This is a genomic window from Nonomuraea sp. NPDC003804 (assembly GCF_040610675.1).
Classification (GTDB): Bacteria; Actinomycetota; Actinomycetes; order Streptosporangiales; family Streptosporangiaceae; genus Nonomuraea.
This window is the reverse complement of sequence record NZ_JBEXMT010000006.1, coordinates 169,432-227,102: the sequence shown is the minus strand read 5'-3', so window position 1 is coordinate 227,102 and position 57,671 is coordinate 169,432. Positions and strand designations below refer to the sequence as shown.

At 72.7% G+C, this 57,671-nt stretch carries 43 protein-coding genes (2 of these 43 only partly in view); 25 read left to right on the top strand and 18 right to left on the bottom strand.

Features of this window, described 5'->3' with window-relative positions:
* Nucleotides 1-1,783: the 5' portion of an NACHT domain-containing protein gene (locus ABZX22_RS10615; RefSeq protein ID WP_354907396.1), read on the bottom strand. It extends 1,466 nt beyond the left edge of the window; 1,783 of the gene's 3,249 nt are visible here — the first part of the coding sequence; the start codon lies at nucleotides 1,781-1,783; its stop codon lies beyond the left edge, outside the window.
* Nucleotides 1,784-1,841: 58 nt separating this feature from the next.
* On the opposite strand from ABZX22_RS10615, the gene ABZX22_RS10610 reads away from it, so the two are divergent.
* From ABZX22_RS10610 to ABZX22_RS10585, 6 genes are all read left to right on the top strand, one after another.
* Complete coding sequence (locus tag ABZX22_RS10610) at nucleotides 1,842-2,744, top strand: hypothetical protein (RefSeq protein WP_354907395.1); 903 nt, start codon at nucleotides 1,842-1,844, stop codon at nucleotides 2,742-2,744.
* Complete coding sequence (locus ABZX22_RS10605; protein WP_354907394.1) at nucleotides 2,741-4,063, top strand: DUF5691 domain-containing protein; 1,323 nt, start codon at nucleotides 2,741-2,743, stop codon at nucleotides 4,061-4,063. The genes ABZX22_RS10610 and ABZX22_RS10605 overlap by 4 nt, the downstream gene beginning before the upstream one ends.
* Nucleotides 4,060-5,127, top strand: a complete 1,068-nt coding sequence (locus ABZX22_RS10600) for an AAA family ATPase (RefSeq protein WP_354907393.1) — start codon at nucleotides 4,060-4,062, stop codon at nucleotides 5,125-5,127. The genes ABZX22_RS10605 and ABZX22_RS10600 overlap by 4 nt, the downstream gene beginning before the upstream one ends.
* Nucleotides 5,124-7,733 (top strand): DUF5682 family protein, encoded by a 2,610-nt coding sequence (locus tag ABZX22_RS10595; RefSeq protein ID WP_354907392.1) that lies wholly within the window; start codon nucleotides 5,124-5,126, stop codon nucleotides 7,731-7,733. Before ABZX22_RS10600 ends, ABZX22_RS10595 begins: the two co-directional genes overlap by 4 nt.
* A complete protein-coding gene (locus ABZX22_RS10590; protein WP_354907391.1) occupies nucleotides 7,726-8,859 on the top strand; it encodes a VWA domain-containing protein in 1,134 nt (377 codons plus the stop codon). Before ABZX22_RS10595 ends, ABZX22_RS10590 begins: the two co-directional genes overlap by 8 nt.
* Before the next feature lie 292 nt (nucleotides 8,860-9,151).
* Nucleotides 9,152-10,165: an aldo/keto reductase gene (locus ABZX22_RS10585; RefSeq protein ID WP_354907390.1), complete on the top strand. Its 1,014-nt coding sequence runs from the start codon at nucleotides 9,152-9,154 to the stop codon at nucleotides 10,163-10,165.
* A gap of 335 nt (nucleotides 10,166-10,500) precedes the next feature.
* On the opposite strand, the gene ABZX22_RS10580 is transcribed toward ABZX22_RS10585, so the two are convergent.
* The gene (locus ABZX22_RS10580) at nucleotides 10,501-11,937 is read right to left on the bottom strand and encodes an MFS transporter (RefSeq protein ID WP_354907389.1); all 1,437 of its coding nucleotides are present in this window, start codon (nucleotides 11,935-11,937) and stop codon (nucleotides 10,501-10,503) included.
* A 120-nt stretch (nucleotides 11,938-12,057) separates the two neighbouring features.
* Here ABZX22_RS10580 and ABZX22_RS10575 point away from each other — a divergent pair, with 120 nt between their 5' ends.
* Nucleotides 12,058-12,777 (top strand): TetR/AcrR family transcriptional regulator C-terminal domain-containing protein, encoded by a 720-nt coding sequence (locus ABZX22_RS10575; RefSeq protein WP_354907388.1) that lies wholly within the window; start codon nucleotides 12,058-12,060, stop codon nucleotides 12,775-12,777.
* Between the two features lie 304 nt (nucleotides 12,778-13,081).
* On the opposite strand, the gene ABZX22_RS10570 is transcribed toward ABZX22_RS10575, so the two are convergent.
* A complete protein-coding gene (locus tag ABZX22_RS10570) occupies nucleotides 13,082-14,290 on the bottom strand; it encodes an ROK family protein (protein WP_354907387.1) in 1,209 nt (402 codons plus the stop codon).
* A 130-nt stretch (nucleotides 14,291-14,420) separates the two neighbouring features.
* On the opposite strand from ABZX22_RS10570, the gene ABZX22_RS10565 reads away from it, so the two are divergent.
* The 7 genes from ABZX22_RS10565 (at nucleotide 14,421) to ABZX22_RS10535 (ending at nucleotide 21,489) form a co-directional block, all read left to right on the top strand.
* Nucleotides 14,421-15,503 carry a substrate-binding domain-containing protein gene (locus tag ABZX22_RS10565; RefSeq protein ID WP_354907386.1) on the top strand — a complete coding sequence of 361 codons (1,083 nt, stop codon included), beginning with the start codon at nucleotides 14,421-14,423 and terminating at the stop codon, nucleotides 15,501-15,503.
* Nucleotides 15,504-15,558: 55 nt separating this feature from the next.
* Nucleotides 15,559-16,533 (top strand): ABC transporter permease, encoded by a 975-nt coding sequence (locus tag ABZX22_RS10560; protein ID WP_354907385.1) that lies wholly within the window; start codon nucleotides 15,559-15,561, stop codon nucleotides 16,531-16,533.
* The gene (locus tag ABZX22_RS10555; protein WP_354907384.1) at nucleotides 16,530-17,306 is read left to right on the top strand and encodes an ATP-binding cassette domain-containing protein; all 777 of its coding nucleotides are present in this window, start codon (nucleotides 16,530-16,532) and stop codon (nucleotides 17,304-17,306) included. Before ABZX22_RS10560 ends, ABZX22_RS10555 begins: the two co-directional genes overlap by 4 nt.
* A 64-nt stretch (nucleotides 17,307-17,370) precedes the next feature.
* Nucleotides 17,371-18,246: a sugar phosphate isomerase/epimerase gene (locus ABZX22_RS10550; protein ID WP_354907383.1), complete on the top strand. Its 876-nt coding sequence runs from the start codon at nucleotides 17,371-17,373 to the stop codon at nucleotides 18,244-18,246.
* Nucleotides 18,243-18,932, top strand: a complete 690-nt coding sequence (locus ABZX22_RS10545) for a nucleoside/nucleotide kinase family protein (RefSeq protein ID WP_354907382.1) — start codon at nucleotides 18,243-18,245, stop codon at nucleotides 18,930-18,932. The genes ABZX22_RS10550 and ABZX22_RS10545 overlap by 4 nt, the downstream gene beginning before the upstream one ends.
* A 167-nt stretch (nucleotides 18,933-19,099) precedes the next feature.
* Nucleotides 19,100-20,476, top strand: coding sequence for an MFS transporter (locus tag ABZX22_RS10540; RefSeq protein ID WP_354907381.1), 1,377 nt, complete (start codon nucleotides 19,100-19,102; stop codon nucleotides 20,474-20,476).
* A gap of 8 nt (nucleotides 20,477-20,484) precedes the next feature.
* Nucleotides 20,485-21,489, top strand: coding sequence for an enolase C-terminal domain-like protein (locus tag ABZX22_RS10535; protein WP_354907380.1), 1,005 nt, complete (start codon nucleotides 20,485-20,487; stop codon nucleotides 21,487-21,489).
* Between the two features lie 3 nt (nucleotides 21,490-21,492).
* On the opposite strand, the gene ABZX22_RS10530 is transcribed toward ABZX22_RS10535, so the two are convergent.
* Nucleotides 21,493-22,488 (bottom strand): NADP-dependent oxidoreductase, encoded by a 996-nt coding sequence (locus tag ABZX22_RS10530; protein WP_354907379.1) that lies wholly within the window; start codon nucleotides 22,486-22,488, stop codon nucleotides 21,493-21,495.
* A gap of 47 nt (nucleotides 22,489-22,535) precedes the next feature.
* Here ABZX22_RS10530 and ABZX22_RS10525 point away from each other — a divergent pair, with 47 nt between their 5' ends.
* The gene (locus tag ABZX22_RS10525; RefSeq protein WP_354907378.1) at nucleotides 22,536-22,949 is read left to right on the top strand and encodes a MarR family transcriptional regulator; all 414 of its coding nucleotides are present in this window, start codon (nucleotides 22,536-22,538) and stop codon (nucleotides 22,947-22,949) included.
* Between the two features lie 22 nt (nucleotides 22,950-22,971).
* Here the strand turns inward: ABZX22_RS10525 and ABZX22_RS10520 are convergent, their stop codons facing one another.
* On the bottom strand, nucleotides 22,972-24,417 hold the full coding sequence (locus ABZX22_RS10520; protein WP_354907377.1) for an LCP family protein: 1,446 nt from the start codon (nucleotides 24,415-24,417) through the stop codon (nucleotides 22,972-22,974).
* A gap of 368 nt (nucleotides 24,418-24,785) precedes the next feature.
* On the opposite strand from ABZX22_RS10520, the gene ABZX22_RS10515 reads away from it, so the two are divergent.
* Nucleotides 24,786-25,685: an alpha/beta hydrolase gene (locus ABZX22_RS10515; RefSeq protein ID WP_354907376.1), complete on the top strand. Its 900-nt coding sequence runs from the start codon at nucleotides 24,786-24,788 to the stop codon at nucleotides 25,683-25,685.
* A 91-nt stretch (nucleotides 25,686-25,776) separates the two neighbouring features.
* Here the strand turns inward: ABZX22_RS10515 and ABZX22_RS10510 are convergent, their stop codons facing one another.
* Nucleotides 25,777-27,270 carry a prolyl oligopeptidase family serine peptidase gene (locus tag ABZX22_RS10510; RefSeq protein WP_354907375.1) on the bottom strand — a complete coding sequence of 498 codons (1,494 nt, stop codon included), beginning with the start codon at nucleotides 27,268-27,270 and terminating at the stop codon, nucleotides 25,777-25,779.
* 120 nt (nucleotides 27,271-27,390) lie between these two features.
* Here ABZX22_RS10510 and ABZX22_RS10505 point away from each other — a divergent pair, with 120 nt between their 5' ends.
* From ABZX22_RS10505 to ABZX22_RS10490, 4 genes are all read left to right on the top strand, one after another.
* Complete coding sequence (locus ABZX22_RS10505; RefSeq protein ID WP_354907374.1) at nucleotides 27,391-28,503, top strand: exonuclease SbcCD subunit D; 1,113 nt, start codon at nucleotides 27,391-27,393, stop codon at nucleotides 28,501-28,503.
* Nucleotides 28,504-34,134: an AAA family ATPase gene (locus tag ABZX22_RS10500; protein WP_354907373.1), complete on the top strand. Its 5,631-nt coding sequence runs from the start codon at nucleotides 28,504-28,506 to the stop codon at nucleotides 34,132-34,134.
* Nucleotides 34,135-34,349: 215 nt separating this feature from the next.
* Nucleotides 34,350-34,721 (top strand): VOC family protein, encoded by a 372-nt coding sequence (locus tag ABZX22_RS10495; protein ID WP_354907372.1) that lies wholly within the window; start codon nucleotides 34,350-34,352, stop codon nucleotides 34,719-34,721.
* A gap of 38 nt (nucleotides 34,722-34,759) precedes the next feature.
* Nucleotides 34,760-36,136, top strand: a complete 1,377-nt coding sequence (locus tag ABZX22_RS10490; protein ID WP_354907371.1) for an MFS transporter — start codon at nucleotides 34,760-34,762, stop codon at nucleotides 36,134-36,136.
* Between the two features lie 209 nt (nucleotides 36,137-36,345).
* Here ABZX22_RS10490 and ABZX22_RS10485 read toward each other — a convergent pair whose 3' ends face one another.
* The 8 genes from ABZX22_RS10485 to ABZX22_RS10450 form a co-directional block, all read right to left on the bottom strand.
* The gene (locus ABZX22_RS10485) at nucleotides 36,346-36,504 is read right to left on the bottom strand and encodes a hypothetical protein (protein ID WP_354907370.1); all 159 of its coding nucleotides are present in this window, start codon (nucleotides 36,502-36,504) and stop codon (nucleotides 36,346-36,348) included.
* Between the two features lie 120 nt (nucleotides 36,505-36,624).
* A complete protein-coding gene (locus tag ABZX22_RS10480; protein WP_354907369.1) occupies nucleotides 36,625-37,920 on the bottom strand; it encodes a threonine/serine exporter family protein in 1,296 nt (431 codons plus the stop codon).
* Nucleotides 37,921-38,264: 344 nt separating this feature from the next.
* Nucleotides 38,265-41,564 carry a chromosome partitioning protein ParA gene (locus ABZX22_RS10475; protein WP_354907368.1) on the bottom strand — a complete coding sequence of 1,100 codons (3,300 nt, stop codon included), beginning with the start codon at nucleotides 41,562-41,564 and terminating at the stop codon, nucleotides 38,265-38,267.
* The gene (locus tag ABZX22_RS10470) at nucleotides 41,565-43,208 is read right to left on the bottom strand and encodes a hypothetical protein (protein ID WP_354907367.1); all 1,644 of its coding nucleotides are present in this window, start codon (nucleotides 43,206-43,208) and stop codon (nucleotides 41,565-41,567) included. It abuts the gene before it with no gap.
* Nucleotides 43,205-44,404 (bottom strand): hypothetical protein, encoded by a 1,200-nt coding sequence (locus ABZX22_RS10465; RefSeq protein WP_354907366.1) that lies wholly within the window; start codon nucleotides 44,402-44,404, stop codon nucleotides 43,205-43,207. Before ABZX22_RS10465 ends, ABZX22_RS10470 begins: the two co-directional genes overlap by 4 nt.
* A gap of 323 nt (nucleotides 44,405-44,727) precedes the next feature.
* Entirely contained in the window at nucleotides 44,728-46,308 is a 1,581-nt protein-coding gene (locus ABZX22_RS10460; protein WP_354907365.1) for an alpha/beta hydrolase, read from the bottom strand.
* Complete coding sequence (locus ABZX22_RS10455; RefSeq protein ID WP_354907364.1) at nucleotides 46,305-47,078, bottom strand: ABC transporter permease; 774 nt, start codon at nucleotides 47,076-47,078, stop codon at nucleotides 46,305-46,307. The genes ABZX22_RS10460 and ABZX22_RS10455 overlap by 4 nt, the downstream gene beginning before the upstream one ends.
* A 13-nt stretch (nucleotides 47,079-47,091) precedes the next feature.
* Nucleotides 47,092-48,012: an ATP-binding cassette domain-containing protein gene (locus ABZX22_RS10450; protein ID WP_354907363.1), complete on the bottom strand. Its 921-nt coding sequence runs from the start codon at nucleotides 48,010-48,012 to the stop codon at nucleotides 47,092-47,094.
* Nucleotides 48,013-48,289: 277 nt separating this feature from the next.
* Here ABZX22_RS10450 and ABZX22_RS10445 point away from each other — a divergent pair, with 277 nt between their 5' ends.
* Nucleotides 48,290-49,366 carry a winged helix DNA-binding domain-containing protein gene (locus ABZX22_RS10445; protein WP_354907362.1) on the top strand — a complete coding sequence of 359 codons (1,077 nt, stop codon included), beginning with the start codon at nucleotides 48,290-48,292 and terminating at the stop codon, nucleotides 49,364-49,366.
* Between the two features lie 58 nt (nucleotides 49,367-49,424).
* On the opposite strand, the gene ABZX22_RS10440 is transcribed toward ABZX22_RS10445, so the two are convergent.
* Nucleotides 49,425-50,141, bottom strand: a complete 717-nt coding sequence (locus ABZX22_RS10440; protein WP_354907361.1) for a M50 family metallopeptidase — start codon at nucleotides 50,139-50,141, stop codon at nucleotides 49,425-49,427.
* 92 nt (nucleotides 50,142-50,233) lie between these two features.
* On the opposite strand from ABZX22_RS10440, the gene ABZX22_RS10435 reads away from it, so the two are divergent.
* Genes ABZX22_RS10435 through ABZX22_RS10425 form a run of 3 tightly spaced genes read left to right on the top strand, consistent with a single transcriptional unit; the run spans nucleotide 50,234 to nucleotide 52,730 of the window.
* Nucleotides 50,234-51,136 (top strand): amidohydrolase family protein, encoded by a 903-nt coding sequence (locus tag ABZX22_RS10435; RefSeq protein WP_354907360.1) that lies wholly within the window; start codon nucleotides 50,234-50,236, stop codon nucleotides 51,134-51,136.
* A 15-nt stretch (nucleotides 51,137-51,151) separates the two neighbouring features.
* Nucleotides 51,152-51,625: a nuclear transport factor 2 family protein gene (locus ABZX22_RS10430; RefSeq protein ID WP_354907359.1), complete on the top strand. Its 474-nt coding sequence runs from the start codon at nucleotides 51,152-51,154 to the stop codon at nucleotides 51,623-51,625.
* A 10-nt stretch (nucleotides 51,626-51,635) separates the two neighbouring features.
* Nucleotides 51,636-52,730, top strand: a complete 1,095-nt coding sequence (locus ABZX22_RS10425; protein WP_354907357.1) for a magnesium and cobalt transport protein CorA — start codon at nucleotides 51,636-51,638, stop codon at nucleotides 52,728-52,730.
* An 81-nt stretch (nucleotides 52,731-52,811) separates the two neighbouring features.
* Here the strand turns inward: ABZX22_RS10425 and ABZX22_RS10420 are convergent, their stop codons facing one another.
* Nucleotides 52,812-55,031 (bottom strand): thiamine pyrophosphate-dependent enzyme, encoded by a 2,220-nt coding sequence (locus ABZX22_RS10420; RefSeq protein ID WP_354907356.1) that lies wholly within the window; start codon nucleotides 55,029-55,031, stop codon nucleotides 52,812-52,814.
* A gap of 188 nt (nucleotides 55,032-55,219) precedes the next feature.
* On the opposite strand from ABZX22_RS10420, the gene ABZX22_RS10415 reads away from it, so the two are divergent.
* The gene (locus tag ABZX22_RS10415) at nucleotides 55,220-56,581 is read left to right on the top strand and encodes a hypothetical protein (RefSeq protein ID WP_354907355.1); all 1,362 of its coding nucleotides are present in this window, start codon (nucleotides 55,220-55,222) and stop codon (nucleotides 56,579-56,581) included.
* Nucleotides 56,582-56,658: 77 nt separating this feature from the next.
* Here ABZX22_RS10415 and ABZX22_RS10410 read toward each other — a convergent pair whose 3' ends face one another.
* Nucleotides 56,659-57,534, bottom strand: a complete 876-nt coding sequence (locus ABZX22_RS10410; RefSeq protein WP_354907354.1) for an ABC transporter permease — start codon at nucleotides 57,532-57,534, stop codon at nucleotides 56,659-56,661.
* Nucleotides 57,531-57,671 carry the 3' portion of an ATP-binding cassette domain-containing protein gene (locus ABZX22_RS10405; protein WP_354907352.1) on the bottom strand. The gene runs 825 nt beyond the window's last position, so 141 of the gene's 966 nt are visible here — the last part of the coding sequence; the start codon falls outside the window, past its right edge; it ends in the stop codon at nucleotides 57,531-57,533. The genes ABZX22_RS10410 and ABZX22_RS10405 overlap by 4 nt, the downstream gene beginning before the upstream one ends.

Below are 57,671 nucleotides of genomic sequence, written 5' to 3'. Positions count from 1 at the left end.
TCCGTCCCGGCACCGGCTCGCGCAGCACGCCGCTCCTGCGCAGCAGATGCTCGACCACCTCCTCGGCCCGGTACGGCATCCGCGTCATGGAGCCCAGCCGCTGCCCCACCCGCTTCAGCGCCGTGGCCTTCGACAGCTCCGAACGCCCCATCGACACCAGCCGCCAGGCCAGGTCCCGCAGGATCCACACCTTCTGCTCAGGGTCGAGCACGATGTCGTCGGTGATGCCGCGCTCGGCGTCACGGCGTTCGAGCAGCATCCCGAGCACCGCGTCGTACAGGCCCATCCGGCTGCGCGGCAGCTGCTTGCGCCGGTCCAGGTTGAGCGCGCACAGCATGCCGGCCAGCAGCGGGGTGGTGGCCAGCACGCGCAGGTGGGCGTTGCTCTCCAGACGGGCCAGCAGCGCGCCCTCGTACCCGTCGAGCTCGTCGGGCTCGCACGGCAGGCTCGGGCAGTCGCGCATCGCCAGATGCCACTGCCGGACCAGCTCCCGCAGGTCGCCGGGCGTCATCGGTTCGAGCTGGCAGGCGGCGAAGCCCTCGTCGGCCAGCCACCTGCCCTCCGCGGCGGCCGGCCTGGAGGTCACCACGACCCTGGTGCCCGGGTAGGCGGCCAGCATCCTCGACAGCCACTGCCGTACGGCGGGGCGGTGCCGTACCAGCAGCTCGTCGACCCCGTCGACCAGCAGCAGGCCCCGCCCCGACAGCAGCACCCGCTCGGCCCAGGCGCGCGGCGCGAGACCCGCGATCTCCTGGGCGACGTCGTCGAGGACGGCGTCCGGGCCGGGCAGGCGGCCGTCGGCGTGGCTGCGCAGCTTGACCATCAGCGGGACGCAGCCGTTCCACCCGGCCAGCTCGCCGGAGAAGGCGCCGCGCGCCGCCGTCACCGCCAGCCAGCGCAGCAGCGTGCTCTTGCCCGAACCCGCCTCCCCGCGCAGCAGCGTCAGCCGCGACCTGCCGAGCGCCGCCTCGATCCGGAGCGTCGCGGGGTCGGGCTCGTGCCGTCCGGTCAGCGAGGCGAGCGGCGGCGGGGCCGCGGCCCGCCCCGGCTCGGCCGTGGAGACGCTGAGGCTGATGTAGGCGACGCTGAGCGAGGTGCGCGGCCGGAAGCTCTCCACGCGCACCCCGAACAGCTCCACCTGGTCCAGCACCCGGCTGACGTGGTCGAGGTAGCGGCGCTCGAACGCGGCGTCGTCCTGGCGCCCCTCGGGCGCTTCGAGCGTGCGGACCGGCATGCGCGCCAGCAGCCGCTCCACCTGCTCGGCCAGGCCCGACAGCCGGGACAGGGTCTCGGCCGCGGCCCTGGGCAGGAACTGCGGCAGCTGCTGGATCATCCTGACCAGGCACTCCAGCGACTCGGCCAGCAGCACCTCGTACAGCCGGTCCTGCGCCTCGCCGAGCCTCGGCGGAGGCAGCGCGGCGCGCACCCGCTCGGCCAGCCGTACGGCGTCGCCGTCCGCGCCGAGCACGGCCGCGTCGGACAGGTCGGCCCGGCGCAACGCGTCCACGACCTCCATCAGCACCGCGGCGCGGTCGTGGTCCTCCAGGCCGCGGAACTCCTGCTCGACCAGCGGCCTCAGCCGGTCCTCGACCGCGAGGGCGATGCCCTCCACCTGGTTGTCGAACCGCCTGCGCAGGATCCGGTCCCTGAACGCGCTCTGCACGAGGTCCTTCAGCTCCGCGGCACGCTGCTCCCTGGCGCCACGGGCGGCCAGCCACTCGCGCACCGCCCGCTCCGCGATGGCCTTTCCCGCGGCGATCACCGCCGACTCGACGCCTGACATGGCGATCATCATCGCATCCGTGGCGGAATTGTCGGAGGGGGTCGCTAGGGTGCGGCAGGTGAACGAACGGTCGAGCCACGCCGCCGCCGGCGCGCGCCACACGCGGGTGGCGGCCGGGCTGTCGGAGCTGGAGCGGTGGCTGGCCGACCAGGTGCGCCACGGTCTGGCCGGCGCGGGCGAGCGTGAGTGGGCGGAGCTGGCCAGGCGGCTGGTCGACGCCCAGGCGCCGGGCGTGGCGGGCGCCGTGGGGCGGCTCGGCGGGATCAGGGCCGCGGCCGGCTGGCCGGAGCGGCTGCTGGAGGAGTACGCGCTGCTCCACCTGCTGGCCGTCGGCTACCGCAGGTCCGGCGAGCTGCCCGGCGACCTGGCCAGGACGGTCCGCACCAGGGTGGGCTTCCCGATCCCGCGCGAGGAGGTGCTGGCCGGGCCGGGCGTACGCGACCTGTGGCACGTGGTCGGCAGGCGCGACGAGACGCGCGACCGGCTGGTGGCGCGGCGGGTCTGGCTGAAGGGCCGGGCCACGGGGCGGGCGGCGCTGGTGCTGACGTTCGCGCCGGTGGGTCACGCGCTCGACGACTCCCTGGCGGCCGGCGACGTGGTCGACGCCTGCCTGGCCTTCTACCCGGGCGCCGCCCCGCTGCGGGCGCTGGTGTCGGCCCGGCACGACGGCCTCCGCCCGCCGTCGCCCCCGCCCGGCACGACCGAGCGGGAGGCGCTCGAGCAGGTGGCGGCGGCGCTGGCCGGCGATCCGTGGACCGAGTCGTGGCCGCTGGTCCTGGCGGGCGTCGTCCCTTCGGCGGGCCGGCTCGGCGGGCTGCGCCTGCACCCCAGGCTGGAGACGCCGTGGCGGCTGATCGCCGTGTCGGGCGGCCGGCCGCTGACCGTGGCCGCCGAATGGACCCCGCGCGGCCTGGTGCCGCTGACCGCCTGGGACGAGCAGGGGCAGGCGGTGATCCTGTGAGCGAGGCGTGGGAGGAGCTGGTGTCGGCCGCGCTGGTCGGCACCGACCGCCGGCCGTACCCCGGCGACCTGCTGGCCGACGCCGCCGCCGAGCTGGTCCGGCGCAGGGCGGGCCGGCTGCCGGAACCTTCGGAGGGCCCCGCGCTCACGCCCGCGCCCGAGGAGGACCAGGAGCAGGTCGGGGCGGCGGCCGCCGCGCGCCTGGCCAGGATCCTGGCCGGTGAGCAGCCGCGCCTGCTGCCCGAGTGGCTGGCCGTGGCGGCGGCGACCGGGCGCAGGGTGCCGCCCCGGCTGCTGCCCGAACTCCTCGACAAGGGCGCGCGAGACCGGTCGATCAGGCCGTCGCTGGGGGTGCTGGCGGGTCGGCGCGGCAGGTGGCTGGCCGGGCTCAACCCCGCGTGGTCCTACCTGCTGGCCGAGCCGACGGGCGAGAGCTGGGAGCTCGGCGGTCACGGCGACCGCATGGCCTACCTCGGGGAGCTGCGCGCACGCGATCCCGCGGCGGCCAGGCGGCTGCTGGAGGAGGCGTGGGAGAAGGAGACGCCCGACGACCGGGCTGAGTTCCTGACCGTGCTGGGCGAGGGGCTGTCGATGGCCGACGAGCCGTTCCTCGAGAGCGTGCTCGACGACCGGCGCAGGGAGGTGCGCCAGCAGGCCGCCGACCTGCTCACCAGGCTGCCCGGCTCCCGGCTCGCGGCCAGGATGGCCGAGCGCGCCGCACGCTGCCTGGCCGTACGGGAGGGCAGGATCGTCGTCGAGCCGCCCGCCGCGTGCGACCCGGGCATGGAGCGCGACGGCGTCAGGGCCAGGCCGCCCCGGGGCACCGGCGAGCGGGCCTGGTGGCTGCAGCAGGTCGTCTCCAGGGCGCCGCTGCGGATGTGGGACCCGGCGATGCTCAGGATGACCATCCCCGCGTGGGACCGGGAGGTGCGCTCCGGCTGGGTGCGGGCCACCGTCCTGCAACGGGACCCGGTGTGGGCCAGGGCGCTGTTCGCGTGGGATCCGCTGGCCGACCTGCTGGCCGTGCTGCCGCCCGGCGACCAGGACGAGGTGGCCGCCGACTTCGTGCGGCGGCACGGCGTCGACGGCCAGATGATCATGGTGTTGGGCGGCGCCTCGGCGCCCTGGGGGCGTGGGCTGACGCACGCCGTCCTCACCAAGATCAGAAAGGTGGCCGCCACCCAGCCGTGGAACCTCGACGAGCTGGCCAGGATGGCAGGCGAGCGGATCGACCCCGCCGACCGCTTCCTGGCCGACGGGTTGAGCGAGGTCTCCGGCCTGCTGGGATTCCGCGCCGCGATGATGAAGGAGCTCACGTGACGACCGTTCTGCGACCGCACGCCGAAGACCACTACGCCGAGGAGCTGGCGCTGCTGGCCAAGGAGGACGACAGGGCCAGGCCGCCCGGCTGGCGGCTGTCGCCGTGGGCGGTCACCACCTACCTGCTGGGCGACGGCGACCGCATCACGCCCAAGTACATCGGCCGGCGCCGCATCGTCGAGGTCGCCGTCGCCACCCTGGCCACCGACCGGGCGCTGCTGCTGCTCGGCGTGCCCGGCACCGCCAAGACGTGGCTGTCCGAGCACCTGGCCGCCGCCATCAGCGGCGACTCCACGCTCCTCGTGCAGGGCACGGCCGGCACCGCCGAAGAGGCGATCCGCTACGGCTGGAACTACGCCAGGCTGCTAGCCGAGGGCCCCTCGCGCGACGCGCTCACCCCCTCACCGATCATGCGCGCGATGGCCGAGGGCAGGATCGCCAGGGTCGAGGAGCTCACCCGGATGCCGTCCGACGTCCAGGACGCGCTGATCACCGTGCTGTCGGAGAAGACGCTGCCCATTCCCGAGCTCAACCAGGAGATCCAGGCCAGGCGCGGGTTCAACCTCATCGCCACCGCCAACGACCGCGACCGGGGCGTCAACGAGCTGTCCAGCGCGCTGCGGCGGCGCTTCAACACCGTCGTCCTGCCCGTGCCCGCCAGCGCGGAGGAGGAGGTCGCCATCGTCACCCGCCGCGTCGCCGAGCTCGGCCGCTCGCTCGAACTCCCGGAGACCGCCGCCGACCTCACCGAGATCCGCCGGGTCGTGACCATCTTCCGCGAGCTGCGCGAAGGCGTCACCCACGACGGGCGCACCAAGCTCAAGTCGCCCAGCGGCACCCTGTCCACCGCCGAGGCCATCTCGGTGCTGACCAGCGGCATCGCGCTGGCCGCCCACTTCGGCGACGGCGTCGTGCGCGCCGCCGACGTGGCGGCGGGCATCGTCGGCGCGGTCGTGCGCGAGCCGGTGTCCGACCAGGTGGTGTGGCGCGAATACCTCGAGACCGTGGTCCGCGAACGCGACGACTGGCGAGACTTCTACCGCGCCTGCCGGGAGGTGCCGTGACCGTCTCCGCGACCGTCTCGGTGCTCGGGATCCGCCACCACGGCCCCGGCTCGGCGCGTGCCGTACGAGAGGAGCTGCGCAGGCTCGAGCCCGACGCGATCCTCGTCGAGGGCCCGCCGGAGGCCGACGCCCTGGTCTCCCTGGCGCCCGAGATGGAGCCGCCCGTGGCGCTGCTCGCGCACGCGGGCGACACGGCCGTCTTCTGGCCCTTCGCGGTGTTCTCCCCCGAATGGCAGGCCATCCTGTACGGCACGGCGGCCGGGATCCCGGTCCGCTTCATCGACCTGCCAGCCGCCCACACCCTGGCCGCGCCCGGCACCGACGCGCACACCGACCCGCTCGGCGAGCTGGCCGCCGCCGCCGGCTACGACGATCCCGAACGCTGGTGGGAGGACGCCGTCGAGCATCGCGGTGACACGCCCTTCCAGGCGATCGCCGAGGCCATGGCCGCCGTCCGCGAGGGGCACCGGCCCGGCGAGCGGGAGGCCCGCCGCGAGGCCCACATGCGCCGATCCCTGCGCGCGGCGATCAAGGAGGGCTTCGAGCGCGTCGCGGTCGTCTGCGGCGCCTGGCACGTCCCGGCCCTGACCGGCCGGCTGCCGTCCGCGACCGCCGACAACGCGCTGCTGCGCGGGCTGCCGAAGGTGAAGGCCGAACTGACCTGGGTCCCATGGACGTACGGCAGGCTCGCCTCGTGGAGCGGCTACGGCGCGGGCATCACCTCGCCCGGCTGGTACCACCACCTGTTCACCGTCCCCGACCGGCCCGTCGAACGCTGGCTCACCGCCGCGGCGGACGTCCTGCGCGAAGAGGGCAGGACCGTCTCCTCCGCCCACGTCATCGAGGCGGTACGGCTGGCCGAAGGGCTCGCCGCGCTGCGCGGCCGGCCGCTCGCCGGGCTCGGCGAGGTGACGGACGCGGTCCGGGCCGTGCTGTGCGACGGCGACGAACTCCTGGTCGAGCTGGTCCAGCGACGCATGGTGGTCAGCGACCGCCTCGGGACGGTGAGCGAGCGCACCCCGATGGTGCCGCTCCAGCGCGACCTGCGCGAACAGCGCAGGAAGGTGCGGCTCAAGGCCGAGCCGGGGGAGCGGGAGCTCGACCTCGACCTGCGCAGGCCGCTCGACCTCGCGCGCAGCCACCTCCTGCACCGGCTGCGGCTGCTCGGCGTGGAGTGGGGCCGGCCGGCCGAGACCCGGGGGAAGGGGACGTTCAGAGAGGTGTGGCGGCTGGCCTGGCACCCGGAGTTCGACCTGACGCTCATCGAGGCGGCCGCGCTCGGCACCAGCGTGGAGTCGGCCGCCACCCGCCACGCCCGCGACCTCGCCGCCGCGGCGGGCGACGGGGGACGGGACGGTGCGGGGCTGGATGGTTCCACAACCGTGACAATCCCGCCGCCCGCGGCTGGTCCGGCGTCTCCGGGAGGCGTCTCTCCGGGTGGACGAGTCTCTCCGGGTGGATCGGCGTCTCCGGGAGGGCCGGTCTCTCCGAGTGGACGGGTCTCTCCGGCAGGGCCGGCGTCTCCGGGAGGAGGGGTCTCTCCGGGCGGGAGGGCGGGGCTGACCAGGCAGGCGGATCCGGCCGGGTTGGCCGGACTGACGCTGCTGGTGGAGCGGTGCCTGCTGGCGGACCTGCGGGAGGCGCTGCCCGACGTGCTGGCGGCGCTGTCGGCGAAGGCGGCGCTGGACGCCGACCTCACCCACCTCATGGCCGCCCTGCCCGCCATGGCCCGCGCCCACCGGTACGGCGACGTGCGCGGAACCTCGGCGGCGGGGCTGGCGGCGGTGGCCGAGTCGATGCTGGACCGGATCTGCGCGGGACTGCCGGCGGCGGTGACGGGACTGAGCGACGAGTCGGCGGCGGCCCTGGTCACCCACATCGACGCCGTCCACACCGCCGCCACCCTCCTCACCCCCGCCCCGTCGGTTTCCGATCGGCCCGCGTCGGCGTCGCCTTCATCCGGTTCAACGGTGCCCGAGCGATCCGCAGGCGAGCATCTCGGGTCTGACCGGCTCTCACCCGACCGATCCTCACCTGATCGGCCCTCGACCGGGGGATTCGCGAATGAACCGGCCACCTCCGACCGATCTTCGTTCGACCTGCCGGGTGGCGGCGCATCCCCCAAGGCGGAGCCGAAGACCCGATGGCTGGCGACGTTGCACGCCGTGTGCGACCGCTCCGAGCCGCACGGCCTCATCGAGGGCCGTCTCACCCGCCTCCTCCTCGACACCGGACAGCTCGCCCTCAACGACGCGAGCGACCGCATGTCCAGGGCGATGTCCCACGGCAACCCTCCCGCCAGGTCCGCCGCGTGGGTCGAGGGTTTCCTGGCAGGCGGCGCGCTCATGCTCGTCCACGACCCTCGCCTGCTGGCCCTCGTCGACGGCTGGCTGACGGGCCTGACCGGCGACCAGTTCACCGAGGTGCTGCCGCTGCTGCGCCGTACCTTCGCCGCCTTCGAGGCTCCGGAGCGGCGCGCGATCGGGGAGCGGGTGCAGCAGGCCACGGGCGCCGGTACGGCCGGCCGTCCGGTCGAGGTGGACGAGGGCCGGGCGGCGCCTGCCGTACGCACCGTGCAGTTGATCCTGGGGGTGGCACGTGGATGAGCGGCTGCGCAGGTGGCGGCTGGTGCTGGGCGGCGGTGACGCCGACGGCACGGGGGTCGTGCCGCGCGGCGCCGACGCCCGGATGGACGAGGCGCTCGCCGCCGTCTACGAGAGCGAGCCGGACCGGGCCGGCGGGCTCGGCGCGTCGGCGCCGCGGGTGGCGCGCTGGCTGGGCGACATCAGGTCCTGCTTCCCTTCCACGGTCGTGCAGGTCATGCAGCGGGACGCCATCACACGGCTGAACCTCACCCGGCTGCTGCTCGAACCGGAGATGCTCGACGCCGTCGAACCGGACGTCCATCTCGTCGGCACCCTTCTCGCACTCAACAGGGTCATGCCAGACGAGTCGCGGGAGTCGGCACGCGCGGTCGTCCGGCGGGTGGTGGGCGAGCTGCAACGCCGGCTGACCGAACGCACCAGGTCGGCGATCGCGGGCGCCCTCGACCGGACGGCGAGGACCCGCCGGCCACGCAACGCCGCCGACATCGACTGGGACCGCACGATCAGGGCGAACCTGCGGCACTACCTTCCCGACCGGCGCACCGTCGTGCCGTCCAAGCTGGTCGGCTACGCCCGGCAGCAGAGCGCCGTGCGGCGTGAGGTGGTGCTGTGCGTCGACCAGAGCGGGTCGATGGCGTCCTCGGTGGTGTACTCGGGGGTGTTCGGGGCGGTCCTGGCGTCGATGCGGTCGCTGAAGACGTCGCTGGTGGTGTTCGACACGGCGGTGGTCGACCTCACCGACCAGCTGCACGATCCGGTGCAGGTGCTGTTCGGCACGCAGCTCGGCGGCGGCACGGACATCAACAGGGCCCTCGCCTACGGTCAGGAGTTGGTCACCAGGCCGGCTGACTCCATCTTCATCCTGGTCAGCGACCTGTTCGAGGGCGGCGTGCGCCAGGAGATGCTGCGCAGGGTCGCGGCGATGACGCGAGCCGGGGTGCAGGTGATCGTCCTGCTGGCGCTGTCGGACGAGGGCGCGCCGTTCTACGACCACGACAACGCGGCGGCGCTGGCGGCGCTGGGGGTCCCGGCGTTCGCCTGCACTCCCGACGCCTTCCCCGACCTCATGGCGGCCGCGATCCAGCGGCAGGACCTCACCCAGTGGAAGGAACGCCACCTTCCCTGACGGCCCGGCTCTGACGGCCGGGGCTTGACGGGCGGGCCGCTCGGGTCCGGTCGTCCGGTGGCGCTCGCGATCGTTTACAGTCCTCGCCGTAAAGATCACAATGATGTGGAAGGCAACGCGGTGCCCGTCCTGGCGCAGCGGCGGGCGTCCTGAGCCCGTGGGCCTCCCTCCGGCTCGCCAGGCACTGCGAAGGACGCGGCATCGCCGCGGCGAGGATCAGGGACGGAGTCGGGGCGAACGCTGATGATCGGCAGGGAGCGCGTCGACGCCCCTGCCATGGAAAGGACTGATCATGCGTTACCGGCTGTTCGGATCGACCGGCCTGCGGGTCTCGGAACTGTTCTTGGGCGCGATGACGTTCGGGGAGCAGGGCGGGGTGGGGGCGCCGGTCGAGGAATGCCGCAAGATGCTGGACATGTACGCCGAGGCGGGCGGCAACGTGCTCGACACGGCGATCAACTACCGCGGCGGGGCCAGCGAGGAGATCCTCGGCGAACTGCTCGACGGCCGCAGGGACTCGTTCGTGCTGGCCAGCAAGTACACCGTCTCCCGCGGCGGCGCCGATCCCAACGCGGCGGGCAACCACCGCAAGAACCTCACGGCCTCCCTGGAGACCAGCCTGCGCCGGCTGCGCACCGACTACCTCGACATCTACTGGGTGCACCTGTGGGACAGGCACACACCGGTCGAGGAGACCATGCGCGCCCTCGACGACGCGGTCCGCGCCGGGAAGGTCCTGTACGTCGGCATCTCCGACGCGCCTGCCTGGATCGTCTCCCGGGCGAACACGCTGGCCGAATGGCGCGGCTGGACCCCTTTCGCGGGGCTGCAGGTCCCCTACAGCCTGCTCAACCGCGACATCGAGCGGGAACTGCTGCCCATGGCCGAGGCGTACGGGATGACGGTGGCCGCCTGGAGCCCGCTGGCGGGCGGGGTGCTGTCGGGCAAGTTCGCCCAGGGTACGGCGGGGCCGGGCACCCGCATCAAGGCCGAGTCGATCAGCGCGCAGGACCTGGCCGTCGCCAACGTGGTACAGGAGGTGGCCGAGGAACTGGATGTCACCAGCGCGCAGGTGGCCATCGCCTGGACGCGGGCCCGTTCGCGTGCCGTCCACCCCATCGTCGGGGCACGCACCGCGGCCCAGCTGGCCGACAACCTCGCCGCGCTCGACTGCGAGCTGCCGGACACCGCGATGCGGCGGCTGGAGGAGGCCACCGGTTTCGTCGCCGGGTTTCCGCACGACTTCATCGCGCAGACCTCCGCCTGGGTGTTCGGGGAGTCCTCCCAGCGGGTCGACGGCCGCTGACCAGACGCCCGGAAGCTCGCGGGCGGATGCCGGGGGCTCCGGCGGATGCCGGTGGATGCGCGGCTGAGGTATCTCGCGCCGCGCGGGGCTGTCTCGTACCGGTGGGTCTTCTTTGCCTGCGGCCGGTGCCGCTGTTCCGTTGGGTTTCTTCGGGGTGAGGCGGCGGTGCCGCCCTTCCGTCAGCTTCTGGGCGAGGCGGTCTGGCGGCTCGCTGTTCCGGCGGGCTTGCATTCGGGCGAGGCCGCCGTACGCGGTCCGCGTCGCCGTACCGCAAGAAGGGGTGGAACGGCGAAGCCCCGGTCATGAGGTGACCGGGGCGCCTGCCGTGGCGGAGATCAGTGCATGGACTCCTCGCGAGCGTGGCGGGGCAGGAGGAAGGAGAGCGCGCAGGTCACGAGCAGCAACCCGATCTCCACCCACACCGTCACCTGCATCGCGTCGCCGAAGCTCCACTGGCTCTTGAGCAGGTTGAAGAACAGCGTGCCGAGCACGGCGGCGCCGAGCGCGCTACCGAGCTGCTGGATGGCGGTCAGCGTGCCGGAGGCCGAGCCGGACTCGTGCGGCTCGACGCCCGCCAGCACGATGTCGAAGAACGGGGCCATGGTCAGGCCCATACCGATGCCGACCAGCGCGAGGCCGGGAGCCAGCTGCCAGGCGCTGACGTCGAGTCCCGCGAGGTGGATGGTAAGGCCGAGCACGCCCGCGCCGGTCGCCATGACGGCGGTGCCGATCTGCAGGAGCGTACGGCCGAGCTTGGCGACCAGGGCCATGGCGATGCCGAAGCCCGCGATGCCGCCGATCGCCTGCGGAAGGCTGGCCAGGCCGGCCTGGAACGGGGTGAAGTGCAGGCCCTCCTGGACGTACAGCATGAAGACCAGGGACAGGCCGATCATGCCGGTGAAGAACGACAGGCCCGCGACGAGGCCGCCGGTGAAGGCGCGCTTGCGGAACAGGCTGGGGGTGACCAGCGGGTCCTTGCCCGTACGCTGGCGGCGCGACTCGTAGGCGCCGAAGATCGCGAACATCACGATCGAGCCGGCCATCGAGACGAACGTCCAGGCGGGCCAGTCCTGCTCCTGTCCCTGGATCAGCGGGAAGATCAGCAGGAAGGCGGCGGCGGAGACGATCAGCATGCCGACCAGGTCGAGCCTGGTGGCGTTGGACATGCGGAACTCCGGCAGGAACTTCAGCGCGGCGAGCACGGCGGCGACGCCGATCGGCAGGTTGATCAGGAAGATCATGCGCCAGCCCGTGCCGAACAGGTCGGCGTCGACCAGCCAGCCGGCCAGCACGGGGCCGCCGACGGAGGAGATGGTCATCACAGGGCCGAACATGCCGAACGCCTTGCCGATCTCCTCGGGCGGGAACATCTCCTTGATCAGGCCGAGGCCCTGGGGGATCATCACCGAGCCGAACAGTCCTTGCAGCACGCGGGCGGCGATCAGCATCTCGGGGCTGACGGACACGCCGCACAGCAGGGAGGCGGCGGTGAAGCCGAGGGCGCCGATCACGAACATGCGCTTGCGGCCGTAGAGGTCGCCGAGCCGGCCACCGGTGATCAGCCCGACCGCCATGGCGAGGGTGTAGCCGGAGATCAGCCACTGGATGAGGCTGGCCGAGCCGCCGAGCTCCTTCTGGATGGTCGGGGCGGCGATCTGGGTGATGAGCGCGTCGATCAGGTCCATGATCTCGGCGGCGAGGATCACGAAAAGGGCGGGCCAGCGCCACCGGTAGGCCACGGTGTCCGCCGTGGCGGAGGTGGTCGTCGTCATGGGGGGCTCCTTGAGGGGAACAACGTTCTGTATTCGAACCCCGTTCCTCAAGACGAACGGCGTTCGTGGCAAACACTGTTCTATGTACGAACGCCGTTCGTGTCAAGTACATTGTTCGTCATGGAGCCACTGCCCGCGCCTCCGTGGCGGAAGACACGTACCCCCAAGCCGGTGAAGCCGCAGCTCACCCAGGACCTCATCGTGGAGACGGGGCAGCGCATCGTGGGCCGTGAAGGCCTCGACGCGCTGAGCATGCGCAAGGTCGCCCAGGAACTCGACACCGGACCGGCCTCCCTCTACGCGCACGTCGCCAACAAGGAGGAACTGCTGGAACTGATCTACGAGCGGGTCCTGGCCGAGATCGAGGTGCCGGCTCCCGAGCCGGAACGCTGGGCCGAGCAACTGCGCGAGACCGTGCTCACCATGCACCAGGTGCTCAACTCCCATGGCGACATCGGGAGAGTGTCGCTGGCCAACGTGCCGATGGGGGCGAACTCCATGCGCCTGGGCGAGGGCATGCTGGCCATCATGATCGAGGGCGGGGTGCCGCCCCGGCTGGCCGCCATCGCGGTCGACCGGCTCGGGATGCTCGTCGCGGCCGACGCCTACGAGGGATCGCTGTACACCTCCCAGCAGCGGTCCAGCGGGATGGACGTCGAGACCTTCGTGGCCGACATGTTCACGCAGATGGAGGACTACCTCCGCAACCTGCCCCCGGAGCGGTTCCCGTATCTGACCCGGTACGCGGCGGAGATGGTGCGGCCGAGCGGGGAGGAGCGGTTCGAGCTCGGGCTGGACCTGCTGATCGCGGGGCTCGCGGCGCACGTCCGCTCCGACTGACATGCCTACCCGGCGTCACCCACGAGGCGGGGCGCCCGCGCCCAGGTGGGACGGGCGCTCTCCTCCGGAGGGTTCGGCCGGCCTCGGCGGCGGTGCCGCGCATGCGGGACGTGCGTGTCCCAGCCGTGTGGTGCTGCCGACGTCGCGGCGGGTCGGACGTCCCGGCGGTGTGGCGCGTGCCGGCGTGGGTGTCTCGGCGGGGTGCGCGTATCGACGGCGGTGTGGCGCGGGGCGGGCGTGCGTGTCCGGCGGTGCCGCGTGTGCCGGTGTGGGTGTGTGGGCGGTGCCGTGCGTGTCGGTGCGGCTACGGTGCCGCCCCGTCGACCAGTTCCTGCACGCGCTGCGGCGCGTAGATGCCGTCCACCAGCAGTTGCGCCAGCCCGAGGATTCCCGCGTGCGGGTCCAGCTCGCTGCGGACGATCTGCAGGTTGCGGGTGGCCAGCGGCAGCGAGCGCCGGTAGACGATCTCGCGGATCCCGGCGAAGAGCAGCTCGTCGGTGTGGGCGAGCTGGCCGCCGATTGCGATGACGCGCGGGTTGAACAGGTTAACGGTGTCGGCGATGGCGCCGCCGAGGATGCGGGCCGCGCGCCGGGCGAGCCGTACCGCGACGAGGTCGCCGCCGCGGATGAGGCGGACGGCGTCGTCGACGGTGTCCACCTCGCGCCCGGCCGCCCGGAGGTCGCGTACCAGGGCCCATCCTCCGGCGTAGGCCTCCACGCAGCCGGCGTTCCCGCACCGGCAGAGCGGGGGCTCGGCGGTGTCGTCGACGGTGACCTGGGTGTGGCCGACGTCGCCGGCCGCGCCGTCGGCGCCGCGGTGCACCTGGCCGCCCGCGACGAGGCCGGTGCCGACTCCGGTGCCCACCTTGACCATGAGCAGGTGGGGGACGTCCGGGTGGCGCAGGCGCTGCTCGCCGAAGGCCATGGCGTTGACGTCCTTGTCGACCAGGACGGGGCAGGCGTAGCGGGTGGCGAACCATCCGGGGATGTCGAAGCGGTCCCACCCGGTCATGATCGGCGGGCTGACCACGCGCCCGGTGGCGAAGTCGACGGGGCCGGGCACGTCGATGCCGATGCCGAGCACCGAGCTCGGCCGGTGCCGTCCTTCCTCGAGGATCTCGGTGAACAGCTCGTCGACGATGCCGAGGATGGTCTGCGGGCCCGCCGTCACGTCGGCGCGGGCCTCGCGCTCGGCCCGGACCCGCCCGCCCAGGTCGCACAGCGCGGTGCGCAGCCCGGTGGCGCCGATGTCGGCCACCAGCAGCACCCCGCGGTCGTGGTTGACGACGAATTGGCCCGCGGGCCGGCCGCGGGTGCGCGCGTCCTCGGGCGCGGGGACCAGCAGCCCGGCGGCGAGCAGCCCGTCGAGGCGCTGGTTGACGGTGGTGCGCGAGAGGCCGGTCCTGCGCATCACGTCCGCCTTGGTGAGGCCGTCGGACGAGCCGCGGAACAGGCTGAGGATCTCGCCCGCGCTGACTCCCCAACGCGGGACGGCGACGGTGGTTATGTCCACTGGACCACTGTAGCCATGGCTGGAACTAGACGTAAGTCAAGAATCTTTCGATTTCTAAAGTCAAAAGATGGGTTGTCGGATTTCAGAAGGCGGCTTACGGTCGTGCCATCGACGCTGAAAGGGGCATCCGATGCACGTCAACAGCAGAAACCGGCGAGCCGTGGCGATAGGCGCGGTCGTGGCCCTGGAGGCGCTGATGCTGGGAGCGTGCGCTTCCGGCCAGCCGTCCGGCTCGGGGACGAAGGTGGAGGCGGCGGGCGCGGGCGGCGGATCGGCCGCCCAGCAGAAGGCCGCCCAGGAGAAGTACGCCGCGGTGATCAAGGGTCTCGACAACCCGTTCTTCCAGGCCATGAAGCAGGGCATCGACGACCAGGCCGGCGCGGGCGGCGTGACGGTCACCGTCCAGGCGGCCAACTCCATCACCGACACCACCGGCCAGGCCGACAAGCTGAACGGCCTCGCCGGGCAGGACTTCTCCTGCTACGTGGTCAACCCGATCACCGGCACCAACCTCATCCAGGGCCTCGCCCAGATCTCGGCGATGAACAAGCCCATCGTCAACATCGACAGCCCCGTCGACCCGGCCGCGGCAAAGAGCGCCAACGTCAAGCTCGCCACCTACATCGGCACCGACAACGTCGAGGCCGGCAAGACGGCGGGGCAGCAGATGACCAAGCTGCTGCCCTCGGGCGGGAACGTCGCCGTCATCGGCGGCATCGCGGGCGACGTCACCAGCGGCGCTCGGGTGGAGGGCTTCCAGCAGGGGCTCGGCCCCAACCTCAAGGTCGTCCAGACCGTGGCGGCCAACTGGGAGCGCCAGGCGGCGCTCACCGCGGCGACCGACATCATGCGGGCGCACCCGGATCTGGCCGGCTTCTTCGCCGCCAACGACGACATGGGCCTCGGTGTCGCGCGTGCCGTCGCCAACGAGGGCAGGACGGGCAAGGTCAAGGTCATCAGCGTCGACGGCAACAAGGAGGCCGTCGAGGCGGTCAAGGCCGGAACGCTGAACGGCACCGTCTCGCAGTACCCGTACGCGATCGGCGTGATGGGCGTCGAGGCGTGCCAGGCCGCCACGGCGGGCAAGACGCTACCGCCCACCGTGAAGGCGCCGATCGAGATGATCGTCAAGGACAACGCCGACCAGGCGCTGGCCACCGCGCCCAAGCCGTTCCAGGCCTACGACGACCCGTTCAAGGCCCTCACCCAGTAGCCGCACCACCGTCGCGGCGAACCGTCAGGAGCGCGGCGACATGGAGAGAACAGACATGGCAAACGCAACCCTCGCGGCGCCCGACCGCGAAGCCTGGTCCGCCCGGCTCAAGGACCTGGGATTCTGGGCCGAGTGGGCCGCCCTCGTCGGGCTGGTCGTCCTGGTGGTCGTCTTCCAGGTGCTCAACCCGACGTTCCTGAGCCCGGGAAACATCGCCTCCATGCTGGTGGCCGCGGCGATCCTGATCGTCCTGGCGGTGGGCCAGACCTTCGTCGTCGCCACGGCGGGCATCGACCTGTCGATCGCCTCCACCATGACGCTGGGCGCGGTCGCCTTCGGCCAGGCCTACGCCGCCGGGTGGGGACTCGTGCCGGCGTGCGTGCTGGGGATCGTCGCCGCAGCCCTGGTCGGCGTCATCAACGGGGTGATCATCGCCAAGGGCAGGATCACGGACTTCATCGTGACGCTGGGAACGCTGTCAGCGGCCTCGGGGCTGGCGCTCATCCTGTCCGACGGCAAGCCTGTGACCATCATCGATCCGGCACTGCTGCGCCTGTCGACCGGCGGCATCGGCATCTTCGGCTGGCCGTTCCTCATCGCGGTCGCGGTCGCCCTCGCGGCGCACGTGACGCTCTTCCACACCAGGTTCGGCACCCACCTGCTGGCCACGGGCGGCGCGCCGGAGTCGGCCACGGCCATGGGGATCAGCACCGCCCGCATCAAGATCGCCGTCTACACGATCAGCGGCGTCCTCGCCGGGCTCGGCGCGATCCTGCTGGTGGCCCGGATCGGTGCCGCGGAGCCGGCCGCCAACACCTCCTTCCTGCTGAACTCCGTGGCCGCGGTCGTGCTCGGCGGCGTGAGCCTCTTCGGCGGGCGGGGCACCATCATCGGCCCGTTCATCGGCGCCCTGCTGCTGGTGGCGCTGGTCAACGGCCTCACCCTGCTCGGCGTCTCGCAGTTCTACCAGCCACTGGCCGTCGGCATCGTCGTGGTGCTGGCCGCACTCCTGACGAGGTTCCAGCGATGACCGTCCAGCCCGAGCCCGGCCCCGTGGCCGGCGACACCCTGCTCCGCTGCGAGAACGTCTCGCTGTCCTTCGGCAACGTCCGCGCCCTGGTGGAGGTCTCGCTGACGCTGAGCGCGGGTGAGATCACCGCCCTCGTCGGCGACAACGGCGCGGGCAAGTCCACGCTGGTGCGCTGCATCTCGGGGATCCACCGGCCGCACAGCGGGCGCATCGTCTTCGACGGCACCGAGATCGACTTCCACTCGCCCGAGGACGCCCGTGAGGCCGGCATCGAGACCGTCCACCAGAACCTGGCGCTCGTCGAGGACCTCACGGTCTGGCAGAACCTCTTCCTCAACCGTGAGATCGTCCACCGGGTGGGCCCCGTGGCGCTCCTGGACCGGCGGGCCATGCAGTCACGTGCCAGGGAGATGGTCTCCACGCTCGCGGTCAACGTGCCCGCGGTCCGCTCACGCGTCAGGCGGCTGTCCGGCGGGCAGCGCCAGGCCGTGGCCATCTGCCGCGCGGCGGGCTTCAGCTCCAAGCTCGTCATCATGGACGAGCCCACCGCGGCGCTCGGCGTCCAGGAGACCGCGCGCGTGGAGGAGCTCATCGTCAGGCTGCGCGACGAGGGGCACGCCGTCCTGCTCATCAGCCACAACTTCGCCCAGGTGATGCGCCTCAGCCGGCAGGTGTGGGTCATGCGCGCCGGCCGCTGCGTCGGCGGGCGCCGTACGGCAGAGACCACCGGCGAGGAGATCGTCGCCCTGATCACCGGTGCCGCGGCCAGGTGACCCCGCGGCCCCCGAGGGCAGCCGGGCAACGAGCCACGACCCCCGACAACCGACACGAGGAACCATGACCACCAAGACCAACCCGATCGGCGTGCACGCCCTGGTGTGGGCCGGCGACACAACCCCGGCGTCCATGGCGGCCGCGGTCGAGAAGACCAAGGCCGCCGGGTTCGACCTGCTGGAGATCTCCCTGCACGACTCGGCCAACCTCGACGTCGGCGCCACGCGGGAGGCCCTGCGCGCCGCCGGGCTGGGCGTGGCCTGCTCGCGCGGCCTGGCCTTCGACGCCGACGTCTCCAGCGAGGACCCGGCTGTGGTGGAGCGGGGCGAGAAGCTGCTGCACGACTCGCTCGCCGCGACCGCCGCCCTCGGCGGCACCCACTTCACCGGCGCCCTCTACAGCGCCCTCGGCAAGTACGGTCACCCGCTCACCGCCGCGGGACGCCGCAACGTGGTGGGGGTGCTGCGCGTCCTGGCCAGGGAGGCCGGCCGCCGGCACATGACGCTCGGCCTGGAGATCTGCAACCGCTACGAGACCAACGTCATCAACACCGCGCACGACGCGCTCGTGCTCGCCGACGACATCGGCGAGGACAACGTGCTCATCCACCTCGACACCTACCACATGAACATCGAGGAGGACGACTTCGTCCGGCCCGTGCACGAGGTGGGCGACCGGCTCGGCTACGTCCACGTCGGCGAGAACCACCGCGGCTACCTCGGCTCGGGGCACCTGGACTTCACCTCGTTCTTCCACGCGCTGGCCGACGTCGGCTACGGTGGGCCGATCACCTTCGAATCCTTCTCCGCGGCGGTCGTGATGCGCGGACTGTCCAACGACCTGGCCATCTGGCGCGATCTCTGGTCGGACGGCGAGGACCTGGCGCGTCACGCCCACGCCTTCATCACCGACCAGCTCCACACGAGCCGCTCGCGATGACGGCTCTCGACGATCTGGTGGAGCGGGCCCGCTCCCTCGTCAGGGACGGGCACCGCGCGCTGCTCGGCATCGCGGGAAGCCCGGGGTCGGGCAAGACCACGCTCGCCGAGAACCTGGTCGCCCTGCTGCGGCAGGCCCCTCCGGCCGGTCTGCCGCCGCAGGAGTGGGTGGCCTACGTGCCGATGGACGGTTTCCACCTGGCCGACGTCGAGCTCGACCGGCTCGGACGGCGCGACCGCAAGGGAGCGCCCGACACCTTCGACGCCGCCGGCTACGCGGCGCTGCTCGCCCGGCTGAGGGACGACGAGGACGACGTGGTCTACGCGCCCGCGTTCGAACGCGACCTGGAGCAGCCGATCGCCGGCAGCATCCCGGTCGCGCGCGCGGCCAGGCTGATCGTCACCGAGGGCAACTACCTGCTGGTCGACCAGGGTGACTGGGCGCGCGTGCGACCCCGGCTGCACGAGGTCTGGTATTGCGACCTCGACGCGGACGAGCGGGTGCGCCGCCTGGTGGCCCGCCACGAGCGGTTCGGCAAGGCCCACGACGCCGCCGTGGCCTGGGTGCTCGGCACCGACCAGCGCAACGCCGACCTCGTCGCCACCACCCGGGGCCGCGCCGACCTGGTCGTCCCCGCCACCGTCCTGCGCGCGATCGGAGACCCCGAGCAGGCACTGATCGACTGACGGCAAAGGCACTGACCTGCCGCGACCTGCCGCGACCTGCCCCGACCGGCCCCGGGTGGTCCGAGGCGGGACGCGGACCGGCCGGGCCGGTGCCGCCGGTCGTCAGACCAAATGCCTAGGACCCCTGCCCGATGTGCCGGACCCCGCCCCACCCATACGTTTCCGGCATGAAAGCGACCCTTGACCCCGCTCCTCCCGTCAGTGTGGTGTCCAGCGCGTACCGGTCCCTCAGCTTCGGCCTGGTCGCGCTCGTCATGCTCGTGGCGTTCGAGGCGATGGCGGTGGCCACCGCCATGCCCGTCGTCGCCCGCGAGCTCGACGGCATGCACCTGTACAACCTCGCCTTCAGCGCCACCCTGGCAGCCAGCGTGATCGCGACCGTCCTCGGCGGCCGGTGGAGCGACGTGAAAGGGCCGTTGCCGCCCATCGCCGTCGGCGTGGTCACCTTTGTCGGCGGGCTGCTGATCGCCGGGTTCGCACCCACCATGGAGGTGTTCGTCGGGGGCCGCTTCATCCAGGGCCTCGGCGCCGGCCTGATCCAGGTCTCCCTCTACGTCCTGGTCGCCAGGGCCTATCCGCAGGCGATGCATCCCAAGGTGTTCGCGTTGTTCTCGGCCGCGTGGGTCATCCCGTCCATGGTCGGCCCCGCGATCGCGGGCCTGGTCGTGGAGAACGTCGACTGGCGCTGGGTCTTCCTCGGCGTGGCCCTGATCGTGGTCCCGTCCGCCCTGGTGCTCTGGCGCGGTACGGCGGGCCTCCGGCTCGACACCGGCACCGCCGAGCCCGCCCCCGGCCTGGGCGGCAAGCTCGTCTGGGCGACCCTGACGGCCGTGGCCGCCGCCCTGATCCAGTACGGCAGCGCGCTGGCCCTCGGCGGCGTCCCGCTGCTGGTCGCCGGCGTGGTCCTGCTGGCCGTGGCGCTGCCCAGGCTGCTGCTGCCCGGCTCCCTCAGGTCCGCCCCCGGCCTGCCGACCGCCCCCGTGCTGCGCGGCCTGGCCTTCGGCTCGCTGACCGCCGCCCAGGTGCTGATCCCGCTCATGCTCATCAACGAACGCGGCATGTCGCCGATCGGCGCCGGCGTCGTCCTGACCGTCGGCGCGCTCGGCTGGTCCACCGGATCGTGGATCAAGGGCCGCGGCACCGTCGGCAACCTGGCCGCCCTGCGCGGCGGCGCCCTGATGATCGCCCTCGGCATCGCGCTGATCGCGCTCGTCCTGGTCGATGCCGTGCCCATCGCGCTCGCCTACGTCGCCATGGCGATCTCCGGCCTGGGCATCGGCGCCCTGCACCCGACGGTCTCGGTGCTGGTGCTGGAGAGGTCCAAGCCGGGCGAGGAGGGCCAGAACACCGCGGCCGTCGGCGTCGGCGAGTCCGTCTTCACCGTCGTGGCCGTCGCGGTCACCGGCGCCCTGTTCACCGCCAGCGGCGAGCACTACGTGGTCGGGTTCGCCTTCGCCTTCGCGCTCGCCGTCCTGGCCGCCGTGATCGCGCCCCGTTTGGCGCAGCCGGTTCCTCCGGGCACCATGGAAGGAGTCCGTTCTTAGGGGGAAACATGCCGCGAGTGCGCGAGCTGGAGGTCTTCCGGTTGGTCCTGCCGTACGGCAGGCGACCGGAAACCCTGCTCGTCCGGCTCACCGACCACGGGGGGATGAGCGGATGGGGCGAGATCGTCTCGCCCGAGCCGAAGCTGTGGGGCGCCCTGGAGGAGGGGCTGGCCGCGCGGCTCATCGGCGTCGACTGGGAGCATCCCGACCAGGTGCCGGGCGGGGGCAGCGCGGTCGACATGGCGCTGTGGGACCTGTGGACCAAGATGCGCGGCGTCCCCCTGTCCCACGCGCTCGGCGGGGGCGGCACCTCGCTCATGGCGACGGTCCGGCTGGGGCTCGACCCGTCCACCGAGAGCCTCGTCGCCCGGGTCAACCAGCAGATCTGTGGCGGCTACGCGCACGTGACGCTGGACGTGCGACCCGGGTGGGACATCGAGCCCGTGCGTGCCGTACGGCAGACCTATCCCGCCCTGAGCCTCGCCGTCGACTGCGGCGGCGCGTACACCTCCTCCGAGCAACTGGCCGCGCTCGACGAGTACGGCCTGGAGGTGATCGAGCGGCCGTTCCCCGTCGACGACCCCTACGCCCACGCCGATCTGCAGGACAGGGTGCGCGCCTCGGTCGCGGTCGAGCCGCGCTCGACCGCCGAGCTCGACGACTACCTGACGCTGCGCGCGGCGAAGGTGCTGCTGCTGAGGCCGGCGGCGCTGCCGTCCCTGAGCGACGCCCGCAGGGCGCACGACCGCGCCGCGGCCGCCGGGTGGGACATCCAGTGCGCCGGCGGCCAGGGTGCGGGGCTGGCGCGGGCCGCGGCGGTCGCGGTGGCCAGCCTGCCGGGATGCACGCTGCCGTGTGACGTGACCCAGCCGCCGCGCAACGCGCAGATCGTGACACCGGCGGTCGGGGCGTCGGGCGGGGTGGTGGCGGTGCCGCTGACCCAGCCGGGCCTCGGGCACTCGATCGACGAGGACCGCGTGCGGCGGCTGGCGAAGGACTCCTTCCGCGCCTGACGGCTACACGCGGACGATCATCTTGCCGGTGTTCTCGCCGCGCAGCATCCCCAGGAACGCCTCGGGCGCGTTCTCGAGGCCGTCGACGACCGTCTCCTGGTAGGAGATCCTGCCCTCGCGCAGCCACCCGCCGATCTCCGTCACCATGTCGGACATCCGGTTCATGTGGTCGCTCACGATGAATCCGCGCAGCGTCAGCCGTTTGCCGATCGCCAGGGCCAGGTTGCGCGGGGCGGCGGGCGGCTCGGTGGTGTTGTAGGCCGCGATCGCCCCGCACATGGCCACCCTGCCGAAGGTCCGCAGCGACCCGATGGCGGCCTCCAGGTGGTCCGCGCCCACGTTGTCGAAGTACACGTCGATCCCGTCCGGCGCGGCCGCCCTGAGCTGCTCGGCCACCGGTGCCTGCCGGTAGTCGAACGCCGCGTCGAACCCGATGTCGCGCAGGTAGGCGACCTTCTCGGCCGATCCGGCGCTGCCGATCACCCGGGAGGCGCCCTTGAGCTTGGCGATCTGGCCGGCGATGCCGCCGACCGCCCCCGCCGCGCCCGAGACGAACACCGCCTCGCCCTCCTTGAAGGAGGCCACGTCGAGCAGCCCCACGTAGGCGGTCAGCGCCGTCATGCCGAGCACGGACAGGAACGCCGAGTTCGGCAGCCCCTCGACGGGTGCCACCTTCCTGGCGCGGGCGCCGTCGAGCACGGCCTCGTCGCGCCAGCCGAGCCCGTGCAGGACCAGGTCGCCGGGGGCGAAGCCGGGCGCGCGCGACTCGACGACCTCGCCGACCGCGCCGCCGTCGAGCGGCCGGCCGAGCTCGAACGGCGGGACGTACGACTCGACGTCGTTCATCCGCCCCCGCATGTAGGGGTCCACGGACATGAACTGGTTGTGGACCCTGATCTGGCCCTCTTCCAGCGGCTGGGCGGGAGCCTCTTCGAGCGCGAAGTTGCCGGTGGTCGGCCAGCCGGACGGCCGCGAGGCCAGGACGAACTGACGAGGCATGGTTGATCCCCCTAAATAGTTGAGATGCATCAACTATACTCAACGGCATGAGCGTGACACGGGAGGTCGTGGCCCTGATGGCCGAGGTGGCGGCCAGGTACAACGAGGCCTACGAGCAGGCGGCCGCCGACCGGCAGCTGACCGCGCTCCAGGCCAAGGCGCTGGTCCTGCTGTCACGCGAGCCGCTGCCCATGCGCCGCATGGCGGAGCTGTTCCGGTGCGACCCGTCCAACGTGACGGGCATCGTCGACCGGCTGGAGCGGCGCGGGCTGGCCGGACGGGTGGCGAGCCCGGCCGATCGCCGGGTGAAGAACGTCGCGTTGACCGAGGAGGGCAGGCGCGTGGTCGACGAGCTCAGCGGCACCCTCGGGTTCGCCGCCGAGCCGCTGGCCACGCTGACCGAGGCCGAGCGCGTCCAGCTGCGGGACCTGCTGCTGCGGACGCTCGGCCGCTACTCATGAGAAACGTCCACGTTTCTCACCACTAGGGCGCCGCGCAGCCGTCCGTGATGCCCTTGGGGGCGGCGACGTCGCGGGGCTTCGGCGTGGGCGTGCCGGACGGCCTGGCCGCGGGCGTGCCCGACGGCGTCCCTGATGGCGTGGCTGTGGGAGTGGCGGACTGGTCGGCCGTGGCGGCGCTGGGCCGGGGCCTGACCGAGTCGCGCAGCGCCTTGGCGGTCACCGCACGGATCTTCACCCAGTCGGGGTAGCCGGTGTTGATCAGCGGCGGGACGAACTGCACGCTGGTCACCCTGGCGCTCTTCACCTTCAGCGCGAGCGGCACCAGGTGCTCCAGCACCGGACGGGGGATGTCGGTCCGCACCAGCTGCTTCGTCGCCGCGGCGATGCCGTTGAACCTCAGCAGCACCGTGGCCGGGTCGGCCTGGGTGAGCAGGGCGCCCATCACGCAGCGCTGCCTGCGCATCCGGGTGAAGTCGTCGCTGAAGGTGCGCGAGCGGGCGTACCACATGGCGTCGGCGCCCTTGAGCCGGCGCGTTCCCGCCTTGACCAGGCCCTCGTTGTACTTGCCGAAGACGACGTCCTGCTCGACGGTGAGCTCGATGCCGCCGATCGCGTCGATCAGCCGGGCGAAGCCCCACATGTTGACCAGCGCGTACCAGTCGATCTTGAGGCCGAGGGTGTAGCCGATGGTCTCCTTCAGCACGTGCGGGCCCTGCCGCTTCTTGCCGCCGAAGATCTCCGGGTGCGCGTCGGCGTACTCCCAGACGCTGTTGAGCAGGTCACTGCGCCCGCCGTTCGCGTCGGGCGGCAGCCTGAACCCCTGGGGGAAGCGCTCGGCCATCGGGGTGCCGGGAGGGAAGCGGACGTCCTCCAGGTTGCGCGGCAGGCTGAACAGCACGGTGTTGCCCGACTTCACGTCGATGCTGGCCACGTGCATGCTGTCGGTCCGCACGCCGATCCTGTTGTCGTCGGCGTCACCGCCGAGCAGCAGGACGTTGACCCGTGTCCGGTCCGCCCACGGGTCCTTCGGCGCCTGCTCGGCCGCCTGCGGCTCGGTGGGGGTGTCGAAGACGCTGTTGAGCGTCTGCTGGTAGACCCACACGTACTGCGCCGCGAGCCCGAACGGCAGGACCATCCCGACGGCCAGCAGTCCCGCGAGCGTGCCGCTGAGGATCTGCCCCGCCTGGGGCAGCCTGCCGGGAGCCAGCACCAGGTAGGAGTGCAGGATCAGGGCGAACCAGCCCAGGCCCAGCGCCACGACGGCGATGATGACCACGGTCAGCAGCGAGTCGGAGGTCAGCGCGCCCGCCAGCGCGCCCACCAGGTCGCCGTCGGCCGTCAGCACCAGCCACAGCAGGCCGAGCAGCAGCACGGCGTAGCCGATCAGCAGGGCCAGCCCGGTCCTGCGCCGGCCCGCCCGCAGGTGGGCGGCCCCCGGGGCGATCGCGGAGAGCAGCGTCCAGCCCACGACAGCGCCCGAACCGGCAGGTTTCGTCCTGTGCCCCACGCGTTACCCGCTTCCCCGTGCGCTCCGTCCTAGGCCGACGGGAGCCTACGGACTTGTACGAAATATCTACCTATGTGGGGGTGAACATCCAGCAAACCCTGCCGACCGAATAACATTCGGTCCATGCCCTGGCAGACGGAATCGCCACCCTGATATTGAATCGCCCGGAACGCCGGAACGAGTTCACGTGGACCATGCGTAGGGAAATGATCGAAGCTTTTGACCGTTGCGATGCCGACGACCCGGTGCGCGCCGCCCGGCCCGCTTCACCACGAAGGCGAGCGAGGCGGATGTGCCGTTCTGGCCGGAAAATCCCTAGGGTGACTAGCGTGTACGAGACAACGGTCCTGAAGCTCCCCACCGACTTCGAGGGCGAAGTCGTGGCGACGCTCCTCGCCAGGACGGCCGGCTCGCGCCGCGCGGTCCTCTACCTCCACGGCTTCACCGACTACTTCTTCCAGGACCACCTGGCCGACTTCTACCTCGACCAGGGCTTCGACTTCTACGCCCTCGACCTGCGCAAGTACGGCAGGTCGCTGCTCCCGCACCAGACCAGGGGGCTGATCAGGAGCGTCACCGACTACTTCCCCGAGATCGACCAGGCGGTGCGGATCATCCGCGAGGGCCACGACCAGCTCGTCGTCAACGCCCACTCCACCGGCGGCCTGGTCGCCGCGCTATGGGCCGACAGGGTGCGCGGCCGGGGCCTGTTCGACGCGCTGGTGCTCAACAGCCCGTTCTTCGACCTCAACGTGCCCTATCCGCTGCGGCTGGCCGCCGACCTGCTGAAGACGCCGCTGTCCTACACCACGCGGCCGCTGCCGCTCGGCCTCAGCACCGCCTACGGCAAGAGCATCCACCGCGACCACGGCGGCGAATGGGACTTCGACCTGCAGCTCAAACCCCTCGGCGGGTTCGACGTGCACGCCACGTGGCTCGCCGCGATCCGCAGGGCGCAGCGCCGCCTGCACGGGGGGCTCGCCGTCGACGTCCCCGTGCTGGTGATGGCCGCCTCGACCGGCCTGCGCGTGCGCGACTTCGTGCCCGAGGCGCGCTCGGCCGACGTGGTGCTCGACCCGCGGCAGATCGCCCGCTGGTCCACCTCGCTCGGCCCGCACGTCACCTGCGTACGCGTCCAGGACGGCATCCACGACCTGGTGCTGTCGGCCGAGCCCGTGCGCAAGCAGGTCTTCGACCAGATCGAGCGATGGCAGCGCGCCTACCTCTGAACCACCGGAACAGGCCCGGCGCGACAGGAGGCCCCGGCCGCCGGGGACAGCGCACGCGACAGGCAAGCGGCGGTCACCGGAGCCCCCTCGCTCACCAGGGGAAGGCGAACAGGCCGTAGTAGGCGGCGGCCACCAGCAGCAGGCCCGTGCCGCCGAGCACGCCCGCGATGGCCACGTGCTGCCACCTGCTCGGCCGCATGCCCTCACGCAGGCCCGACACCACCGCCGCCACGGCCGTCACCTCCTGCAGCAGCATGAGGACGGCCAGCACCCGCACGACCAGCCAACCGGCGAGCACGGCGGGCCACGCGCCCGCCTGGTTGATCGAGAACATCACCAGCAGCGTGATGAAGGCCAGCACCGCGGCCAGCAGACCGACGCCCGTCCAGGCCATCCGGCGCAGCCGGCGCCGGATCGGCGGCCACAGCCTGGCGTTGGTCTCCTCCAGCGTGGTGTGGCGGCCGCGCAGCCGTACGAACATCACCGCGACGGGACCGGCGACGTAGCCGACGGCCGCCAGGCAGATCGTCAGCCCGAGCATCGCCCCGCCGGCGTACCAGGGCGCGGCGGGCACGTCGCTGGCCGCGAAGCGCTGCACCGGGGTGGCGCCCGCCAGGTGCAGCGGGGGCTCGGCGGTGCGGGGCAGGCCGAGGATCCAGTTGCCGAGCGTGTCGAGGTAACCGGGGGTGAACGGGCCGCCGCTGATACGCATCGCGTGGTCCGCCCTGGCCAGGTAGCGGATCGTGTACTTGGCGTTGCCGGCCTTCGTCAAGCCCTTGATCAGCGCCTCGGTGCTCTCCACGAACGGGATGGACGGGTCGGCCGTGCCGTACAGGGCCAGGACCGGTTGGCTGATCCGCTCCAGCGCCGGCGTCGCGTCGTAGCGCAGGAAGTCGAAGCCCACCCCGCCCATCGCCCTGGTCAGCAGGTCGCGCGCGCCGATCGGGGCGTGCAGGCGCAGCAACTGCTCGTTCAGCGCCCACGCGACCTGGCGCAGCGGCGAGACGTTCGGCGAGGAGACCAGCACGACGAAGCCCACGTCGGTGCTCTTGGCCGCGGCGATCGGCACCACCCAGCCGCCCTCGCTGACGCCCCACACGCCGGTGCGCAGCGGATCGACGTCGGGCCTGGCGCGCAGATGCGCCACCATGCGCAGCACGTCGTCGGCGAGCAGGCCGAAGTCCCTGCTGCGGAAGTTGTAGCCGACCTCGCGCTTGTCGTAGGCGAGCGTCACCACACCCGCCCTGGCGAGGAACTCGGCCTGGGGCGTGAACTCCTCCCTCGACCCGTTGCCCGAACCCGACACGAACACCATCGCCGGATGCCTGCCCGGCGCCAGCGGCGCCCTGATCGTGCCGTGCAGCCACTGGCCCTCGGCGGCGATGGAGAAGCGCTCGGTGCGGAACGTGCCGGTGGCCGCCACGGGCCGCCGCTCGGCCGCCGACTGCGGCGGCAGCGACTGGAAGACCGGGTCGGCGGCCAGGGGCGGGGGGTCGAAGGCAGGGGGTAGCGCGTAGCCGACCGTGGCGAGGGCCATCAGCACCAAGCCGACCGCCACGCTCAATGTGCCTCGGCCGTTGCGCATCGGCCTCTCCATGTGAGTTGGTCTGCCCGCTGATCTTTCAGCCTACTCCCGGGGGTGGAGTGATGCTCTGGATGTCGTTGAGCCTGCTTTTGTCGGTGGGAACTGTTAGCTTCCTGCGACATGCGCCTCCTGCACACCTCCGACTGGCACCTCGGCAGGTCCTTCCACCGCGAGAGCCTCATCGAGGCGCAGGCGGCGTTCGTCGACCACCTGGTCGAGACCGTGCGCGCGGAGAAGGTCGACGTCGTCGCGGTCTCCGGCGACGTCTACGACCGGGCACTGCCGCCCGTCGACGCCGTGGCGCTCTGCAACGAGGCGCTGCGCCGGCTCGTCGCGGCGGGCGCCCGAGTCGTCATGATCAGCGGCAACCACGACTCGGCCCGCCGTCTCGGCTTCGGCGCCGATCTCATCGACGCGGCGGGCGTCCACCTGCGTACCGACCCCACGCGCGCGTGGCAGCCCGTGGTCGTCGGCGACGTCGCCCTCTACGGCATCCCCTACCTGGAGCCCGAGCTGGTGCGCGGCCCGTGGCAGCTGGCCGAGCGCAGCCACACCGCGGCCCTGTCCCACGCGATGGGGCTGATCAGGGCCGACGCCGTACGGCACCGCCACTCCGTGGTGCTCGCCCACGCCTTCGTGGCCGGCGGCACGGCCAGCGACAGCGAGCGCGACATCAGCGTCGGCGGCGTCGCCCACGTGCCGCTCGCCGCCTTCGACGGGGTCGACTACGTCGCGCTCGGCCACCTGCACGGCCGCCAGCGGATGGCCGACCACGTCCGCTACTCCGGCTCGCCGCTGGCCTACTCCTTCTCCGAGACCGACCACGTGAAGGGCTCGTGGCTGGTGACGGTCGGCTCACCCGGCGCCGACTTCGTGCCCGCGCCCGTGCCCCGCCCCGTCGGCAGGCTGCGCGGCACGCTCGACGACCTGCTGGCCGACCCCGCGCTCGCCGCGCGCGAGGGCCACTGGCTCCACGTCACCCTGACCGACGCGGTGCGCCCCAGGTCGGCGATGGACCGGCTGCGCGCCCGTTTCCCGCACACGCTCGCCCTCGCCTTCGACCCGCAGGGCGCCGCCCCCGCCCGCCGCCCCGTACGGCTGGCCGGGCGCCCGGAGGTCGAGGTGGCACTCGACTTCGTGCGCGAGGTCAGAGGCGAGCCCGCCGACCCCCTGGAGGAGCGGCTGCTGCGCGAGGCCGTCGAGGCGTCGAGGATCAAGGAGGTCATGGTCTAGATGCGGCCGCACCGGCTGACCCTCACCGCTTTCGGGTCCTTCCCCGGCACCGAGACGGTCGACTTCGACACCCTGTCGGAGGCGGGGCTGTTCCTCGTCCACGGGCCCACGGGCGCGGGCAAGACCACGCTGCTCGACGCGCTCTGCTTCGCCCTCTACGGCGTGGTGCCGGGGCAGCGCAACAGCGCGCGCAGCCTGCGCTGCGACCACGCGCCGCCGTCGGTGGGGCCTTCGGTGACGCTCGAGGTGACGCTGCGGGGGCGGTTGCTGCGCATCCAGCGCTCGCCCGCCTGGACGCGACCCAAGCTGCGCGGCACCGGCGTCACCGAGGAGAAGGCGAAGGTCATCGTCTCCGAGCACGTCCGCGAGGAGGGCTGGCAGGGGCTGACCACCCGCGCCGACGAGGCGGGCGACCTGGTGGGCGGGCTGCTCGGGATGAACGCCGACCAGTTCTGCCAGGTCGCGATGCTGCCGCAGGGCGACTTCGCGCGCTTCCTGCGGGCCGACGGGGAGGAACGGCGGCGGCTGCTGGAGCGGTTGTTCACGGTGAAGGTGTTCACCGCGGCGGAGGCGTGGCTGGCCGAACGGCGCAAGCAGACCTGGCGGGAGTCGCAGGAGGGGCGGCAGGAGGTCGAGTACGCGGTCAAGCGGCTGGAGGAGGCGGCGGGCGACGTCCTCGAGGCCGCCTCGTCCCGACCCGACGGCCTTGCCTGCGCTGCGGACGGCGACGGTCTGGTTTCCGCTCCTGGCACCGGCGCGGGCGGCGACGGTTCGGGCTCCGCTGCCGGCGGCGTGGGCTTGAGGGACGACGGTCTGGTCACCGCTCCTGGCGCCGCCTTGGGCGATGACGGTTCTGGCTCCGCTCCTGGGGTCATCGGCGCCGGTGGTGACGGTTCCGGCTCCGCGCCCGGCGCCATGGGGCGGGTCGCTGACGGCAGGGGTTCCGTTCCTGGCGGCGTGGGTCCCGATGCCGAGGGGCTCGACCCTGGCTCGCATGTTCCCGCTCCCCGAGCCGCTCGCAGCGCCGCGGTGCGCGCCGTGTCGCCGGGCGCCGTGCCCGCTCCCCGTAGTGGCGCCGACGACCCGCCGACGGCGGAGAGCGACCCGCTGGCGTGGTCCGGCCTGTTGCGCGCGGCGGCCGCGGCGGTGGTGAACCGTGCAACGCAGGCGTGCGAGGCAGGGGAGGCGGCCCTGCGGGAGCACCGCGAGAGGTTCGAGCGGGCGAGCGCGCTGGCCGACCGGCAGCGCCGCCACGCCGACGCGCTGGCCCAGCGCCGCACGTTCGACGAACGCGCGGAGGAGCGTTCCGACCTGCTCACGGTCCTCGACGAGGCGGCACGCGCCGACCGCGTGCTGCCGCTGATCAACGCCGCCCGCCAGCGTGCCGCCGCCGCGAGCAAGGCTCGGCACCTCGCCACCGACGCGATAGCCCGCGCCACCCCCTTCCTCGACACCCGGGCGCACCTCGCCCCCACGACCCCAACCCCGGGCAGCCGCCCAGCCGTTGATCCGCTCACCTCTTCCGGCGCCCCTCAGGACAAAGGCCGGGAAGCCTTCGACGATGGTGGGCGACCCGGCGGCCCAGATCTGGACGAGCCTGGAGCCGACGCGCACAGGCCCGGCCGTTCCCCAGGCCGACCGGACGCCTACGCGCTCGGGGACGGGGGATTCCCTGGCCGGTCTGAAGCCGGCTCGCCCGGATTCGCGGTTGCTCCGGGCGTGCTGGCGGAGCTCGAGCGGGAACGGCTGGGCGAGATCACCAGGGTCTCGGAACTGCTCGCCGACGAGAGCAGGCTCGTCCAGCTCCGGCACGAGCTGCGCGCCGGTGAGCAGGAGATCGTGGCGCTGTCCACCAGGGAGCGCGCAGCAGCCGCCCGTCTGGAAGAACTCCCGGGCCTGGTGAAGGCGGCCGATGACGCCGTGGCCAAGGCCAGGCTCGACGCGGCGATGATCCCCGGCGCAGAGGTCGCCAGGTCCGGCGCCGCCACACGTCTCGAGGCGATCGAACGCCGCGACCACTTGCTGGCCGACCTCGCCGCCGCCCGGACGGCCCTGGCTGCCCGCCTTCGCGACCCGGCCCTCGCGTATGCGCTCACCGACCTGCTGACCCACTTGACGGGCCCGGCCGAAGCCCACCTGACCGATCTGACCCGTTCGGCAGGCCGGGCCGAAGTGACCCGTTCGGCAGGCCCAGCCGAAGCTGACCTGACCTGTGCGGCCCCCCCGGGCAGTGCTGGCGCGGTGACCGTTGCGGAGGATTCTGCCGGCGATGAGCCGACCACCCACGCGACAACAGGCGTGGGCGACTTCGCCGCCGACGAGCCGGCCACCCACGTGGCTGACCCGGTCGCGGCTGACCAGCCGGGAGACCTGCCCCGTCCCGGGAAGACCGGCGCACTCCGTGGTGAGACGGCATCCCCGCCGGCTGACCCCACTGGGGTCGACGAGGCGCCGGGCCTGACGGGTTCCAGCAGGACCGGCGCGTCGACCGGTATCGCCGGAGTCGATGAGACGAGCGCCCGCCCGGGTGATCTGGCCCTGGCTGACAGGGCGGCAGATCTGCTCGGGTCCGGTAGGACCGGTGTGGCCGGAGTTGGTGAGAAGGCCGCCCGCCCGGGTGATCTGGCCCTGGCTGGCCCGGCGGCGGGTCTGCCTGGTTCTGGTGTGGCCGGAGTTGGTGAGAAGGCCGCCCGCCCAGGCGGTCTGCCTCTGGATGACCTGGAGGCGGGCCGGATCCGCCCCGGTAGGACCGGTGTGGCCGGTGGCGAGGCGGCGACCCGGCCGGTCATCGACGAGTTGGTGGCCTGGCTGACGGATCCGGTCGGCGCCGAGCACGCCATCCGCCGGCGGGATCTCGCGCTCGGCGATGCGCTCGCGAACCTGGCGGACCACCTGGCCGACTCCGGCGACACCAGCGTGGCCGCAGCAGCGGCTGGTCCTCCCGGGCAGCAAGCGCCGTGGCGGAGCGTCACGGCGTGGGCGCGGCCGGCCGAACGCGCGATGCGCGACCAGCTCGCCGCTCTCGAAGGGTTGCGCGCCGACGAGGCCAGGCTCGCCGAGCTCGACGAACGGCTCGCCGTACTGACCGGAGAGCTCGGCACCCTCGCCGAACGTGAAGCCACGGGCCGGGCCGCCGTGGACGAGCTTCCCGCCACGCTTCACGACATGGCGGCGCGGCTGGCGGAGGCGCGTGCCGCCGCCGGCCGACTGCCGTCGGCGGCGGCCGCCCGGGATGCGGCGGCGTCCCGGCTCGCGGCGGCCGGGCGGCGGCAGGAGCTGGAAGGCGACCTGGAGGCCGCACGCGCCGCCCATGGCATGGCGGTCGAGCTCGCACAGGACCTCCGCGACCGGTTGCAGGAGGTACGGCAGGCCCGCATCGACGGGATGGCGGCCGAACTGGCGGCCGAGCTGGCCGACGGGCAGCCGTGCGCGGTGTGTGGGTCGGCCGAGCACCCCGCGCCCGCCGCCCCCGCCGGGATCGCCTATGCCGCAGATGACGAGATCGAGGCGCAGGCCGCCTATGACGCCGCGCTCGCCGAGCGGCAGGCGTCCGACGGGCTGCTGTCCTCGCTCATCTCGCGGCTGGACGAACTGGCCGAGGCCCCCGCCCCCGAGGTTGCGGAGGCGGAACTGGCCGTCGTCGAGGGCGAGATGGCGGTGCTGGCGGCGCTGGCTGGGGAGGAGTCCGCGTGCGAGCGCGCCGTGCTGGCGCTGGAGTCGGAGCTGGACCAGGCTCGTGACCAGCTCCACGAGACGGAGCGGCGGCTGACGGAGGCGCGGGCGGAGGTGTCGGCGCTGACGGGGGAGCGGGAGCGCATCCACGCTCGCCTGGAAGCAGCTCGAGGCGCCGACGCCGGTCTGGGAGCGCGCAGGCGGCGGCTCGGCGACGAGATCCGCCTGCTGACCGAGCTGACCAGGACCGCCGAACGGGCGGAGGAGATCACCGCCCGGCTCGACGACGCCCTCGACACCCTCGCCCGGCTCCTTGCCCCGGCCTCGGTCCCCGCCGCGGCTTCGGTCGATTCCAGGGCGGATGACGGCGGATTCAACGGCTCCGCCACCGGACACCCCGGCGCTGGGCACCCCGGCGCAGGGCACTTCGGCGCCGAGCACTCCGACGCTGGGCATCCTGGCTCTGGGCATTATGGCGCCGAGCACTCCGGCACGGGGCACTCCGGCACGGGGCACTCCGGTGGCATCACGGGCGGTGGCGTCGTGGGGGATGCTCCCTCTTCGGTCGCCGCCGGAGCAGCCCTGTCCTCGCCTGACTGGTCGAGGCCCGATGGTGGTGACGGGGCGGACGAGCGGCAGCCCGAGGTCGCGGCCCGCCAGGCGGATCCGCGGACCTGGGCGGCCCGGGTCACCAGAGCGTGGGCCGCCGCCGAGCTCGACGCGGCCGACCGGGAGGTGGCCAGGCTGAGGTCGGCCGCCGCCGCGCATCCCCGGCTGGCCTCCAGGGCGGCCGAGCTGGCCGCCGAACACGCCGGCACCGCCGACGCCTTCCGCGAGCTCGGCCTGCGGCTGGCCGCCTGCCGTACCAGATGCGAGGAGCTCGAAGCCGAGACCGTACGGCTGGCGTCCCGCATCGACGCCGCCAGGGGCGCCGACCCGACGCTCACCGCCAGGCTCGAACGGCTGCGGGAGGAGGCGCAGCTCATGCGCGAGGCCCACGAGGCCACGCAGGCCGCCGAGGCCGCCGCGGCCGAGCACCGCAAGGCCGTCGAGGCGGCGAAGCAGGCGGCCGTGGCCGCGGGGTTCGCGGACGTGGAGGACGTGCTGCCTGCCGTACGCACCTCTGAAGAAAGGGAGCGGAAGGCCGAACGGCTCCGCGAGCTCGACGCCGCGCACGCGGCGGTGACGCGCGCGCTGGCCGACCCCGAGCTGGTGGCCGCCGCGGCGGAGCCGGTGCCTGACCTGGCGGCGATGGCGGCCGCGAGGGAGGAGGCCGAACGGGCGCACACCGCGCTGGCCTCGGCGCGTGACCGGGCGGAGCGGCGCGTGCGCAGGCTGGCCGAGCTGCACGAGGAGCTGGTGGCCTGTCTCGACCGCTGGCAGCCCGCGGCCGACCGGCATCGGCTGGCCGAACGGCTGGCGGCGCTGGCCAACGGCACCTCGGGCGACAACCAGTGGAGTATGAGCCTGTCGTCGTACGTGCTGGGCGAGCGGCTCAGGCAGGTCGTCGACGCCGCCAATGAGCGCCTCGACCACATGTCGGACGGCCGCTACCAGCTCCAGCACGACCTGCGCAAGACGGCGGGCGCGCGTGGACGGGCGGGCGGCGGGCTCGGGTTGCGGGTGCTCGACGCGTGGACGGGCGTCGACCGCGACCCGGCGACGCTGTCGGGAGGGGAGAGCTTCATCACCTCGCTGGCGCTGGCGCTGGGCCTGGCCGACGTAGTGAGCGCGGAGGCGGGCGGCGCGGAGATCGGGATGCTGTTCGTGGACGAGGGGTTCGGCACGCTCGACGAGGACACGCTCGACGGGGTGCTCGACATCCTCGACGGGTTGCGCGACGGCGGGAGGGCGGTCGGCATCGTCAGCCACGTGGGGGAGCTGCGCACCAGGATTCCGGCGCAGCTCAAGGTCACCAAGGCGAGGGCGGGATCGACACTGTCGGTCACGGCTCCCTAGTCAAGGCACGGTCCCGGATCGACACTGTCGGTCACGGTCTCCTGGCCGAGGCGCGGGCCCGGATCTACGCTGTCGGTCACGGTGGCTTGGCGCCGGTGTGGCCCGGCCGTGCGGTCGTGTCCCAGGGGCCGCCGCACCCGGACACGACCGCGTCGATCCCGGTGTTGACGGTGGAGGCGCGGCTGCCCGGTGCCCTCGCCTGACAGGATGGGCGCATGGTGAGCATCGGGCAGGTGGTTCTCGGCGTCACGGAGATGCCACGGGCGGTACGGTTCTGGACACAGGCGTTGCACTACATCCCGAGGGCCGGAGCGGTCACGGACCGATGGACGATCCTCGATCCGGTGAACGGCCTGGGCGTCCCCGTCGCGCTGGGGCTCAGCTCGTCGCCGGTGGAGCCGGTCCCGCGCATCCACCTGGACCTGTTCGCGGAGACGACGCAGGAGCAGCAGCAGGAGATCGAGCGGCTGGTCGCGCTGGGCGCCGAGCGGGTGCAATGGGACCACTACCCGGACGACGCGGACTTCGTCGTGCTCGCCGACCCGGAGGGCAACAGGTTCTGCGTCATCGACCTGAGTCACGGATGAGCACGCCGCCACCAGGCCGACCCGAGCCGCAGGCGGGCATGCCGTCGAACGGATCCGACCCGCAGCCGGGCACGCCGCCGAACGGGCCCGACCCGCAGGCGGGCATGCCGTCGAACGGGCCCGAGCCGCGGGTGGGCGCGCCGCCGCCGACCAGGACCCGCGTCGCTGCAGCCAGCCTCGTCGGCACCGCGATCGAGTTCTACGACTTCTACATCTACGGCACGGCCGCCGCCCTGGTACTCAACACCGCCTTCTTCCCCGAACTGGACGAACTTGCCGGTACCTTGGCGGCCTTCTCCACCTTCGCCGTGGCGTTCGTGGCACGCCCGCTCGGTTCGGCGATCTTCGGGCATTGGGGCGACCGCATCGGCCGCACGTCCATGCTGGTCGTGTCGCTGCTGCTCATGGGACTGTCGACGGTCGCGATCGGCCTGCTGCCCGGGTACGCGGCCATCGGGGTGGCCGCGCCGGTGCTGCTGGTGCTGCTGCGCTTCACCCAGGGCATCGGCCTGGGCGGCGAGTGGGGCGGCGCCGCGCTGCTGGCCACCGAACACGCGCCGCCGGGCAAGCGCGGCCACTACGCGATGTTCCCGCAGCTCGGACCGCCGGTCGGCTTCATCGCCGCCAACGGGCTCTTCCTCGTCCTCGGCGGTGTGCTGACCGACGAGCAGTTCCTCGGATGGGGCTGGCGGCTGCCGTTCGTGGCGAGTCTGGTGTTGGTGGCGGTCGGCCTCTACGTCCGGGTGAAGATCTCCGAGACGCCGGTCTTCCAGGCGGCGATGGACCAGCGGAGGCTCGCCAGGGTGCCGCTCGCTGGCCTGCTGCGCCACCAGTGGCGCAGGGTACTGCTCGGCGCGGGCACGATGGTGATCACATACACCCTCTTCTACACGGCCACCACGTACGGCCTGGCGTACGGCACCGCGACACTGAAGATTCCGCGGACCACGATGCTGGCCCTCACGATGGTCGGCGTGGTGTTCATGGGGATCGGCACGGCCGTCTCCGCGTCGGCCTCCGACCGCATCGGCCGCCGCCGTACGCTCGGCTACGGCACCGCCGCCGCGATCGGGTGGGGGCTGGTGATGTTCCCGCTGATGCAGACGGCCTCCGTGCCGTTGGTCGGGCTGGCGCTCGCGGGCGCGCTGACGCTGATGGGGTTGATCTTCGGGCCGATGGGCGCCTACCTGCCCGAGCTGTTCCGCACCGAGTACCGGTACAGCGGCGCGTCGGTGGCCTACAGTCTGGGCGGTGTCCTCGGCGGCGCGATCCCGCCGTTGGTCGCCACCCAAATGCAGGTCAGCGGGCTGCCGGTGTTCTACGTCGGCGTCTACGTCTCCGCGATGGCCGTTCTCAGCCTGCTGTGCCTGCTCGCCCTGCCGGAGACCGGCACACGGCAGCTCGCCGGAGAATAGCGGTCCGGGCTGGAGAAACACCCCTCAAAGGGACGGCGGCGCGATGCTCGGGACGACCGGGGAACGGGGGAGACGCGACAACGGCCCTGCCACGGCGCGACAAGGCCGTCCGGGGAGACGCGACAAAGCCGGCCAGGCCATGGCTCGACAAGGCCGCATGGTGGAGGCGAATCAAACCATGGCGCGATAAGGCCGGACGGGGAGGCGAGTCACAGCCGGCCAGGGAACAGGAGCGGCAGCTCGCGCGGATGAGCGGCGATCAGCCGGAGCTCGTCGTCGGTCAGCGGCCTGCCGGTCATCGCGTTGCAGAGCTGGACCAGTTCGAACGTCAGCTCCTCCTCCTTCACCTCCACCTCCAGACCGTCCATGACGTGCCGGGAGCCGGCCTTGCCCCCGTACTCACCGGTCAGCGCGACCCGCGCTCGCCGCGCGTGCCAGTCCTCGGGGAACCCCCGGCCGGCGGCACCGCCGTACCGTCGCCCGCCCGGTCAGTAGCCGCGGGTGCGGCGGGCGGCGGGACGCGTCCTGCGGGCGATGCCGCGCCCGCGGAACGCGCGCAGGATCTCCGCGCCCAGAATCACTCCCGCGCCGATGCCGACCGCGAGCGACAGCGCCTCGACCAGGTGAAGCAGGCCCGACAGCACGTTGTCGAGGCTCAGTTCCAGCATCCCCCGGTACAGCGCGCTGCCCGGCAGCAGCGGGCCGATCGACGGGATCACCACCACCGCCGACGGCACCCGCACCAGCCGCCCGTACACGGCGCCGAGCAGCCCGACCACCGCGGCCGCGACCGTCGTCGCACCCAGAGCGGGCATGCCGTTGGCGGCCAGCGACACGAACGTCAGCCAGATCAGCCCGCCGCCCAGCGCACCCGGCAGCAGATGGCGGGGCGGCACCAGCAGCGCCACCGCGAACGTCAGGCTCAGCGCCAGCGCGCCGCCCATCTGGGCAGGCGCCAGCGACAGCGGCGCGGACGGCACGCTTTCCACCGTGATCGGCACGCCCAGCCTGACCGCCGCCGTCAGCGTCGTGCTGATGCCGGCGATGACCGCCGCCACGATGAACACCACCTCGCTCAGCCGCGCGGTCGCCGTGACGTACTCGCCCGCGATGCCGTCCTGCACGCAGGCCACCAGCGGCCTGCCGGGCAGCAGCGCGACCACGGCGCCGACCACCGCGGCTCCCGCCTCGACCGGGACGCGCTGCCAAATCAGCAGGACCGGCACCATCGAGCCGAACATCGCGGCCACCGCCGTCTGGAAGAACTCCGCCACGCCCCTGCGCGCCAGCGCCGCGGCCGCCCTGTCGCCGAGCACCGTCGCCACGAACGCCGCCGCCGCCACCGTCGGGCCGCCGCCGATCAGTACCGCCGCAGACGCCGCGATCAACGCCGACGACGTCACCACCGCCCACTCGGGGTAGACGCGCACCCGCCTGGTGATCTCCCTCAGCCGTTCCTCGGTCTCGGCCAGCGACAGCTCCCTCGAAGCCACCTCGCCGACGAGGTGATGCACGGCGATCAGCCGGTCGTAGTCGGGCTGACGCCTGCGCACTCGCCGCTCGGCCGTCGCGGGCGGCCTGCCGTCGGACGGGACGTGCGACAGGGTGATCGCGGACAGGTTCACGTCCGCCTCGACCTGGCGCATGCCGTACCTCTCGAGGATCCTGCGCATGGCGCCCGCGACGTTCTCGGTCGCCTCGCCGCTGCCCAGCAACAGCTCGCCGACCCGCAACGCCAGCGCCATGGCACGATGCCCCTCGGCATCGGAAGCGGAATGTGTCATCGCCTGGCGTCATACCCGCAGCCCAGGCCTTGGATCAACCGGCACCCCCCCGCTTTCCGCCCGAGGCCCGGCCCCGGCGACGTCGCTTCCGGAGGAAGGGTTTGGGGCGGTGCCCAATCCGGGCCCTCCCGGGACGGTGGACGGGCGGATCAGGCTGGCCTTGTCCTGCGACGTCCGTGCTGCGCCGGGACGACACCGGATCGCACCCGAAGCGCCGCCGAGCGCCGCGGAGCCCGCCCCGCCGACATCCGGCCGTGGGCGGGCCTCGGCGTGCAGGTGACGTGGGTGAGGCTCGGCACGTAGGTGACGTGGGTGGGGCTCGGCGCGCGGGTGAGTGGCCTCCGTCAGGTCGCGGACTCCAGGGCGCGGGGGCGGCTCACGTACGCGGCCAGCGCACGCACCCGTTCCGCGTGCTCGTCGTGACCCACGATCACCGGCGGCTCGTTGTACGGCATCGCGTCGGAGCTCCGCCGCAGCTTGATGTACTGCCCGCACGCGTCGATCGCGTACGGCTCCATGTCGTCCTGGAGCGCGCCGATCACCGTGATCCCGTACGTCTCGCCGATCCGGCGGAACAGCGCCACCGCCTCCCTGCGGTGCTCCTTGCCCAGGTTGCGGCCCAGTTCGTCGAGCACCAGGCACAGGTGACCGCCGCCCGAGGACGCGATGGCCGCCGCGCACACCAGCTTGACGGCCTTCTCGTCCATCAGCGCTGTGTTCGCCCTGCGGTTGTACGGCACGAAGCCCTGCCCCTCGCCGCGCCGCCACTTGGGGGTGACCCGCCACTGCCAGCGCTGTTCGGGGTCGGCGGGCGCGGGCGGCACCGGGAACTCCAGGGTCGCGCCGTAACCGCCGTAGGAGGTGTCGAGCTTCTCGAACTCCTCGGCCACCCGGCCCAGCCGCGCCTTGATCGCCGCCGTCAGCGCCGCCCTGTGCACCGCCGTCGACTGCGCGGCCTCCTCGGCGCCCTTGTCCGCCGCCGCGAGGTCTCGCTGCCGGGTCACCACCTGCGACTCGATCTGGCGGCGCTGGTGCTTCTCGTACTCCTCCTGCCCGCGCAGGTAGGAGGCCAGCGAACCGCACACCGCCGCGAACGTGGCCTGCTCCCTGCTGGCCCTGCCCGTGCGCTCGCTCATGAGGAAGCGCAGCTCCTCGGGCACCTCCTCCTCGTCGTCGCCCGGGAAGGTGTCGCGGAAGGCCTGGTCGAGATGGCGTTCGGCGATCCGCCACCACTCCTCCGCGGTGCGCGGACGCTCCTCCTCCTGCAGCGCCGCGATCCAGGCGCGGGCCTCGTCGAGCGCGCCGCCCCACTCCCGGCCCAGCTCGTCGAGCCGCAGCCCCTCGCGCTCGGCGGTGAGCTTGGCCGCCGCGTCGCGCGCCTGGGCGCGCTCCGCCTCGTGCCGGCCCCTGCGGCCCTCCAGCCGCTCGATCTCCATGTCGCGGGTACGCGCCCGGAAGTCGAGCGCGGACGCCTGCTGCTCGGCCACCGCCACCGCGGGCGTCAGCTCCTGGAGCGTCTCGGTCAGCTCGGCCAGCTGGGTCCTGCGCTCGGACAGCCGGTGTTCGATCTCGCCGAGCCGCACACCCGCCTGGGCGCCGTCGAGCCGCTGCTGCGCCTCGGCCACCCGTTCCTCGCCCGCCTTGACGGCCTGCGCCGCCTCTTCCTGGGTGTCCTTGGCACGGTTGAGCCGCTGCTCGGCCGCCTTGATGCGGGCCTCCCTGCCCGTGGCGACCCCGTCGAACGCGCCGACCACGCTGACGCCCGCTGAGCTGACCAGCACCGAGCCCGGCAGGTCGCGCAGCGCCTCGGCGGCCACGCCGAGCTGGGCGGCGTCGACGATCACCGCGTGCTCGGTGGGCCAGCCCCGCAGGCCCGTGTGGTCGCGGGCCTGCTCGGCCACGTCGAGGGCGTCGAGCAGGCCGGTCGCGCCGACCCCCGCCGCCGCGAGCGCGGTGAGCTGCGCGGCGGCCGGCCCGCCCTCCGCGTCGTCGAGCGCCGCCTGCGCCGAGGCGACCTCACGGTCGGCCACGCCCAGCGCCTTGAGCGCCTCGTTCAGCCGTCCGCGCGCCTCGGCCAGTTCCCGCTCGGCCGCCGGCACGTCACGCCCGTCGGCCAGGCGCCGCCGCTCCTCCAGCGAGGGGATCATGCCGCGCAGCTCGTCGGCGGAGTTCTCGGCCACCGCCCGGTCGGCTTCCAGCTTGGCGGCCCTGGCCTGCAGCACCGCCAGCTCCTTGCGCGCCTCGGCCACCCTGCGGTCGAGCGTGTCGTCCTTCAGCGTGGCGATCTCGGCCTTGACCGTCGCGATCGCCTCGGTCGCCGTCTCGCCGGCGACCTCCAGGGTCTCGAGCTGGGCGGCGAACGCCTCGTCCCGGTCGGCGGCGTCGGCCAGCCTGCGCGCCTGCCGCCCCCGCCAGCACCGCAACGCCTCGGCGAGCCGCACCCTGGCCTGGTCGCGCCGGTCGAACGCGGCCAGCAGCGCGCTCGACTCCGTCTCGAACTCCGCCAGCCGTTCGACGGCCTGCGCCGCCTTGACCCGCTTGGCGTGCTCGTCGCGGCGAGCCTCCCGCTCCTGCTCCAGCTCGGCGTCGAGGCCGGTCAGCGCGGCGATCGCCTCGAACACCCGCTCGGGGGAGATCTCGTTCAGCGGCTGGGACAGCAGGTTGGTCGCCACCTTGCTGCGTACCGAGGTGGACAGGAACGACACGCAGCGCACGCGGTCGCCGTACAGGACCTTGGTGAGGTCCCGGGCGACCACGTCGCGGCGGCCCGCCGACCTCGGCAGCGCCGACCACACCTCGTCCGCCCTGGCCACCCGCTCGGCCTCCGAACTCGCGGCGGCCAGGTGGATGCCGTCGCGCCAGCGGATCTCCAGGTGCGGCGCCTCCTGGTTGACCCGCAGCCAGACGGTGATCGGGCCGTTGGCGGTGTCGGGCGCGGGGAAGAGCCCCTCCCCGTCGTCGTCCGGGCCGCCCAGCTCGGCCTGGAGGCCGTCCGGCAACGCGCCGCCGCCCTTGCCGGAGTCCGTACCCAGCGCGCCGCCGCCCTTGCCGGAACCTGCGCCCGGCACGCCGCCGCTCCGCCCGGCGCCCGCGCCCGCTGTGTCGGGCGCGCCGTCAATTCGCGCGGAGGGCGCGCCGTCACTCCGCGCGGAGGGCGCGCCGTCAATTCGCGCGGAGGGCGCGCCGTCAATTCGCGCGGAGGGCGCGCCCACGCCGGGTGCGCCGCCGCCCTGTCCGATGCCCGCGCTCACCGCCTCCGACACGCCCTGGGGGGCCGTCTCGGAGGCGCCCTCGCCCGGCAGCGCTATCCGGGCGGACGGCCCGAAGACGCCGACGATGTAGCCGTGGTCGGCGCTGGCCCACTGCCGTCCTCCGGCCCCGCTGGCCAGCTCGGCGTTGAACAGCAGCTCCGACACCGCCTTCGCCCCCGACGCGAACCGCCACTGCTCGTCACCGAGCAGCGCCGTGATCGACGCGATGAACGACGACTTTCCCGCGCCGTTGGAGTCCTTCGGCCCGGCGCCCGCCACGACGATCAGCGTGCCGGGCACGGTCGGCACCGGATGGGTGGACAGCCGCGAGATGTTGACCGCCTGGACGGCGATCAGCACCCTGTCCCCGACGACGTTCTCCACCAGTGCCACTTACTCGTCCCCCGTCTTCCGCTGTGCTCGAACGGCCGCCGCGAGCGGCGTGTGCGGCCCCGCGGCGAGAATCAGCTCCTCCTGCAGGCGCCGCCGCGCCGCCTGCGTGAGCCGGTGGAATTGCGGGCCCGGCACGTAACCGCCCGCCTCCTCACCGGCCTTGACCTGCGACAGCAGCCCGGCATGCCGCAGGGTCCGCAACGCCGCCTCCAACTCGCCGATGGGCAGCTGGGTGTGGCGGCGCAGTTCCTCGACGGGCGTGGCGTGCGGTGACAGCCAGGTGTCCTCGGGCAGCAGACCCTCCGCCCGCGGGATCGCCACCGAGTGCACCAGCACCAGCGTCAGAACGGCCCGCTCGCTCTCGACGAGCGTGCTGCCCGCCCGCGCGGCCACGCCGGCGTCGTAGCCGGAGATCCACCGCTCCCGCAGCTGGATCAGCGTGCGCCCGCGCCTGGCCAGCATCTCGCCGAGGGTACGGCGGAGCGCCGGATCTCGCAGCGCGGCGAAGCGTGCCTCCTGGACGGGCTCGGCGGCGAACTCGACCGCCATGAACGCGGCCACCAGTTCGGCCCTGCGCCGCTCGTCGAAGGCGTCGAGCAGGTCGTCGAACTCGGCCCGCGCCGCCTCCACCCGGCCACCCAGCAACTCCTGCGCAGAGTCGTCGACGATGTCCGCACGGTCGTCCACATGGTCGGTGCCCGGCCGTGCGGCGGCGCTGTCGTCGCGGGTGGAGCGGCGCGATGTGTCGGCGCCCTCGTTGGAGGAGCCGGGCGGCGCTTCGCCGCCCTCGCGGGCGCGGCCCGCCGGTGCGGTGGCGTCGCCCCCGACGGCGGAGGCGAGCGGCATGCCCTCAACCTGCGCGGGGGCGGCCTGCGGGCCGGTCACCCCGTCCCCGGGGGTGGGCCCGTGCGACGTGGCGACGTCGGAAGGCCCGTGCGACGTGGTGGCGTCGGACGGTCCCAGCTGTGTGGTGGCGTCGGACGCTCCAAGCGACGTGGCGTCGGACGGTCCGTGCGACGTGGCGACGTCGGACGGGCGGTCGCTCGCCGGCGGCGCGGTCGGGTCGTCCATGCCGGTATCCGCCGGGTCTTTCCGGCCGGTCATGACCGAGGCCGCCGCGGCCACCAGGTCGGCGTCGCGTACCACGGTCAGCGCCGTCCGGTCCGCCTCGGGCAGCCGCCTGACCAGCTCCTTCAACTGCCCGTAGGACTCCACGGGCCAGGTCGCGCACCGCGGCCCGAGCCGGACGAACCCGTCGGCCATCACCACCCACGACGAGTCGTGCAGCCGCCGCAACGCGCCCACCGCCCAGTTGCGCATCAGGTCGTCGGTCCGCCCGATCAGCGCCCGGTACGTGTCGAGCACCAGCTCGACCGGCGCGGTCGCGCCCGGCCACGGGTCGCCGGACAGGTCCACCCAGCAGCATTTCAGGCACGCCGCCAGCACCCGCCTGGTCTCGCCCGACCGCTCGACGGGAATCGGGGCGACCTGGTGCTCTTCCAGCAGTGAAGGCGTCACGCCGTCGGGCCAGACGGGGACGGCCAGGTCGGCCAGCCGTACCATGCCCGCCGGTGTCGCCTCTCCGGCGCCCAGCCGCAGCGGACCCTCCGCCCTGGCACGGGCGTGGGCGAGGGAATCCGTCATGAGGTGCGCTCCAGGAAGCCGTGCGACAGCCACGCGGGCTCGTGGGCGGGGTCGGCCGTCAACTCGTCGGACCAGGTGAGCCGGTAGGGCAGCTCGGGGCGCAGGTCGATGCTGGTCAGGTCGGCCAGCAGGCGCCGTGCGGCGGCCCAGTCGGAGCCCAGCAGCCCGGTCAGCGCCACCCGGTCGGCGCCGCCGAGCACCGACTCGGCCACCGCCGCCAGGCGCTCGACCGCAGCGCCCGGCGACTGGTCGAGGGAGTCAGCGGGCCCAGGGTCGGGCAGGTCGGAGCGCGGGGGAGTGGGCTGGGCGGGCGCGGGCCGAGGGCTCTCGTCGACCGCGCGCGCGATCGCCGCCGGATCGTGCCACGGCGCGGGGGCGTCGAAGACGAACCCGTCGAGGACGGCCGCGAGCCGCTCCTTCGAGGCCGTCTGCGCGAACGTGCGCCAGGTCTCCGACGGCAGCAGCGTCAGGTTGCGGGTGGTGCCCGCCGAGTCGGCCAGTCGGCCGGCGGCGCGGCGTGAGGCGTCGCTGTAGGCGTAGATGGCCGCCCGCAGGTCGGTGCACACCTTGTCGAGCTCGGGCCAGCGGGTGAGGATCGTGCCGTGCAGGTTCTGCGCGCGGCGGGCGATCTCCTCGGTGCCCCACAGCTTGGGCGCCTGCTCGCGCAGCTCCTCGATCGTGCCGGTGGTGAGCGTGATCAGCTCGAGCGCCCACAGGCGGAAGGCCCGCGCCAGGTTGGCGGCGCTCTGCCTGGCCTGCTCCATCGTGGTGCGCGGGTCGGCGACGTTGAGGTCTTCGAGGGCCAGCAGGCGGTGCATCTCCGACTGGCCGCCGTCGTCCATCATCCGCCTGATGAACATCAGCCCGACCACGCTGGTGAAGGAGGCGCGGTAGCGCAGCTGGTTGGGCTTGGGGAACACCTCGCGGATCGCGCCGAGCCCCTTGAGCACCCGCAGCCGGTTGTCGAACTGGTCGGCCGGGTAGGCGCGGCAGGCGAACCGCATCTGCTCGTGGGTCAGCCACTCCTCACCCGCCTCGGCGAACGCGGCGAAGAGCGTCTCGGCGACGTCGACCATCGCGGGATCGTCGACCACCGCACCGCTGTCGCGGGCCAGGGCCGCGAACATCCTGCGGTAGGTGGACAGCACCGCCTCCTCCGAGAGGGCGGCGTCGAGGGTCAGAGGCGGTTCGGGCACGCGCTCTAAGGTAGAGGTTCCCGCCGACACTTCGCGCGCGGACGCGTCGTGGCGGCAGGCGGTCCGGCGGCCGGGCACGCCGCGGAAGGGGAAGGGTCCTCAGGCCCGCGCAGACCCGAGGAGCCCGAAGACCCTCCCGCGACAGATCTCGCCGCGACAGGTCCGGCCGCGACAGGTCCCGCCGCGACAGACCGTCCCGTGACAGGTCCCGCCACGGCAGGTCCCGCCGTCATGGACTCTGCCGTGGCGGTCCCTGACGTCACGGTCCCTGACGTCACGGATCCTGACGGCACGGGCCGCGCCGCGACCTCCGCGAACCGGTGTCACGTGCAGCGCTTGCCGTCCGCGGGCGGGCGGCCGTCGACGAGGTAGGTGTCGACCGCGTCGTTGACGCACGCGCTGCCGTCCTTGCCGTAGGCGCCGTGGCCGTCGCCGTCGTAGGTGAGCAGCACTCCCGAGGACAGCTGTCCGGCCAGCCCCCGCGCCCACCGGTACGGCGTGGCCGGATCTTTGATCACGCCCACCACCAGGATCGGCGCCGCCCCCCGCGCGGCGATCGCATGCGGCTTCCCGACCGCCTTGACCGGCCAGTACGCGCACTGCAGACCGGACCACGCCTTCTGCTCCCCGAAGATGGGCGCCACCTTCCTGATCGCCGGCAGCACCGCCTCCACCTGCGCGGTCGTCGCCAGGCCGGGCGGGCCGTCCAGGCAGAAGTTCGCCGTGGAGGCCTCCACGAGGTTGTTCTCGCCGGCCTCCCGGGACCCGCCCAGGTCGAGCAGAGCCGTGCCGTCGCCGCCGAGGGCGTCCGCGAAGGCGGCCCGCATCGCGGGCCAGGACTTCTTGCTGTACAGGGCCATGCCGATGATGGCGACGGCCGTCCGCCTGTCGAGCCGGTCCGCGCCGGCTCCCGGCAGCGGGGTGCGGTCGAGTCGGTCGAGCAGCGCGACCAGGTTCCGCTTGGCCGCCTTCGGCTCGGTGCCGAACGGGCAGTCGGCGCGTCCGGCGCAGTCGGTGACGAAGGAGTCCAGGGCCAGCTCGTGTCCCATCGCCTGGGTGAGGGGCGCGCCTGAGGGCCACGCCCGAGGGTCGACGGCACTGTCCAGGACCAGCCGGCCGGTCCTGGCGGGGAACAGGTCGGCGTAGACGGCACCGAGCAGGGTGCCGTAGGAGTAGCCCAGATAGTGCAGCCTGGTGTCGCCGAGCACGCCGCGCAGGATGTCCATGTCCCTGGCGACCTCGACGGTGGAGACGTGGCCCAGGAGCCTGCCGGAACCCGCCCGGCACCTGGCCGCGAACTCCTTGAAGGCCGTCACGTAGTCGCTCGCCGTCGGCTCGGCGGCGACCCGCGGGTTGCGCACGACCGGCGTTGCCATCGTGCCCGCCGTCTGCGCGGGGCAGCTGATCGCCGCGCTTGCGCCGACGCCGCGCGGGTCGAAGCCGACGACGTCGAACCGGGCGCGCAGCCGATCGGTGAGGACCGAGCCGGACTCCTGCGCGAAGGCCAGCCCGGAGGCGCCGGGACCGCCCGGGTTGAGCAGCAGCGAGCCGATCCGCCGGTGCTGGTCGGCGGCCCGCCTGCGGTTGACGGCCACCGTGATGGTGTCCCCGCCGGGATCGGCGTAGTCGAGCGGCACCCTGATGCGGCCGCACTCGAAGCCGTCCTCGCACGCCTTCCAGGAGATCCGCTGCTCGTAGAACGGGCGCAACGCCCCGGCGTCGGCGGGGACGGACGGCGGTCTGGCGTCGGTCTGCCCGCCGGCGGCGCAACCGGCGGCGAGCAGACCCAGCAGCACGCCTCCTGCACCGAGCAGGCGCAGGACGCGCGGGCCCGGCGGCACGCCTCCTGCACCGAGCAGGCGCAGGACGCGCGGGCGCGAGGTCGCCGAGGGCGCCCTCGTCATGCGTCCCGCCGGTGCGTCAGGTGGATCGCGAGGGCGAACACCGCGGCGGCCCACGCGCAGCACAACCCGAACCGCAGCCACGGAAGCTCGGCGGTCATGTTGACGATCGCCGATCCGGAGGGGAACGGCAGGAACCGGACCGCCGTCTCGCCGACGATCGGGGCCAGGCTGACGAACGCCGGCAGCAGGTAGGCCAGGCCGATGCCGGCGAGCACGCCGACCGCGGCATGGCGCACGATCGCGCCGACGGCCATCCCGAACAGGGCCAGCACGGCCAGGTAGGGGGCGAATCCGAACAGCGCCCGCAGCATCTCGGGTTCCAGGCCGCCGAGCGTCTCGCCTGTGGCGTACTGGATCGCGAACGAGGCCCACACCACGACCTGGGAAGCCACCGCGACCACGGCGGTGAGCACCAGCGCCTTGGCCAGCAGGAGCCGTCCCCACCGGGGGACGCTCATCAGCGAGACGCGGATGGTCCCCGTGCGGTACTCGCTGGTGGCCATGAGGACGCCGAGCACCAGGATCACCAGTTCGGCGAACCCCATCCCCAGCTGGACCATGCTCACCGTCTCGCCCATGGTGACCGTCTCGGGGCCGTGCGGCGAGAGGGCGCCGGCCACGGCGACGATGACGCTGGTGCCGACGGCGAGCAGCGCGAAGACCGCGAGACACCAGCGGAAGGACCGGACGGAGCGGAACTTGGTCCACTCGGCCCGGACGATGGTGCGGAACCGGGGCTTCACCGGCGCCGGGAGTGTCAGTGTCGTCATGTCGTCCTGCTCCTCACGCCCGGGCCGGGGCCGGGCTCGCCTGGTAGTCGAGGCTCTGCCGGGTCAGCTTCATGAACACCGACTCCAGCGACTCCGTCCGGGTCCAGAGCTCGTGCAGCGCCGCCCCTGCCGCCAGGGCGAGGTCGCCGACGCGGGTCGAGGAGAGGCCGGTCACGGTGAGCGAGCCGTCCGGCTCCACGCTCACCCGCGCCCCCGCCTCCACCAGCACGGGGCCGAGCATCGACGCGTGCGGGGAGCGCAGGCGCACCGCCTCCAGCGAGTTGCCGGCGACGAAGTCCTTCATGGACGCGTCGGCGATGAGCCGTCCCCTGCCGATGACGACGACGTGATCGACCGTGTCCTGCATCTCGTTCATGAGGTGGCTGGAGACGAAGACGACCCGGCCCTGCGCGGCGAAGGACCGGATGAGCGTGCGGACCCACAGGATCCCTTCGGGGTCCAGGCCGTTCAGCGGCTCGTCGAGCACGAGGACGCCGGGGTTGCCGAGCAGCGCGCCGGCGATGCCCAGGCGCTGCTTCATCCCGAGGGAGAAGCCGCCGACCCGCTTGCCGGCCACGCCTGACAGCCCCACCAGGCCGAGGACCTCGTCGACCCGGGAGCGGGGGAGGCCGTTGGTCTGCGCCATCCACAGCAGGTGGTTGGCCGCAGAACGGCCGGGATGGACGGCCTCGGCGTCCAGGAGCGCGCCGATCTCGCGCAGCGGGTGGCGCAGCTTGCGGTACGGCCGGCCGTTCACCGTGGCCGATCCGCTGGTCGGGCGGGCCAGGCCCATGATCATGCGCATGGTCGTCGACTTGCCGGAGCCGTTGGGCCCGAGAAAGCCGGTGACCTTTCCCGGCTCGACGGCGATGGACAGGTCGTCCACCGCCACGGTCGCGCGGAACCGTTTGGTGAGCCGCTGTGTCTGTATCATCTGATCTCTCCGAGGTGTGGCGCCGGTTGCCCGCAGGAGGCTCAGGACGCCGGGGTCTTCCGTGAAGGCGGCCGTGGTGATGCACCGCCGACCCCCCCAGGGGGGCGTATATCGGACATAAAGTGACAAATCACACTTTCGGATTGGTTGCGTTTCACTTGACGTGACCGCCCGGCAGGTACCGGATGGCGCCAGGGTGAGGCCCGGTGCCGGGGGGACATAGGCGTATGTCGCGCGACGCGTGGCTTTGTCGGTGCCCGCCTCTAAGCTCTCGCCCGTGCCCGACGACCTGCGCAGCGCCCGCCTGTCCGCCCAGTTGCTGCACCGCCCGCCCGGCCTCGGCGCCGGTGAGATGGTCGGCCACCTGCTCGCCGTCCAGGCGCAGGACGTCCCCTCGGCGTTGCTGGCCTTCCGCGCCCGATCCGCCACGGTCACCGTCGAGGAGGTCGAGGCCGCCTGGCAGGCGCGCGAGATCGTCAGGGTGTGGGGGCCGCGCGGCACTCTCCACTTCGTCCACCGCGACGACCTGCCGTGGCTGCTGGCCCTGACCCGCAACGACACCGGCACCCTGCGCAGGCTGGCCCAGGAGGGGGTGGCGGGCGACGACCTGCTCGCCCTGATCGACCGCGCCCTCGCGGGGCAGGGCCCGCTCACCAAGGCCGAGCTCGAGGACAGGCTCGCCGGCCGGGCCACCGGGCAGGGCGTCGTCCACCTGGTGGCGCTGGCCGCCTTCCACGGCCTGGCCGTCCTGGGGCCGCTCCGCCGCGGCAAACCCACCTACGTGCACACGGCCGACTGGTTCGGCGCGCCCCTCGCCTTCGAGCCCGACCGCGACACGGCGCTGGCCGAGCTGGCCCGGCGCTACCTGCGCGCGCACGCCCCCGCCACCCCCGACGACCTCGCCGCCTGGTCGGGCCTGCCACTCGGGACGGCCCGCGCCGCCTTCGGCCTGGTCGCCGCCTGCCTCGAGGACGCCCCGCGCGGTGGCGCCCGCCTGCGGACGGTCCCCGCCGCCGCCCGTCCAGACTCAGCGCCCGGCCCCTCCTGCCCGCGCCCAGGGCCGGGCGGGCAGGAGGGCGTCCCTGCGGTACGGCTGGCGCCCGCCTTCGACGAGTACCTCCTCGGGTGGGCCGACCGCACGCTGATCCTGGACGAGCGGCACCGGCGCGCGGTGTTCCCCGGGGGCGGCATCCTGCGCCCGCTCATGCTGGCCGACGGCGTCATCGAGGGCACCTGGTCGCGCAAGGGCGAGCAGGTGACGCTCGCCCCCTTCGAGCAGCCGGAGGCGGCGGGTGGGTGGGCGGCGGAGGCGGCCGACGTCCGGGCCTTCCTCAGCGGCTCACCGCGCCCCTGACGCGCAGCGGCTTCGACCGGGCGAGCAGCGGGCGGTCAGCCGCTGTGGAGCCCTTCGGTCACCACCAGGCGAGCTCGGTGACGGGGACCATGAGCCAGGCCCCGCCCGCCACGGAGGCGGCGCCCACCAGCAGGAAGAACAGCACGTAGAAGCCGCCGGGCAGGAACGTCAGCCGGGCCAGCTGGTCGGCGTCGGAGTCGGGCGCCTGCCCTCTGCGCCGCTTGTGCTGCAGCTCGAGGATCGGCCGGACCCCGCCGAACAGCAGGAACCACACCGCGACGTGCGCCACGATCATCTGGATGTCGCCCGGCGCGTACATCGACAGGGCGAACACCGCGCCGCCGGTGACCAGCAGGATCAGCGCGCCGTACAGGTTGCGGATCAGCAGCAGCATGCAGACGAGGAAGCCGAGCACGCTCCACACCAGCAGCGTGACCCGGCCCTCGGCGGTCAGCCACGCGCCGGCCAGGCCCAGCAGGGAGGGGGCGAGGTAGCCCGCGAGCGCGGTGAAGATCATGCCGGGGCCCGTCGGCCTGCCCCGGGTGAGGGTGACGCCCGAGGTGTCGGAGTGCAGGCGGATGCCCTGGAGTTGGCGGCGGCTCAGCAACGCCACCAGCGCGTGGCCGCCCTCGTGGGCGATCGTGACGAGGCCGCGTGAAAGGTGCCACGAGGGGCGGTAGGCGACGATCGCGAAGGCGGCCAGGGCCGAGAGCGCCACGACCCACAGCTCGGGTGGCGGCTGTGCCTCGACCAGGTGGGCCCATAGCTTGTCCATCAAGCCAGACCCTTTCCGGTCGGCCCTCTTCCTGTTGATCGGATGCTCGCTCGACCTGACAGGGCCGTCCGGCCGGCGAAGGGGGGGCGGAGGTGACCAGGGGTAAGGTCGCCGATGTGGCGATAGAAGAAGATTCTGCCGTTCCGGCCTGGTGGCAGGCGCTCGGCCTGCCCGGTCTCATCGACCTGCACGTCCACTTCCTGCCCGAGCGGATGGAACGCCGCGTCTGGCATCACTTCGACCACGGCGGCCCCCTCATGGGCGACGGCTGGCAGATCCGCTACCGGCAGCCGGTCGGCGAGCGCGTGGACCTGCTGACCGCCATGGGGGTGCGGGCCTTCCCCGCCCTCGCCTACGCGCACCGGCCCGCCATGGCCGCCGACCTCAACGCCTGGACACTGGACTTCGCCCGCAAGGTCCCCGCGTGCCTGCCGTCGGCCACCTTCTTCCCCGAGCCCGGCGTCCTGGGCTACGTCCGGCAGGCGCTCGACGACGGCGCCGCGATCTTCAAGATCCATCTCCAGGCGGGCGCCTTCGACCCTCGCATGCCCGAACTGGACCCCGTCTGGGGACTGCTGGCCGAGGCCGGCGTCCCCGTCGTCGTGCACGCCAGCTCCGTGCCCGTCGCCGGCGGCTGCGTCGGCGTCGAGCCCGTCGCCGGCGTGCTGCGCCGCCACCCGCGCCTGCGCATGGTCATCGCCCATCTCGGCATGCCCGAGTACGAGGACTTCTTCGCGCTGGCCGAACGCCACGAGCGCGTCGCGCTCGACACCACCATGGCGTTCACGGACTTCGCCGCCCGGCTGGCGCCGTTCCCCGACGCGCTCCGGCCGCGCCTGCGTGAACTGGGTCTTGCGGGGAAGGTGCTGCTCGGCAGCGATTTCCCCACCATTCCGTACGCCTACGCCCACCAGCTCGACGGCCTGGACAGACTCGGTCTGGGCGATGACTGGCTGCGCGCGGTCTGCTGGGAGAATGCGAAACGCATGATCTAAACAGAGGGGGACATCATGGACGATCGGCACGTGGCCTTGCTCACCACGTTCTTCGCGGCGCTCAGCAAGGGCGACACCGGCACCATCGAGCGCTGCTACCACCCCGACGTCAGTTTCGGCGACCCCCTCTTCCAGGAGCTGCAGGGCCGCGACCGGGTGATGGCCAGGTGGCGGCTGCTGCTGGCCACGGGAAGCGGCATGGTGGTCACCTACCGCGACCTCGCCGCCTCCTCCTCCGCGGGTAGCGGCCACTGGATCGCCCGCTATACCTTGACCACCACGGGCCGCGAGGTCGTCAACGAGGTGAAGGCCTTCTTCCGCTTCGAGGACGGCCTGATCGTCCGCCACCATGACGACTTCGACTTCCGCCACTGGTCCAAGATGGCGCTCGGCAGGCCGGCGGGGCCGCTGCTCGGCTGGACGCCCGTGTTCCGCAAGACCATCCGCGATCACGCCCACCAGGCTCTCAACGAATTCCAGCTGTCCTAGGAGGTCCGGTATGGCACGGATGAGGAGCTTCCTGCGCAGCGGTGTCCGCGAGCCCGCCCCCGAGCACTCGATGGATCCGCGCTCCGGCGAGGCTTCGCCGTACCGGCCGACTGTGATCGACAACGCCCTCTACCTCGACGGGCACCGCATCGGCACCCCCGCCTCGCTGGCCGACGCCTTCGACAGCCTGAAGAAGACCCCCGGCAGCATGGCGTGGATCGGCCTCTACCGGCCGAAGGACTGGGAGCTGGCCAAGCTCGCCGAGGAGTTCGGCCTGCACGAGCTGGCCCTCGAGGACGCCATCGTCGGCCATCAGCGTCCGAAGGCCGACCGCTACGGCGAGATGCTGTTCGTGGTGCTGCGCGCCGCCACCTACCTCGACGACGTCGAGGAGGTCGCCTTCGGCGAGGTGCACGTCTTCGTCGGCACCAACTTCGTGATCACCGTACGGCACGCCGAGTCGCCCGACCTGGCCGCCGTGCGCCGCCGCATGGAGTCCGACCCCGAGCTGCTGCGCCAGGGCCCCCAGGCGGTGCTCTACGCGATCCTCGACGCCGTGGTCGACGGCTGCGCCCCCGTCGTGGCCGGGCTGCAGAAGGACATCGAGGAGATCGAGGTGCAGGTCTTCGGCGGCGACCCCTCGGTCTCCCGCCGGGTCTACGAGCTGTCCGGCGAGGTCATCGAGTTCCAGCGGGCGACCAGGCCGCTGCTGCCCATGATCGACGGGTTCATCGCGGGGGCGCCGAAGTACGGGGTCAACGAGGAACTGCAGAGCTACCTGCGCGACGTGGCCGACCACGCGATCACCGTCTCGGAGCGGGTGGCCGGATTCCGCCAGCTCCTGCAGGACATCCTGGTGATCAACTCGACGCTGGTGGCGCAGGAGCAGACCAGGGCGAGCTACGCGCAGAGCGAGGAGGTCAAGAAGATCTCCGCCTGGGCGGCCATCCTGTTCGCGCCGACCCTGGTCGGCACGATCTACGGCATGAACTTCGACCACATGCCGGAGACGCACTGGGCGGTCGGCTATCCGTTCGCGCTGGTGCTCATGGCGGCGGTGTGCCTGGTCCTCTACCTGGTCTTCAAACGCCGCGACTGGCTGTGACCGGCGAGCCTCACCCCGTCGGCGGGCCGCGGAGCCCGGGGGTACGGCCCGCGCGGGCCGCCTGCCGTACCCCCGGCACGCTCAGCTGAGCAGCTTCCTGGCCGCCTGCTCGATCTCCACCTCCGACAGCAGCACGTGGTTGGCCGCCTCGCCCAGCGGGATGAAGCTGTCGGCCGAGGTCACCCGGGCGATCTGGCCGGTGAATCCCGCGTCGAGCATCTCGGTGACGATGCCCTCGGAGACGCCGCCGGTGCGCCTGCACTCGTCGGCGATCAGCACCTTGCCGGTCAGCTCCGCCGCCCGCATCAGGTCCTCGACGGGCAGCGGCGCCAGCCAGCGCAGGTCGAGCACCCGGCAGCTCACGCCGTCCTGGGTGAGCCTGACCGCGGCCCGCAGGCTCATCCGCACGCCGTTGCCGTAGGTCACGATCGTCAGGTCGCGGCCGTCGCCGTAGCCGCGCGCCCGCCCGATCGGCACGTGCGTCTCGGCCCACCGGGACGGCGGCGCGTACGGCGCGAGCCACCCGTTGTCGCCCTCGTCGAACAGGTCGCGCGTGTTGTACAGCGCGATCGGCTCCAGGAACACGCACACCGAGCCCTCGGTGCGCGCGGCGGCCAGGCAGGTGCGCAGCATCGCCGAGGCGTCGTCCGGCCTGGACGGCGAGGCGATGACCACCCCGGGGATGTCGCGCAGCGCCGCGATGGAGTTGTCGTTGTGGAAGTGGCCGCCGAACCCCTTCTGGTAGGCGTATCCGGCCACTCGCACCACCATCGGGTTGCGGTAGGCGCCGCGGGAGAAGAACGACAGCGTCGCCGCCTCGCCGCGGATCTGGTCGAGGGCGTTGTGCAGGTAGGCGAGGTACTGGATCTCGGGCACCGGCAGCAGCTTCGACACGCCCGAGCCGAGCGCGAGGCCGAGGATGGCCTGCTCGTCCAGCAGCGTGTCGAAGACCCTGGCGGCGCCGAAGCGCTTCTGCAGGCCGCGCGTCACGCCGTAGACGCCGCCCTTCTTGGCGACGTCCTCGCCGAAGACCATCATCTCGGGATAGACGGCCAGCGCGTCGGTCAGCGTGCGGTTGATCGCCTGGGACAGCGTGAGCGGCTTGTCCTTCTCCGGAAGCTGGCCGGCGAAGGCCTTCTCCCTGACCGAGGGCTCGGCGGCGACCGGGCTGATCTTGGCGATCAGTTCGGACCGGCGGGGTGCCAGCGGTTCGACGATCTGGCGGGCGGAGGTGAGCTTGGCGGTGCGGGTGGTCTCCAGCGCCGTCCGCAGCACGTGCTCGCGCTCGGACTCGTAGCGCTTGATCAGCTCCTCGGGCGTGGCCAGCCCCGCCTCGACCAGCAGCGCCGCGGTGCGCAGCAGCGGGTCGCGCTCGTGGTCGGCGCGGATCTCGCGCTGGGTCCGGTAGGAGGACTCCACGTCGGAACCGGCGTGGCCCATCAGCCGCACGGTGCTCAGGTGCAGGAAGGCGGGCGAGCGGGTCGAGCGGACGTGGTCGGCCGCGCGGACGGCGGCGTCGTAGGTCTCGGCCAGGTCGCAGCCGTCGGCCTGGAAGTACTCGATGCCGGGACGGCGGGCGGCCGTCTCCACCCATCCCCTGGGTGTGCGGACCGAGATGCCCAGGCCGTTGTCCTCGCAGACGAACAGGATCGGCAGCGGCTGGCCCTGGTAGGTGGCGTAGGCGGCGGTGTTGAACCCCGACAGCGCGCTGGCGTGGTTGGTGGAGGCGTCGCCGAAGCTGCAGATCGTGATCGCGTCGGCGGGCCAGGCCGTCTCGAGGCCGATCGCCTTGGCCCGCTCGATGGCCAGCGCGACGCCGACCGAGCGCGGCAGATGGCTGGCGATCGTGGAGGTCTGCGGGATGACCGCGAGGTCGGGGTGGCCGAAGACCTTGTGCCGGCCGCCGGCGATGGGCTCCTCGGCCGAGGCGGTCAGCCCCAGCAGCACGTCGCGCAGCCCCTGCTCGGGCAGGCGTCCCGCCATGACCGACCGGGTCAGGTAGAAGGCGCCGGAGCGGTAGTGGAGCAGGGCGGGGTCGGTGGTCCTGACGGCCGCGGCCACGGCGGCGTTGCCCTCGTGCCCGGCCGATCCGATGGTGTAGAAGCCCTCGTTCTGCGCCCGCAACCATCTGGCCGCCACGTCGAGGAGCCTGCTGCCCAGCTGCCGGTCGAACAGCTCACGGCAGCGTTGGCCGGTCAGGGTGGTGCCGTCTCTGACGGGTTGGGCCGGATCTCGGCGAGCGCCCGCCTTGAGCGTCGCAACCGCTTCGGTGAAATGAGTCTCAACAGTGTCGCGCGCCACAAGCCCGATTATGTCCCGCGCATGGGGTCTTCGTCTGCCCGAACGCGAGGACCAGGTTCTTGTCTGACTGATCTGAATGACAGTTTGTCAACATCTCAAACGCTTTGCCTGTCCAAAACGTCTACTTTACGTACGACGTGGCACCCTCATGCCGCGTTCAACCACGGGTAAAGGAATGGAGTACCCGAATGTTGCAACGCTTCCGAGCGGCCGCCGTGGCGCTGGCGGTGGGAGCAGGGGCATTGGCCCTGACGTCCCCCGCGACCGCGGCGGCGGCACCGAGCATCTCGAAGGTGGACGTCTCGCCTTCACCCATCGTCGTGACCGGGGACCAGCAGGTCACCGCGACGTTCTCGTTCACCACCAAGGGCGCGGGCAAGGCCGAGCTGCAGCTCAAGCCCCCTGGCGACGTGAGCGTCGGCTCACCGGTCGACCTGACCGCCTCGCCGCACGGCGAGTGGACCAGGTGGACGGGCAAGAAGACCTTCGACGCCAAGAGCGAGGGCCGGTGGAGCTTCCTGACGATCGCCCACGACGGGCAGGGCGGGGAGAGGTCCACTGACGGCACGTTCGGCGTCGAGGTCAGAAAGACGGCCTCGGACACCAGGCTCGTCGACTTCGGCGCGCACCCCGACCTGGTCGCCAAGGGCGAGCGCATCTCCGTCTCCGGCCGGCTGCAGGTCGAGCGCGGCGGCTGGCAGGGTTACGGCGGGCAGCGCGTCACCATCACCTTCCGCGAGAAGGGCACCGACGCCTACCGGCACGTCACCACGGTCGACACCGGTCGCGGCGGCTGGTTCGCCACCAAGGTGACGGCCGAGGCCACCGGCTGGTGGCGGGCCGAGTTCGGCGGCCACGCGAGCGCCAAGAGCTCGGTCAGCGACACCGACAGGGTCGACGTCAGGGCCGGCTCCCGCGACAGCAGGATCGTCGGCTTCGACGCCCGCCCCGAGCCGGTCGACAAGGGCGACAGGCTCGTCTTCACCGGAGCCCTGCAGGCCGAGGGGTCGCGCGGCTGGTACGGGCTGCCCGGCCAGCACGTGGTCATCCTGTTCAAGGCCGACGGCACCAGGCGCTGGGAGCGGGTGACCGCTGACCGGACCGGCCGCGACGGCCGCTTCTGGGCCGACGCCACCGCGCAGGCCTCCGGCTGGTGGCGCGCGGTGTACGAGGGCACGCGGGGCGTGGACGGCTCCAGCAGCGCCGGCGACTGGGTGAGGGTGGCCGAGCCGCCCCCGCCGGCGAAGGACAGGAGCAAGCTGGTCGCGTTCAACGCCTACCCCGAGCCGGTCACGTACGGCAAGTACCTGCGGTTCAGGGGCGCGCTCCTGGTCGACGGCGGTGGCTACGAGGCCAAGGTCGCGCTGTACTTCCTGCCCAAGGGCTCGAGCAAGTGGCAGTACGTCAAGACCACCCGCTCGACCGGCAGCGGGAAGCTGTACACCAAGGTGAAGGCCTACAGGTCGGGCTACTGGAAGTTCGTCTTCAGCGGCGACTCCGACACCTACGGCTCGCAGAGCGGTAGGGACTACGTCCGCGTCAAGAGGTAGGCGACGGCGGAACGGGGCCCGGTCTCCTGACCGGGCCCCGTTCCATGCCGTGGTCCCGCCGGCCGGTGGCCGCCCGGCTACTCGGCCTTCCTGAACTGGGCGACCGCCAGCCCGAGCAGAGTGAGGCCGATCAGCGCGATCAGGCCCAGCTCCACGGGCACCGGCACCTGCCAGTCGAACCACCGCACGCCGGGGTTGAGCACCGCCTGCGCCTGCGCGGGCACGGACAGGTGGGAGAAGACCGCCTGCCGCATCGGGTCGACCGCGTAGGTGAGCGGGTTGACGGTGGTCAGCACGTGCAGCCACGACGGCAGGTTCGCCAGCGGGAACATCGCGCCCGACAGGAACATCATCGGCATGATCGCCATCTGCATCAGCCCGAAGAAGGTCTGCATGTTGCGCATGCGGGCCGCCAGCGTCACCCCGAAGGCGGTGATGGTGAACGCGGCGAGGAACATCTCCGCCAGCAGCGTCACCATCAGCCCCGGCGAGTACGGCACGCCCACCAGGCCGGCCATCGCCAGGATGACGACGCCCTGACCGACGGCCACCACCGCGCCGCCCAGGCACTTGCCCACGACGATCGAGCCGCGCGAGACCGGGGCCACCAGCATCTCCCTGAGGAAGCCGAACTCCCTGTCCCACACGATCGACCCGGCGGAGAACATCGCGGTCATGATGACCGTCATCGAGATCATGCCGGGGTACATGAACGTGCGGTAGTCGACGCCGGGGATCGAGCCGCGCACCAGCGTGCCGAGGCCGGTGCCCATCACGAACAGCCACAGCACCGGCTGGATGAGCATCGACAGCATGCGGGTGCGGTCGTTGACGAAGCGCAGCATCTCGCGGTGCAGCACCACCTTGATCGCGCGCAGGTCGTGCGCCAGGCCGCGCGCGGGCATCCGCACGCTCACCACGTCGTCGCGGGTGGAGGGGTCGGTCGTCGTCATCGTCTCACCATCGCCTTCATCCACTCGTTGCCGGTGCCGGACTCGGCGTCCCTGATCGTCGAGCCGGTGTAGGACATGAACACGTCGTCGAGCGAGGGCCGCGACACGCTCACCGCCCTGATCGGCAGGCCGAGCTC

Bases quoted from the DNA above. Each gene is read 5' to 3' on its own strand.
- ABZX22_RS10505 (WP_354907374.1), top strand. From the start codon at position 27,391: ATGCGCCTCCTGCACACCTCCGACTGGCACCTCGGCAGGTCCTTCCAC.
- ABZX22_RS10565 (WP_354907386.1), top strand. From the start codon at position 14,421: ATGCACGTCAACAGCAGAAACCGGCGAGCCGTGGCGATAGGCGCGGTC.
- ABZX22_RS10525 (WP_354907378.1), top strand. From the start codon at position 22,536: ATGAGCGTGACACGGGAGGTCGTGGCCCTGATGGCCGAGGTGGCGGCC.
- ABZX22_RS10470 (WP_354907367.1), bottom strand. From the start codon at position 43,208: ATGACGGATTCCCTCGCCCACGCCCGTGCCAGGGCGGAGGGTCCGCTG.
- ABZX22_RS10490 (WP_354907371.1), top strand. From the start codon at position 34,760: ATGCCGTCGAACGGATCCGACCCGCAGCCGGGCACGCCGCCGAACGGG.
- ABZX22_RS10455 (WP_354907364.1), bottom strand. From the start codon at position 47,078: ATGACGACACTGACACTCCCGGCGCCGGTGAAGCCCCGGTTCCGCACC.
- ABZX22_RS10530 (WP_354907379.1), bottom strand. From the start codon at position 22,488: ATGCCTCGTCAGTTCGTCCTGGCCTCGCGGCCGTCCGGCTGGCCGACC.
- ABZX22_RS10585 (WP_354907390.1), top strand. From the start codon at position 9,152: ATGCGTTACCGGCTGTTCGGATCGACCGGCCTGCGGGTCTCGGAACTG.
- ABZX22_RS10480 (WP_354907369.1), bottom strand. From the start codon at position 37,920: ATGACACATTCCGCTTCCGATGCCGAGGGGCATCGTGCCATGGCGCTG.
- ABZX22_RS10495 (WP_354907372.1), top strand. From the start codon at position 34,350: ATGGTGAGCATCGGGCAGGTGGTTCTCGGCGTCACGGAGATGCCACGG.
- ABZX22_RS10510 (WP_354907375.1), bottom strand. From the start codon at position 27,270: ATGCGCAACGGCCGAGGCACATTGAGCGTGGCGGTCGGCTTGGTGCTG.
- ABZX22_RS10550 (WP_354907383.1), top strand. From the start codon at position 17,371: ATGACCACCAAGACCAACCCGATCGGCGTGCACGCCCTGGTGTGGGCC.
- ABZX22_RS10535 (WP_354907380.1), top strand. From the start codon at position 20,485: ATGCCGCGAGTGCGCGAGCTGGAGGTCTTCCGGTTGGTCCTGCCGTAC.
- ABZX22_RS10430 (WP_354907359.1), top strand. From the start codon at position 51,152: ATGGACGATCGGCACGTGGCCTTGCTCACCACGTTCTTCGCGGCGCTC.
- ABZX22_RS10500 (WP_354907373.1), top strand. From the start codon at position 28,504: ATGCGGCCGCACCGGCTGACCCTCACCGCTTTCGGGTCCTTCCCCGGC.
- ABZX22_RS10425 (WP_354907357.1), top strand. From the start codon at position 51,636: ATGGCACGGATGAGGAGCTTCCTGCGCAGCGGTGTCCGCGAGCCCGCC.
- ABZX22_RS10545 (WP_354907382.1), top strand. From the start codon at position 18,243: ATGACGGCTCTCGACGATCTGGTGGAGCGGGCCCGCTCCCTCGTCAGG.
- ABZX22_RS10415 (WP_354907355.1), top strand. From the start codon at position 55,220: ATGTTGCAACGCTTCCGAGCGGCCGCCGTGGCGCTGGCGGTGGGAGCA.
- ABZX22_RS10555 (WP_354907384.1), top strand. From the start codon at position 16,530: ATGACCGTCCAGCCCGAGCCCGGCCCCGTGGCCGGCGACACCCTGCTC.
- ABZX22_RS10575 (WP_354907388.1), top strand. From the start codon at position 12,058: ATGGAGCCACTGCCCGCGCCTCCGTGGCGGAAGACACGTACCCCCAAG.
- ABZX22_RS10410 (WP_354907354.1), bottom strand. From the start codon at position 57,534: ATGACGACGACCGACCCCTCCACCCGCGACGACGTGGTGAGCGTGCGG.
- ABZX22_RS10440 (WP_354907361.1), bottom strand. From the start codon at position 50,141: ATGGACAAGCTATGGGCCCACCTGGTCGAGGCACAGCCGCCACCCGAG.
- ABZX22_RS10485 (WP_354907370.1), bottom strand. From the start codon at position 36,504: ATGGACGGTCTGGAGGTGGAGGTGAAGGAGGAGGAGCTGACGTTCGAA.
- ABZX22_RS10460 (WP_354907365.1), bottom strand. From the start codon at position 46,308: ATGACGAGGGCGCCCTCGGCGACCTCGCGCCCGCGCGTCCTGCGCCTG.
- ABZX22_RS10580 (WP_354907389.1), bottom strand. From the start codon at position 11,937: ATGACGACGACCACCTCCGCCACGGCGGACACCGTGGCCTACCGGTGG.
- ABZX22_RS10540 (WP_354907381.1), top strand. From the start codon at position 19,100: ATGAAAGCGACCCTTGACCCCGCTCCTCCCGTCAGTGTGGTGTCCAGC.
- ABZX22_RS10560 (WP_354907385.1), top strand. From the start codon at position 15,559: ATGGCAAACGCAACCCTCGCGGCGCCCGACCGCGAAGCCTGGTCCGCC.
- ABZX22_RS10450 (WP_354907363.1), bottom strand. From the start codon at position 48,012: ATGATACAGACACAGCGGCTCACCAAACGGTTCCGCGCGACCGTGGCG.